The organism is Polyangium sp. 15x6, assembly GCF_029960785.1.
GTDB lineage: Bacteria > Myxococcota_A > Polyangia > Polyangiales > Polyangiaceae > Polyangium.
The window spans coordinates 1-57518 of record NZ_JASBQE010000034.1 but is presented as its reverse complement, the minus strand read 5'-3'; the positions used below and the strand labels follow the sequence as shown (position 1 = coordinate 57518).

Annotated in this window: 51 protein-coding genes (1 of these 51 running past the window's edge); 28 read left to right on the top strand and 23 right to left on the bottom strand. The window is 68.8% G+C overall.

The window, feature by feature from the left end:
- Positions 1-976: the beginning of a carbamoyl-phosphate synthase large subunit gene (carB, locus tag QHF83_RS24720; RefSeq protein ID WP_282420385.1), read on the bottom strand. Its footprint begins 2396 nt before the window's first position; only the first 976 of its 3372 coding nucleotides appear in the window; it begins with the start codon at positions 974-976; its stop codon lies beyond the left edge, outside the window.
- Positions 977-1033: 57 nt separating this feature from the next.
- Positions 1034-2569, bottom strand: coding sequence for an ASKHA domain-containing protein (locus tag QHF83_RS24715; RefSeq protein WP_282420384.1), 1536 nt, complete (start codon positions 2567-2569; stop codon positions 1034-1036).
- 162 nt (positions 2570-2731) lie between these two features.
- Between QHF83_RS24715 and rpmI the strand changes: the two genes are divergently transcribed.
- Genes rpmI through pheS form a run of 3 tightly spaced genes read left to right on the top strand, consistent with a single transcriptional unit; the run spans position 2732 to position 4394 of the window.
- Entirely contained in the window at positions 2732-2929 is a 198-nt protein-coding gene (gene rpmI / locus QHF83_RS24710) for a 50S ribosomal protein L35 (protein ID WP_153819534.1), read from the top strand.
- A 24-nt stretch (positions 2930-2953) separates the two neighbouring features.
- Positions 2954-3307, top strand: coding sequence for a 50S ribosomal protein L20 (rplT, locus tag QHF83_RS24705; protein ID WP_282420383.1), 354 nt, complete (start codon positions 2954-2956; stop codon positions 3305-3307).
- Positions 3308-3359: 52 nt separating this feature from the next.
- Positions 3360-4394, top strand: coding sequence for a phenylalanine--tRNA ligase subunit alpha (pheS, locus tag QHF83_RS24700; protein WP_348980466.1), 1035 nt, complete (start codon positions 3360-3362; stop codon positions 4392-4394).
- Here pheS and QHF83_RS24695 read toward each other — a convergent pair.
- Positions 4385-5752 (bottom strand): ABC transporter ATP-binding protein, encoded by a 1368-nt coding sequence (locus QHF83_RS24695; protein ID WP_282420381.1) that lies wholly within the window; start codon positions 5750-5752, stop codon positions 4385-4387. The genes pheS and QHF83_RS24695 overlap by 10 nt on opposite strands.
- Positions 5753-6588: 836 nt before the next feature.
- On the opposite strand from QHF83_RS24695, the gene QHF83_RS24690 reads away from it, so the two are divergent.
- Positions 6589-8316: a sigma-70 family RNA polymerase sigma factor gene (locus tag QHF83_RS24690; RefSeq protein WP_282420380.1), complete on the top strand. Its 1728-nt coding sequence runs from the start codon at positions 6589-6591 to the stop codon at positions 8314-8316.
- A gap of 151 nt (positions 8317-8467) precedes the next feature.
- On the opposite strand, the gene dacB is transcribed toward QHF83_RS24690, so the two are convergent.
- Positions 8468-9991: a D-alanyl-D-alanine carboxypeptidase/D-alanyl-D-alanine-endopeptidase gene (dacB, locus tag QHF83_RS24685; protein ID WP_282420379.1), complete on the bottom strand. Its 1524-nt coding sequence runs from the start codon at positions 9989-9991 to the stop codon at positions 8468-8470.
- Positions 9992-10125: 134 nt separating this feature from the next.
- Here dacB and QHF83_RS24680 point away from each other — a divergent pair, with 134 nt between their 5' ends.
- Both QHF83_RS24680 and QHF83_RS24675 read left to right on the top strand, forming a co-directional pair.
- Positions 10126-10659, top strand: a complete 534-nt coding sequence (locus QHF83_RS24680; protein WP_282420378.1) for a hypothetical protein — start codon at positions 10126-10128, stop codon at positions 10657-10659.
- Positions 10660-10667: 8 nt separating this feature from the next.
- On the top strand, positions 10668-11162 hold the full coding sequence (locus QHF83_RS24675; protein ID WP_282420377.1) for a hypothetical protein: 495 nt from the start codon (positions 10668-10670) through the stop codon (positions 11160-11162).
- Here QHF83_RS24675 and QHF83_RS24670 read toward each other — a convergent pair.
- Positions 11159-12061 carry a fumarylacetoacetate hydrolase family protein gene (locus tag QHF83_RS24670; RefSeq protein WP_282420376.1) on the bottom strand — a complete coding sequence of 301 codons (903 nt, stop codon included), beginning with the start codon at positions 12059-12061 and terminating at the stop codon, positions 11159-11161. The two genes, QHF83_RS24675 and QHF83_RS24670, sit on opposite strands and share 4 nt — an antisense overlap.
- 311 nt (positions 12062-12372) lie before the next feature.
- Between QHF83_RS24670 and QHF83_RS24665 the strand changes: the two genes are divergently transcribed.
- Positions 12373-14064 (top strand): CTP synthase, encoded by a 1692-nt coding sequence (locus QHF83_RS24665; protein ID WP_282420375.1) that lies wholly within the window; start codon positions 12373-12375, stop codon positions 14062-14064.
- On the opposite strand, the gene QHF83_RS24660 is transcribed toward QHF83_RS24665, so the two are convergent.
- Positions 14057-15043, bottom strand: a complete 987-nt coding sequence (locus QHF83_RS24660) for an acyl-CoA desaturase (RefSeq protein WP_282420374.1) — start codon at positions 15041-15043, stop codon at positions 14057-14059. The genes QHF83_RS24665 and QHF83_RS24660 overlap by 8 nt on opposite strands.
- Positions 15044-15196: 153 nt before the next feature.
- Between QHF83_RS24660 and QHF83_RS24655 the strand changes: the two genes are divergently transcribed.
- Positions 15197-15850 carry a CBS domain-containing protein gene (locus QHF83_RS24655; protein ID WP_282420373.1) on the top strand — a complete coding sequence of 218 codons (654 nt, stop codon included), beginning with the start codon at positions 15197-15199 and terminating at the stop codon, positions 15848-15850.
- Between the two features lie 5 nt (positions 15851-15855).
- On the opposite strand, the gene QHF83_RS24650 is transcribed toward QHF83_RS24655, so the two are convergent.
- Positions 15856-16791 carry a diacylglycerol kinase family protein gene (locus QHF83_RS24650; protein ID WP_282420372.1) on the bottom strand — a complete coding sequence of 312 codons (936 nt, stop codon included), beginning with the start codon at positions 16789-16791 and terminating at the stop codon, positions 15856-15858.
- Positions 16792-16981: 190 nt separating this feature from the next.
- On the opposite strand from QHF83_RS24650, the gene QHF83_RS24645 reads away from it, so the two are divergent.
- Entirely contained in the window at positions 16982-18313 is a 1332-nt protein-coding gene (locus QHF83_RS24645; RefSeq protein WP_282420371.1) for a hypothetical protein, read from the top strand.
- Between the two features lie 6 nt (positions 18314-18319).
- On the opposite strand, the gene QHF83_RS24640 is transcribed toward QHF83_RS24645, so the two are convergent.
- The 3 genes from QHF83_RS24640 to QHF83_RS24630 all read right to left on the bottom strand — a co-directional run bounded on the left by QHF83_RS24640 (position 18320) and on the right by QHF83_RS24630 (position 21763).
- Positions 18320-20410 (bottom strand): DUF6029 family protein, encoded by a 2091-nt coding sequence (locus QHF83_RS24640; protein WP_282420370.1) that lies wholly within the window; start codon positions 20408-20410, stop codon positions 18320-18322.
- Between the two features lie 34 nt (positions 20411-20444).
- The gene (locus QHF83_RS24635) at positions 20445-20972 is read right to left on the bottom strand and encodes a TlpA disulfide reductase family protein (RefSeq protein WP_282420369.1); all 528 of its coding nucleotides are present in this window, start codon (positions 20970-20972) and stop codon (positions 20445-20447) included.
- 173 nt (positions 20973-21145) lie between these two features.
- Positions 21146-21763, bottom strand: coding sequence for a TlpA disulfide reductase family protein (locus QHF83_RS24630; protein ID WP_282420368.1), 618 nt, complete (start codon positions 21761-21763; stop codon positions 21146-21148).
- 281 nt (positions 21764-22044) lie between these two features.
- Here QHF83_RS24630 and QHF83_RS24625 point away from each other — a divergent pair, with 281 nt between their 5' ends.
- The 4 genes from QHF83_RS24625 to QHF83_RS24610 all read left to right on the top strand — a co-directional run bounded on the left by QHF83_RS24625 (position 22045) and on the right by QHF83_RS24610 (position 28071).
- A complete protein-coding gene (locus tag QHF83_RS24625) occupies positions 22045-23373 on the top strand; it encodes a hypothetical protein (RefSeq protein WP_282420367.1) in 1329 nt (442 codons plus the stop codon).
- A 216-nt stretch (positions 23374-23589) separates the two neighbouring features.
- Positions 23590-24768: a hypothetical protein gene (locus tag QHF83_RS24620; protein ID WP_282420366.1), complete on the top strand. Its 1179-nt coding sequence runs from the start codon at positions 23590-23592 to the stop codon at positions 24766-24768.
- Between the two features lie 176 nt (positions 24769-24944).
- Positions 24945-26054 carry an Mrp/NBP35 family ATP-binding protein gene (locus QHF83_RS24615; RefSeq protein ID WP_282420365.1) on the top strand — a complete coding sequence of 370 codons (1110 nt, stop codon included), beginning with the start codon at positions 24945-24947 and terminating at the stop codon, positions 26052-26054.
- Between the two features lie 148 nt (positions 26055-26202).
- Positions 26203-28071, top strand: a complete 1869-nt coding sequence (locus QHF83_RS24610; protein ID WP_282420364.1) for a S1 RNA-binding domain-containing protein — start codon at positions 26203-26205, stop codon at positions 28069-28071.
- A gap of 128 nt (positions 28072-28199) precedes the next feature.
- Here QHF83_RS24610 and QHF83_RS24605 read toward each other — a convergent pair whose 3' ends face one another.
- Genes QHF83_RS24605 through QHF83_RS24590 form a run of 4 tightly spaced genes read right to left on the bottom strand, consistent with a single transcriptional unit; the run spans position 28200 to position 32730 of the window.
- Positions 28200-29429: an ABC transporter permease gene (locus tag QHF83_RS24605; RefSeq protein ID WP_282420363.1), complete on the bottom strand. Its 1230-nt coding sequence runs from the start codon at positions 29427-29429 to the stop codon at positions 28200-28202.
- Complete coding sequence (locus QHF83_RS24600; RefSeq protein WP_282420362.1) at positions 29426-30646, bottom strand: ABC transporter permease; 1221 nt, start codon at positions 30644-30646, stop codon at positions 29426-29428. Before QHF83_RS24600 ends, QHF83_RS24605 begins: the two co-directional genes overlap by 4 nt.
- Positions 30643-31407 (bottom strand): ABC transporter ATP-binding protein, encoded by a 765-nt coding sequence (locus tag QHF83_RS24595; RefSeq protein ID WP_282420425.1) that lies wholly within the window; start codon positions 31405-31407, stop codon positions 30643-30645. Before QHF83_RS24595 ends, QHF83_RS24600 begins: the two co-directional genes overlap by 4 nt.
- 12 nt (positions 31408-31419) lie before the next feature.
- Positions 31420-32730 carry an efflux RND transporter periplasmic adaptor subunit gene (locus QHF83_RS24590; protein WP_282420361.1) on the bottom strand — a complete coding sequence of 437 codons (1311 nt, stop codon included), beginning with the start codon at positions 32728-32730 and terminating at the stop codon, positions 31420-31422.
- Between the two features lie 104 nt (positions 32731-32834).
- Between QHF83_RS24590 and QHF83_RS24585 the strand changes: the two genes are divergently transcribed.
- The 8 genes from QHF83_RS24585 to QHF83_RS24550 all read left to right on the top strand — a co-directional run bounded on the left by QHF83_RS24585 (position 32835) and on the right by QHF83_RS24550 (position 38064).
- Positions 32835-33434 carry a peptidylprolyl isomerase gene (locus QHF83_RS24585; RefSeq protein ID WP_282420360.1) on the top strand — a complete coding sequence of 200 codons (600 nt, stop codon included), beginning with the start codon at positions 32835-32837 and terminating at the stop codon, positions 33432-33434.
- A 53-nt stretch (positions 33435-33487) separates the two neighbouring features.
- The gene (locus tag QHF83_RS24580) at positions 33488-33796 is read left to right on the top strand and encodes a hypothetical protein (protein WP_282420359.1); all 309 of its coding nucleotides are present in this window, start codon (positions 33488-33490) and stop codon (positions 33794-33796) included.
- A complete protein-coding gene (locus tag QHF83_RS24575) occupies positions 33793-34080 on the top strand; it encodes a DUF1844 domain-containing protein (RefSeq protein ID WP_282420358.1) in 288 nt (95 codons plus the stop codon). Before QHF83_RS24580 ends, QHF83_RS24575 begins: the two co-directional genes overlap by 4 nt.
- The gene (locus tag QHF83_RS24570) at positions 34077-35270 is read left to right on the top strand and encodes a trypsin-like peptidase domain-containing protein (protein ID WP_282420357.1); all 1194 of its coding nucleotides are present in this window, start codon (positions 34077-34079) and stop codon (positions 35268-35270) included. Before QHF83_RS24575 ends, QHF83_RS24570 begins: the two co-directional genes overlap by 4 nt.
- A gap of 42 nt (positions 35271-35312) precedes the next feature.
- On the top strand, positions 35313-36149 hold the full coding sequence (locus QHF83_RS24565; protein ID WP_282420356.1) for a sigma-70 family RNA polymerase sigma factor: 837 nt from the start codon (positions 35313-35315) through the stop codon (positions 36147-36149).
- Positions 36146-36898 carry a hypothetical protein gene (locus QHF83_RS24560; protein ID WP_282420355.1) on the top strand — a complete coding sequence of 251 codons (753 nt, stop codon included), beginning with the start codon at positions 36146-36148 and terminating at the stop codon, positions 36896-36898. The genes QHF83_RS24565 and QHF83_RS24560 overlap by 4 nt, the downstream gene beginning before the upstream one ends.
- Positions 36895-37398, top strand: coding sequence for a hypothetical protein (locus tag QHF83_RS24555; protein WP_282420354.1), 504 nt, complete (start codon positions 36895-36897; stop codon positions 37396-37398). Before QHF83_RS24560 ends, QHF83_RS24555 begins: the two co-directional genes overlap by 4 nt.
- Positions 37399-37509: 111 nt before the next feature.
- The gene (locus QHF83_RS24550; RefSeq protein ID WP_282420353.1) at positions 37510-38064 is read left to right on the top strand and encodes a M23 family metallopeptidase; all 555 of its coding nucleotides are present in this window, start codon (positions 37510-37512) and stop codon (positions 38062-38064) included.
- Positions 38065-38075: 11 nt separating this feature from the next.
- On the opposite strand, the gene QHF83_RS24545 is transcribed toward QHF83_RS24550, so the two are convergent.
- The 7 genes from QHF83_RS24545 to QHF83_RS24515 all read right to left on the bottom strand — a co-directional run bounded on the left by QHF83_RS24545 (position 38076) and on the right by QHF83_RS24515 (position 49326).
- Positions 38076-39242, bottom strand: coding sequence for an ATP-binding protein (locus QHF83_RS24545; protein ID WP_282420352.1), 1167 nt, complete (start codon positions 39240-39242; stop codon positions 38076-38078).
- Between the two features lie 69 nt (positions 39243-39311).
- Positions 39312-41342, bottom strand: a complete 2031-nt coding sequence (locus tag QHF83_RS24540; RefSeq protein ID WP_282420351.1) for a PAS domain S-box protein — start codon at positions 41340-41342, stop codon at positions 39312-39314.
- Between the two features lie 56 nt (positions 41343-41398).
- A complete protein-coding gene (gene ruvB, locus QHF83_RS24535) occupies positions 41399-42427 on the bottom strand; it encodes a Holliday junction branch migration DNA helicase RuvB (RefSeq protein ID WP_282420350.1) in 1029 nt (342 codons plus the stop codon).
- 45 nt (positions 42428-42472) lie between these two features.
- Positions 42473-44377 carry a HAMP domain-containing sensor histidine kinase gene (locus QHF83_RS24530; RefSeq protein WP_282420349.1) on the bottom strand — a complete coding sequence of 635 codons (1905 nt, stop codon included), beginning with the start codon at positions 44375-44377 and terminating at the stop codon, positions 42473-42475.
- Positions 44374-45948: a HAMP domain-containing sensor histidine kinase gene (locus QHF83_RS24525; RefSeq protein WP_282420348.1), complete on the bottom strand. Its 1575-nt coding sequence runs from the start codon at positions 45946-45948 to the stop codon at positions 44374-44376. Before QHF83_RS24525 ends, QHF83_RS24530 begins: the two co-directional genes overlap by 4 nt.
- A gap of 58 nt (positions 45949-46006) precedes the next feature.
- A complete protein-coding gene (locus tag QHF83_RS24520; protein WP_272418437.1) occupies positions 46007-46588 on the bottom strand; it encodes a GNAT family protein in 582 nt (193 codons plus the stop codon).
- A gap of 5 nt (positions 46589-46593) precedes the next feature.
- The gene (locus QHF83_RS24515) at positions 46594-49326 is read right to left on the bottom strand and encodes a serine/threonine-protein kinase (RefSeq protein WP_282420347.1); all 2733 of its coding nucleotides are present in this window, start codon (positions 49324-49326) and stop codon (positions 46594-46596) included.
- A 308-nt stretch (positions 49327-49634) separates the two neighbouring features.
- On the opposite strand from QHF83_RS24515, the gene QHF83_RS24510 reads away from it, so the two are divergent.
- The 6 genes from QHF83_RS24510 (at position 49635) to QHF83_RS24485 (ending at position 55163) form a co-directional block, all read left to right on the top strand.
- The gene (locus QHF83_RS24510; protein ID WP_136930265.1) at positions 49635-49973 is read left to right on the top strand and encodes a P-II family nitrogen regulator; all 339 of its coding nucleotides are present in this window, start codon (positions 49635-49637) and stop codon (positions 49971-49973) included.
- 13 nt (positions 49974-49986) lie between these two features.
- Positions 49987-51399 carry a type I glutamate--ammonia ligase gene (gene glnA / locus QHF83_RS24505; RefSeq protein ID WP_282420346.1) on the top strand — a complete coding sequence of 471 codons (1413 nt, stop codon included), beginning with the start codon at positions 49987-49989 and terminating at the stop codon, positions 51397-51399.
- A 76-nt stretch (positions 51400-51475) separates the two neighbouring features.
- Positions 51476-52573: a serine/threonine-protein kinase gene (locus tag QHF83_RS24500; RefSeq protein ID WP_282420345.1), complete on the top strand. Its 1098-nt coding sequence runs from the start codon at positions 51476-51478 to the stop codon at positions 52571-52573.
- Positions 52574-52798: 225 nt separating this feature from the next.
- Positions 52799-53548 carry an endonuclease/exonuclease/phosphatase family protein gene (locus QHF83_RS24495; RefSeq protein WP_282420344.1) on the top strand — a complete coding sequence of 250 codons (750 nt, stop codon included), beginning with the start codon at positions 52799-52801 and terminating at the stop codon, positions 53546-53548.
- Complete coding sequence (locus QHF83_RS24490) at positions 53545-54228, top strand: hypothetical protein (RefSeq protein ID WP_282420343.1); 684 nt, start codon at positions 53545-53547, stop codon at positions 54226-54228. Before QHF83_RS24495 ends, QHF83_RS24490 begins: the two co-directional genes overlap by 4 nt.
- Positions 54229-54440: 212 nt before the next feature.
- Positions 54441-55163, top strand: a complete 723-nt coding sequence (locus tag QHF83_RS24485; protein ID WP_282420342.1) for a hypothetical protein — start codon at positions 54441-54443, stop codon at positions 55161-55163.
- A gap of 2 nt (positions 55164-55165) precedes the next feature.
- On the opposite strand, the gene QHF83_RS24480 is transcribed toward QHF83_RS24485, so the two are convergent.
- A complete protein-coding gene (locus tag QHF83_RS24480) occupies positions 55166-56182 on the bottom strand; it encodes an STAS domain-containing protein (RefSeq protein WP_282420424.1) in 1017 nt (338 codons plus the stop codon).
- Entirely contained in the window at positions 56179-56952 is a 774-nt protein-coding gene (locus QHF83_RS24475; RefSeq protein ID WP_282420341.1) for a hypothetical protein, read from the bottom strand. The genes QHF83_RS24480 and QHF83_RS24475 overlap by 4 nt, the downstream gene beginning before the upstream one ends.
- Before the next feature lie 278 nt (positions 56953-57230).
- Between QHF83_RS24475 and QHF83_RS24470 the strand changes: the two genes are divergently transcribed.
- Positions 57231-57518 (top strand): hypothetical protein (locus QHF83_RS24470; RefSeq protein WP_282420340.1); only part of this gene is annotated, 288 nt, incomplete at its 3' end.

Here is a 57518-nt window from a genome sequence, read left to right as displayed (position 1 = left end):
TCGGATACCCCGTCGCCTTCGACGCGAGCGCGCTCGACCGCGACACGCGCGGGTTCATCTCGATCACCACGAACCGACCGTCCTCGGGGTTCACCGCGAACTGGACGTTCGATCCTCCCGTCTCCACCCCGATCTCCGTCATCACCGCGCGCGCCGCGTTCCGGAGCCGCTGGTACTCGCGATCGGTCAGCGTCATCGAGGGCGCGCACGTGATCGAGTCGCCCGTGTGCACGCCCATCGGGTCGATGTTCTCGATCGAGCAGATGACGATGAAGTTGTCCGCCTTGTCGCGGATGACCTCGAGCTCGAACTCCTTCCAGCCGAGCACGCTCTCCTCGATCAGCGTCTCGTGCGTCGGCGACTGCTCGATCGCCCAGCGCACCTTCGCATCGAGTTCCTCCGGCCGGAACGCGATCCCGCCGCCCGTACCGCCAAGCGTGAAGCTCGGCCGCACGATCACCGGATATCCGAGCGGCGCGCCCCAGGGCCCCGACGTCTCGGCCAGCGCGCGCGCCTCCTCCACGCTCTTCACGTGGCCCGACCGCGGACACGTCAGCCCGATGCGCTCCATCGCCGCCTTGAACAGCGCGCGATCCTCGGCCTTGCGGATCGCCGCGGGGCTCGCGCCGATGAGCTCGATCCCGAGCCGCGCGAGCACGCCTTCCGCGTCGAGCGCGAGCGCCAGGTTCAAGGCCGTTTGACCACCAAGCGTCGGCAGGATCGCGTCCGGCCGCTCTTGCTCGAGGATCGCCGTCAACGTCGGTACGTCGAGCGGCTCCACGTACGTGCGGTACGCGAGCTCCGGGTCCGTCATGATCGTCGCCGGGTTCGAGTTGACGAGGATCACCTCGTACCCCTCGGCAGCGAGCGCCTTCGCGCCCTGCGTGCCCGAGTAGTCGAACTCGCACGCTTGCCCGATGATGATGGGACCAGAGCCGATCAGCAGGATCTTTCTCAGATCGTCACGGCGCGGCATCGGGCGGGCGAGTTAGCACCGGAACGCGGCACCGTCGATGTGTGCGCGAAAGGTCGTTCAGAAATCGAGGCTCGCCACGAAGACATCCTGGAAATCGTCACGGGTCGCGAGCTCGACGTGCCGGATCCGCGACCGGACATCCGCGAGCCTCGCCCGCGCCGCCTCCGGATCGCGCGCGAACACCGTCGCGCCTTCGAGCGACGCGTTGCCCACCGCGACGACCGCCGACGGATCCACCTCCGGGAGCATCCCGAGCCGGATCGCCACGTCGTGCCGGAGGTGCGTCCCGAACGCGCCCGCCACCGACACGCGCGCGAGGTCCTTGTCCCGGATCCCGGCCGTCGTGCAGAGCAGCTTCGTCGCCGCCCGCAGCGCGCCCTTCGCGAGCTGCAGCTCGCGAATGTCCATCTGCAGGAGATCCACGCCTCGCGCGAGCGTGATGCGATCCGCTCCCGACGCGATCGCGCCGTCCTTCGCCACGAGCCCTGCGCGCACGAGCTCGCCCAGCACCTCGAGCAGCCCCGTCCCGCAGATCCCTTTTGCCTTCACCGTCCCGATCGTCGTCGCGCGAATGGCCCCGTCGTCGCGCACCTCGACCCGCACGATCGCGCCCGGCTCCGCGCGCATCCCGACCGAGATGTTTCCTCCTTCGAACGCCGGCCCCGCGGGCGTCGACGACGTGTAGAGCGTGCCCTCGTGCGCGAGCACGATCTCCGTGTTCGTCCCGATGTCGATCAACATGCGCGGAGGACCCGGCCGATCGAGCTCGGCCGCGAGCACCGCCGCGGCCGTGTCACCGCCGACGAACGATCCGAGCAGCGGGAACGTCGTCAGCGTCTCCCCGGACAAACCCAGGTCCGCGGCCGGCCCGGTCCGCTCGTCGAAGAACGGCGGCGTGTACGGCGCTTCGGCCAGGCTCGTCACGTCCTCGCCCCAGAGCAGCGTCGTCATCGCGCTGTTCGCGGCCACGACCCACCTCCGGATCGCGCCGTCTTCCGGGAAGATCCGCCCGCGCGCCGCGCCTTCGAGCAGCCGCAGCGTCTCGCGTGCGTCCTCCGTCAGCTCCTCGCGCGCCTGCTTTCCTTGCAGCGCGTGCGTCAGCCGCGTCATCACGTCGTGACCGCGACGCACCTGCCGGTTCAGCACACTCGCCTCGCCGAGCACCTCGCGCGTCTCCGGATCGATCGTCCGGAGCTGCACGCTCGTCGACCCGAGATCCACCGCCGCATCCACGACCTTCGGCAGCTCCCCGGCCGCGAGCCTCGTCACGCTCGGCGCCGCGCGCAGATCGAACCGGCTCTGCACCTCCACCGTGACGGGCGTGCGCGGCCGGATCCGGCACGACAGTCGCAGGCCCTCGCGGATCATGCCCTCGCTCAGGACGGCCCGGTCCTCCTCGGTCGGCGCCACGTTCCCGGCGAGCACGCGGACGATGCATTTCCCGCACGAACCTCGACCGCCGCAGGGCGCGTTGATCGCGATTCCGCGCGAATGCGCGATTTCCAGGAGCGAATGTCCAGCGTGGAAGCTCACGGTGGTACGGACGGGGGTACCGTCGCTGGACGGCTCTTCGAAGGTGGCGCGGACGAGCATGGGTCGGGAGGCTAGCTCTTGGGGCTTCTCGCGGCCTTGACAACCCCCGCACCCGTCCGCCATAAAGCTCGCCCCGCCGCATCTACCTTGGTTTCGAACGGCGCTCCGACGGTCGGAGCGAGGCCAGGCAGAGCGCACCCCTCACGGGAGCGAGAAGGCATCATGCCCAAGATGAAGACGAACCGGGCCGCCGCGAAGCGCTTTCGCGTCACTGGCTCCGGCAAGATCCGCCGGAGCAAGGGCGGCTTGAATCACTGCATGCAGGAGAAGAGCAAGAAGCGCCTGCGCCGTCTCCGCAAGAACGACACCGTCGACACCGCGATGGAGGGGCGTGTGAAGCTCCTTCTCCCCTACCGCTGATCCCGAGCAAGAGAGGAGCGCCCAATGCCGAGAGTCAAGCGTGGGTTCAAAGCCCGTCGTCGTCGTAACCGCGTCCTGAACCTGACCGAGGGCTATTTCCTTGGCAGGAAGAACCGCTACCGCCAAGCCGTCGAGGTCCTGCGCCACGCGTGGGAGTACGGCTACATCAGCCGCAAGCTGAAGAAGCGGGATTTCAGGCGCCTCTGGATCGTCCGCATCAACGCCGGTGCCCGCACGAACGGCACGACGTACTCCCGCCTCATGAGCGCGCTCAAGAAGGCGAACGTCTCGCTCGATCGGAAGGTCCTGTCGGAGCTCGCCATCCACGATCCGGCGTCGTTCGGCGCGATCGTGAAGCTCGCGGGCGGAAGCCGCTAGGCCGGGAGGTCGGGGCGTGAGCGCCGCGGATCCCGCTCAGGCGATCAAGGCCATCGACGAGGGCCTGGCCGCGCTCGGCACGCGCTACCGCGACGCGTTCGCGGCCGCGACGAGCGAGCAGGCCCTCCGCCTCGAACACGCCCGCGTCCTCGGCAAGAAGGGCGAGCTCACGGCCGTCCTCGCGCTGATGCGCCACGTCCCTGCCGACCAGAAGGCCGCGGTCGGCAGCCGCGTCAACACCTTCAAGGAAGAGGTCGAGGCCGCGTTCGAAGCGCGACTCAAGGCGCTCGCGCGCGCCGCCCGCGAGGCGGAGCTCCGCGGACTGCCCCACGACCTCAGCTTGCCGGGCCGCCTCGAGCTCGGCCGCGGCCATTTCCATCCCATCGCGCAGGTTCGGGACGAGCTGCTCGCGATCTTCCGCGACCTCGGCTTCGTCGCCGAGTCCGGGCCCGAGATCGAGCTCGAAGAGAACAACTTCACGAAGCTCGCGTTCCCGCCCGATCACCCTGCGACCGACATGCAGGACAGCTTCTGGCTCGGCCCGGGCTTGCTCCTGCGCACGCACACGACGACGGTCCAGCCGCGCGAGTTCTTGCTCCGCAAGCCGCCGCTCGCCGTGGTGATGGCGGGCTCGGTGTACCGCCGCGACGACGACGTCACGCACTCGCCGATGTTCCACCAGATCGACGGCTTCCTCGTCGACGAGAAGGTGAGCTTCGCGGAGCTCAAGGGCGTCATCACGGCCTTCATCGAGCGCCTCTACGGCCCGGGCCTGCCGGTGCGGTTCCGGCCGAGCTACTTCCCGTTCGTCGAGCCCGGCGCCGAGGTCGACTGCGGCTGCGTCTTCTGCCGCAAGCCCGACGGCACCTACGCCGGATGCCGCGTCTGCAAGCAAACGGGGTGGCTCGAGGTGCTCGGCTGCGGGATGATCCATCCGGACGTCTTCCGTCACTCCGGCCTGGATCCCGAGCGGTACAGCGGCTTCGCCTTCGGCATGGGTCTCGATCGCCTGGCGATGCTCCGCTACGGCATCCCGAACATCCGCCTGAACTTCGAGAGCGATCCGCGCTTCTTGTCTCAGTTCTGAGCTGCGAGCGCCGGGGCCGCGACGGCCGCCGATCCCTCGAACGAGATCACCTCATCGGCGATCGAAAGCGGCCCCGGCCGATGCGTCACGATCAAGATCGTCCGCGTGCCTCGCTGCGCCGCGAGCGCTGAAAGCACGCGCGCCTCGGCCTCGGCATCGAGCCCTGACGTCGGCTCGTCCAGGAGCAGCACCGGCTGATGGCTCGCGACCGCGCGCGCGATCGCCACGAGCTGCCTCTCTCCGCCCGAGAGCTCGTGCCCTCCACCCACGATCCTCGCCCCCCTTCTCGCCTCGGCCAGCCCGAGCCCTCCCACCTCCGCGAGCGCCCGCCGGATCTCCGCGGCGGGCGCATTCTTCGCGCCGAGCCCCACGTTCTCCTCGATCGTCCCCGACACGATCGCCGCCTCTTGCGGCACCCACGCGAACGGCCGTTCGTCTGGACCGACCCCGGCGCGCGTCAGCTCCTCCCCATCGTAACGAAGGGCCCCTTCCGTCGCGGGCACGAGCCCGAGCAGCCCTCGGAGCAGCGTCGTCTTCCCGCTCCCCGTCGGCCCCACGATCGCCACGATCTGCCCTGGCTCTGCTGTGAACCGCACCGCCCGCCCGCTCACGCCGCCCACGTCGAAGCGCAGCCCTTCGACCGACAGCCGCGCCAGCCGGAACCGACTGCGCGCCCCTTGCACACTCGCCGCCTCGGCCGCTTCGAGCGCTGCCTCAGCGCCTCCGACCTGCACGCTTGCTTCGAGCGCCTCGAGCGACGCTGCGCCTCGCTCGATCGCCGTCCGCGCATCTCCGAGATCGCGCAGCGGCCGATACGTCATAAAAAACACCGCCGCGAATGCGACGAGCGACCCATCCCCGAGTGAAGGCTGGGATCGCTCGATCCAGACGACGAGGCCCAGCAACGCGGCTGCGGCGAGCACCTCGTTCGCGCCGGAAATCGCGCCACGCGTCGCTTCGGCCCGCGCGGCGGCGCGACCGGCCTCGTCTCCGGCCTTTCCCAGCGCTGCGTGAACCCGCCGCGCGGCTCCGTACGTTCGCCATAGATCCAGGTGCCGTACCAGCTCGTCTACAGCGGAATGCAGGCCCTCTGCGAGGCGCGCCGACCGCGCGTGATGCCCCCGGACGAACCGCCGCGCGGAGGCCAGGATCAGCGCGAACGGCGTGAGCAGCAGGATCGCGGCGATCGCGAGACGCGAGGACAGGCAGAGAAGCGCCACGGCGAGCGGAACGAGGTGTGCAATTGCACGAGCGGCCGCGAGCACACCTTCATCGACGCCGCGCTCGACGTCGCGGATTCGCACGGTGATCGCGGCGAGGGAGGCGGCGGCCGCGCTCGGCGCTTGTCCTTGCAGCACGATCCCGGCGGTGATCGTGCGCCGAATTGCGTTTCCGACCTGAAAGACAGCCCGCTTCTGACCGTAGATGGAGAAGGTGCTGGCTGCCGTCTTTACAAGGGACGCCCCGAGACCGATAGAAGCCAGAAAAATCGGATGATGCAGGGCGTCGTGGGGGTCGACAAGGGCGCTGAAGGAAGCAAGTTGCCTACCCATCAGCGCTTGCCCGAGAAGGCCAGCGCACGAAGCCAAGATTCCATGGGCTATCGCCTGCACCAGGGTAGCCCCAGAAAACATCCAACAGTTTCGCCGATCCCGGCGGAGCTCGTGAATGACACGCAAGACGAATGTCCGACTGGACGTGTTCTCAGTCGGCATCATCGACTACAACGGAGCGCGTAAGCATGGGAGCACACCGCCATCGAGGCAGCCCGCCGCCCACCGCCTCGCATGTCGGGGAGCCGGCCTCCCTGCATGCCTCGTCGGAGGATGCTCCTAGCATGCCGACCGGCGATAGGCCCGACCCGGGAGCGGGAAATTCGGGAACATACACCGATGACGGCATGAAATTTGCAGAATTCATCGAGAAGACGAGCGATCCAGTCTCCAGCATTGCATCCGTGAACGGCGGCCCGAGCCAGCCGATTTCTTCTCGGAGAGGATCCACCGGAATCAAACCGCACAATCCCCCGTTCAGCCCCCTATCGGGCAGCGGGAACAAGGGCCCAGCCATGGCGAGCTTCGAAACCCCGACGAGCCCGGACCGATCCCTCCTTGACCCCGCCGAGAGCTTCCACTCTCGAAAGGGTGATTCCGAAGAAGTGAACGAAAAACCCTCCACCGCAACGAAGAGCAAGATGAGCACGTCGACCGCCCGCCGCCCCGATGCCAACCGCCCCTCCACCAAGGCCGCGATGACGGGCTCCACGACGCGCACCGCCACGGCCCCCAAGCCCGCCCGTGGGAGCTCGCCCGGTCGTCGCGGCGCCGCCGTCGCGAACGCGCGCCCGGTTCGTCGCAGCGGAACGATCGAGCGCCGGCCCAAGGGCCAGGAGCCCGAGCAAACGCAGGCGCCGGTCGACGACGAGGCTCTCCTCGACGACGCGCGCAGCAAGACGCCGAACCCGCCGCTCGCCAAGGAGCCGCTCGCCGCGTCGGACATCGACATCGGCATGCTGGATGACGAAGGCGCGGCCGCGGAAGAGGCCGCCGCCATTCGCCCGCGGCCCGAGATGCACGATCCGGAGCCGACGACGGCCGAGTTCATCGACCTCGAGTTCACGCCGCTCAGCCGGCCGGATTCTCCCCGGACCAACGCCGACCGCGAGCTCAAGGACATCGAGGAGGGTGGCGGTGACTCCATGCTCGCGCGGTATTTCCGCGACATGGCGCTGCACCCGGTCATGGGCCCCGAGGAGGAGCTCGAGACCGCGCGTGCCGTCGAGCGCACGGAGATCGATCACTGGGTCGCGCTTCTCTCGTACCTGCCCGCGGCCGAGTTCGTGCTCGACGCGCTCGCCGAGGACGTGGCGAAGGCCGGCGAGGACGAGGTGAAGGCGCCGCAGATCGAAGAGCTGCAGAAGCTCGTGAAGATCGCGAAGAAGCAGAAGTACAAGCTCGCGCCCGAGCACGAGAAGGCGTGGAGCCAGCTCACGAACGAGCTCGCCAACGTGATCCGCCTGCCGGACTCCGACCGCCTCTGGATGTCGCGCGCCAGCAGCATCGCGCGTGATCTCGTGCGCGAGCCGGACTTCGAGGAGGACACGATCGCCGACACGGAGGAAGGCGCGCCGATCCGGCCGCCGCGCCCGACGCTGCCGATGTCGCCTTCGTACAAGCGTTACCTCGATCGGGTCGAGAAGACGTTCCAGGCGCAGCACGACGCGAAGAACCGGTTCGTCAAGGCGAACCTCCGCCTCGTCGTGTCGATCGCGCGCCGCTACAACCGCGGCCGGCTCCCGCTGATCGACCTCATCCAGGAGGGCAACATCGGCCTCATGAAGGCGGTCGAGCGCTTCGATCACAACCGCGGCTACCGCTTCTCGACGTACGCGTCGTGGTGGATCCGGCACGCGATCAGCCGCGCCCTCGCCGACAAGGGCCGCGCGGTTCGCATCCCGGTGCACATGCTCGACACGTACAACCGCGTCGCCCGCGCGACCCAGGCGATCATCGCGCGCACGGGTCACGAGCCGACGATCGAGGAGCTCGAGAAGGAGACCGGCGTCCCGCGCGAGAAGCTCGACAAGGTGAAGGACTTCTACGCGGAAACCCCGTTCTCCCTCGATCGCCCGGTCGGCGACGAGGACGGGCGCAAGTTCATCGACTTCCTCCAGGAGGAGAACGCGCTCTCGCCGTTCGATCACCTGGCGAACCGCAAGTGGAGCGACGAGGTTCGTCGGCTGCTCACCACGCTGACGCCGATCGAGTCGCGCATCATCCGCTGGCGTTTCGGCCTCGACGACGAGGACGAGCTCACGCTCAAGGAGATCGGTGACAAGTACAACCTGTCGCGCGAGCGCATCCGCCAGCTCCAGGAGCAGGCGCTCGTGAAGATCCGCAAGCAGATGCGCGACTACTACTGACGTTCGGCGGGGCACAACCCCGCAGAATTCACCTCACCCTGGGCCACGCGGAAAAACACTCCGCGTGGCCTTCGGCTTTCAGGGGGGTATGACATTTCTGTCATTATGCACGGGCACGCCGTGCGCGATCTGAGCAAGCGATGCTCTCGGGCTACCGGTCCTTCCAGAGGGCACGCGCGGCCGCCTCGACGACCTTGTCGATCGAGCCGCGCGCCTGGCCGACCTTGTCGGGAATGCCGTTCACGTAAATGGAGAACGCGATCGGCGCGCGGCCCGGAGGTCCGAGCACGTAGCCGGAGAGCGAGGCGACGGCGTTCAAGGTGCCGGTCTTGGCGCGAACGATGCCTCGATCGCCGAGATTCTTGAAGCGCCCGCGCAGCGTGCCGTCGACACCACCGACCGCGAGGTGCGCGAGGAACTCGGGGCCCATGGTCACGTCGCGATATGCGGCGCGGAGGAGCGAGGTGGTGCCGAGGGGCGTGATGCGGTTTGCGTCGAAGAGGCCCGAGCCGTTTTTCACGATCATCCCCTCCTCGAACGCGCCGATCTCCTTGAGGTAGCCGGTGATGGCCTCCGCCGCGCCGTCCGCGGTGCCAGGGCGGGCCTTCTTCTCGGCGCCGACGGCCTTGAAGATCATCTCGGCGTAGAAGTTGTCGCTGTCCTTTCCGAGGAGCGCGAGCAGCTCGCCGAGCGGGCGGGAGCGATGCGACGCGAGCAGGCGCTTCTCCTTGGCGCCGCCGAGCTTCACGGGTCCTTCGACCTCGATGCCCGCCGACGCGAGGACCGCGCGCAACGCATAACCCGGCACGAGGCGCGGATCGTCGAGGCGCCGCCGGACCCGCACGACGCGCGAATTCTCGGGCAGGTGCCCACCCACGCGCGCGACGAGGCGATCTCCCTTCGGCGAAAGCTCGAGCGTGATCTTCTCCGGATCGCCCTTCTTCGTCGTTCGCACCGTCCCCACGACGTCCACGAAGCCGAGCGGATCGACGCGCACCTGCGCATCCTTGCCCTTCGCCGCCGCGCGCACGGAGAGCGTCACCGTGTTCTCGTCGAGCGCGACCGCGGAGACCGGCGCGCGGAACGGCGCCCATTCGTTCGGCTGCTCCTCGAACGCCGGCGGCACGAAGCGATCGTCGAAGTAACTCTGGTCGACGACGATCGCGCCCACGCGCCGCACGCCCGCGGTCACGAGTTCGCGCACCATCGGCCAGAGATTCCCGGCGTCGAGCGACGGATCCCCCTGCCCGCGCAGGACGAGCTCCGGCACGCGATCGCCGTCGAGCTTGCCGTAGAGGCCCGTCACGAAGCGATGCCCCGGCCCGAGCAGACGTAGCGCGGCGGCGGCCGTCACGAGCTTCGCGTTCGAGGCCGGATTGAAGGCCGCGTGCCCCTCACGCGCGGCGATCGTCTCCCCCGTCCCCACGTCGACGAGCGCGACGCCGACGGTCCCGCCCCAGCCCTTCACGTCCGCCGCGAGCTTGTCGATCGCCTGCAGGATCGGCCCTGCCTCGATCGACGGGCGGGGGCGCGCCGGGCCCTCGGCGCTCGGCCGATCCGCCTGCGCCGGCGCCGGGCTCGCGGCGGGGGTCGGGACCTCCGAGCGCGCCGAGGCGGTGAAGGCGAGGAGCGCGAGGCCGGCGAGCGTGGGGCGGAGACGGCTGCCTTGGTGCATGGGAGTTTCCTACAACGTCCGGGTCGGGAGCGCGCATCCGACGAGGGCAGACGTGGGCTTTCATTGTGCGGAGAGCGCGAGACCTTGCTAGGGTCGGGTCAAACTCGATCCTCTCTTTGGGACCGGAGAAGACCGTGGCTCTTCGCACCTCGACCTTGCATCTCACCCTGGGGCTCTCGATCTCCATCCTGCTCGTGGCCTGCGGCGGCGCTCAGCCGAAGCAAGCCGGCGACGACTCCACCTGGGAGAAGCCGCCGGCGAAGGCGACCGAGGAGAGCACGCCGAAGGAAGAAGCTCCGGCCGGCGACACCGGCGAGGACACGAAGTGGACCGGCGCGGCCGAGCCGGCGAAGCTCAACGAGGATCAGATCAAGCAGATGGAGATCGCGCTGAAGCGTGGCCAGACGAAGGCCGCGAACTGCGCGACGGTCGTCGAGAACGGGCCGACGGGCGAGGGCCCGGTGTCGGTCACGTTCGACGGCAAGATCGGCAAGATCACCGATGTCGAGGTCGGCGCGCCGTTCGCGGGCACGCCGGTCGAGCAGTGCATCAAGCGCTCGTTCATCGGCGAGTACTGCCTGCCGTTCGACGGCGAGCCGAAGGTCGTGCAGTACAAGGTGAACCTGCCCGCGAAGGCCGCCCCGGCGACGCCGCCGAAGAAGAAGTGACGAACCGAATGAAGCGCGCCTCGATCCTCGTCACGCTCGCGCTCTTGCTCGGCTCTTCGCAGAGTTTTGCCGAGGAGACCGAAGAAGCGCCGCCGCCGCGCTATCCGCCGTCGTCGGTGCGGCCGAAGCTCATCGGCGGTGGGCTCGCGATCACGGCGATCGCCTACGGCGTCGGGTTCGTCGCCGCAACGAGCTGGCCGGATGCGCCGGGCGCGGAGTCGTTGAAGATCCCGATCGTCGGACCGTGGATGGCGATCGCCGAGAACAAGTGTGGTGATCCCGATGCGACCGACTGCTCGGGATCGATCTGGATCCGCGGGCTTTTGACGGGCCTCGGCGGCCTCGCGCAGATCGGCGGGCTCGCACTCGTCGCCGAGGCGATCATCATGAAGACCGAAGCGGCCGCGCCGAAGCCCACGGAGGCGGAGCAGAGCGCGTTCATCATGCCGGTGCCGATCGTTGCGCCGAACATGACCGGGCTCGGGCTCGTCGGCAGGTTCTAGCCCTTCACGCGGCGATACGGCGGCGGCTCGGGTCCGAGCACGGGTCGCGCCGCGATTTTTCCGAGACGATCGACCGCGACTTCGAGCGTCGCGCCGAACGCGAGGCCGAGGCGACGCGCGGCTTCGCTGCCTCCTTCGATCGGTGGAGCACCAACGATATCGCCCGGCAGCAGCGTGACGTGACGGCTGACGAAGGCGAGCGACTCCGCGAACGAGAGCGACGGCGCGGCGGCTCGCGCGAGCTCTTCGATCACGCCGCCCACGCGCAGTCGCACACGCGCTTCGGCGAGCGAGCCGGCTTCGTCCTTCGTGACCAGCACGGGGCCGAGCGTCGCGGCGAAGTCACGCGCGCGAAAGGAGCCGCTCGTTCGTTCCTGTTCACGAGCGACCCAGCCGAGGAGGATCGTGAAGCCGAGGATGGCGCGCTCGGCCTCTTCCACCGTCGCGGCGCGGAGCTCGTCGCCGAGCAGCGCGGCGATCGAGATCTCGACGTCGGGCCGCGGCTCGTTCGGCGGGAAGGGAACAGATTCTTGGTGCCCCAACAATCCGCGCGAGTTGCCGAGGTGGTACCGAGGTTCTTCGCCTTCGGACGTACCCACGAGCTGCACGAGGAGCGCGCGCTCCGGCAGGCATGGCGGGAGCCAGAGCAGCTCGTCGGGCCAGAGCCTCGCTTCGGTGGGGCGCTCGCCGGCGCAAAGACCATCGTCCAGGACGTCGAGTCCCGCGCCGCCGACGGAGAAGACGCGCGCGAAAAAATCTTCGGCGGTGGACGAACCTTCGTCGAGGAGCGGTTCGTCGCGCCTTCGCTCGAGCTCGGCGACGTCGTAGAGGCAGCCGTCACGCTCGAGCGCGATTTTCGGCACCGGCGACGGCGGAAGGAGGACACGGGCAAGACGCATCGGCAGGGCGCCTCGGCACCAGGATCGACCACGTTAGCATCCCTCGCTGGGTGCGTCGCGGCCTTCAGGCTGGAAAACGGCTGTTTTTTCTTCAGCGGCTCGCGCGTTGACGCGCCACCCTGGACGCCTAGACTGCGCCCTGGTTGACGCTTGGGGCGTCACTTCCATCGAGCGGAGTGATGCATCCCAGACCCCCGGACGTGCTCAGGCAGGTGTTTGCCCCAAGCGGGCAGCGCTGTCCGACCGTACGGACAAACCAACCGAGCGCGGCTCGGGAGTGATGCGCCCACGCGGGGCCGGAGCGGCGGTTCATGAGCAAGCGGACCAAATTCGTCTTCGTCACGGGTGGGGTGGTTTCCTCGATCGGCAAGGGCCTCGGCGCCGCCTCCATCGGCGCGCTGATGGAGGCGCGCGGGCTGCGCGTCACCCACATCAAGCTCGATCCGTACATCAACGTCGATCCCGGGACGATGTCGCCGTACCAGCACGGCGAGGTCTTCGTGACCGACGACGGCGCGGAGACCGACCTCGACCTCGGCCATTACGAGCGCTTCACGCTCGCGCGCATGACGCGCCAGAACAACTTCACGACCGGACGCGTCTACGAGTCGGTCATCTCGAAGGAGCGGCGCGGCGAGTACCTCGGCGCCACCGTGCAGGTGATTCCGCACGTGACCGACGAGATCAAGCACCGCGTCCGCGCGGCCGCCGAGGGCGTGGACATCGCGATCGTCGAGATCGGCGGCACGGTCGGCGACATCGAGTCCTTGCCGTTCCTCGAGGCGATCCGTCAGCTCAAGGTCGAGTGCGGCAGCCAGAACGCGGTCAGCGTGCACGTGACGCTCGTGCCCTTCATCGCGACCGCGGGCGAGCTCAAGACGAAGCCGACGCAGCACGCCGTGAAGGAGATGCGCGAGATCGGCATCCAGCCGGACATCCTGCTCTGCCGCTGCGACAGGCCGCTCTCGCGCGGCATGAAGGAGAAGATTTCGCTCTTCTCGAACGTGGAGGTCGACTGCGTGATCGCGGCGGTCGACGTCGGGTGTATCTACGAGCTGCCGATCGTGCTGCACGCCGAGGGCATCGACGAGAAGATCGCGGAGAAGCTCAACATCTGGGCGCGCCAGCCGGATCTCTCGCAGTGGCACTGGGTGGTCGAGCGCTTCAAGCGGCCCACGCGCGGCACCGTGAAAATCGGCGTCGTCGGCAAGTACGTGCACCTACGCGACGCGTACAAGTCGCTGCACGAGGCGCTCGTGCACGGCGGGCTGCACAACGACGTGCGCGTCGACCTCGAGTACATCGACTCGGAGCAGATCGAGCAGAAAGGCGCGGCGGAGCTGCTCGGCGCGCTCGACGCGATCCTCGTGCCCGGCGGCTTCGGCGACCGCGGTACCGAGGGGAAGATCGAGGCGATCCGCTACGCGCGCGAGCAGAAGGTGCCGTTCTTCGGCATCTGCCTCGGCATGCAGCTCGCCGTGGTCGAGTTCGCGCGGCACATCTGCGGGCTGCACGGGGCGAACTCGGCCGAGTTCGATCGCAACGCGCAGCATCCGGTCATCGATCTGATGCCCGATCAGAAGGGCGTTCTCGACAAGGGCGGCACGATGCGGCTCGGCGCGTATCCGTGCGTGCTCGAGCGTGGCTCGCTCGCGGCCGAGGCGTACGGCGCGACGTCGATCAGCGAACGACACCGCCATCGGTACGAGGTGTCGAACAAGTACCGCGACGCGCTCTCGCAGGGCGGCCTCGTGCTCTCGGGGACGTCACCCGATCAGCGCCTCGTGGAGATGGTCGAGCTCCGGGATCACCCCTACTTCCTGGGCTGCCAGTTCCACCCGGAGTTCAAGAGTCGCCCGCAGGCGGCGCACCCGCTCTTCTCGCGCTTCGTGCGCGCGGCCGTCGAGCGTCAGCGCGAGCAACGCAAGCCGCGGACGGAGAGCGTCGGCGGGGCGCAAGGCGCGCTGCCCGGCCCCGCCAAGAGCTCGTCCACCGTCAACTGACGCGCGTGGCCGTACGAGCGAGCGAGGGCGCGACGTCGTCCTCGCTCTCGCTCGACGTCTGCTTGCCGAGGAGGAGCGGCGCGCGCTCGCCCACTTCCGCGACGAGGTCCTTGCGAAGGATGCGCTCGGGCGGACGGCGCAGATCCCACACGATGCCGAGCTTCTCGAGCGCGCGCAGCACGTAGAAGCTGATGTCGATCTCCCACCAGAAGAAGCCCTGGTTCGCGCTCGACATGTAGTGGTGATGGTTGTTGTGCCAGCCCTCGCCGAGCGTGAGGAGCGCGAGGAACGCGTTGTTGCGGCTCGTGTCCTTCGTCGCGTAGCGGCGTGATCCCCAGACGTGTGCGAGCGAGTTGATCGTGAACGTCGCGTGCATGAGCACGACCGTCGAGACGACGTAGCCCCACAAGAAGCCGTCGAAGCCGAAGGGGATCGTGACCGCGGCGATGAGCGCGGCCGAGCCGATCACGTGGTAGCGATCGAGCCAGCGGAGCTCGGGGTAGCCCGCGAGATCGGGGACGAGATCGATCCGCGTCTCCTGGTGGTCTTTGCCCATCCACCAGCCGAGGTGCGCGTACCAGAAGCCGCGACGCAGGGGGCTGTGCACGTCGCGCTCGGTGTCGGAGTGCTTGTGGTGAACGCGGTGCGCCGCGGCCCACCAGAGCGGACCCTTCTGCACGGCCGTGGTGCCGAGGAAGGCGAGCACGAGCTGAAACAGCCGGCTCGTCTTGAAGCTGCGGTGCGAGAAGTAGCGGTGGTACGCGGCCGTGATGGCAAACATGCGCACGAAGTAGGCCGCGGCGGCGAGCGCGACGAGGCGCCACGTCGGGCCACGCACGAGCGCGACGACGACGCCTACGTGCATCGCGAGGAGCGCGACGACGTGGAACAGCTCGGACAGCGACCACTTCGAAGAGGCGACGACCGTGATGGAAGGCTTTGAATCCGGGGCGTCCGTTTGCACGAGGCCGACTGTCACACGCGCTCTTCAGCCGTCGCCCTGCGTCCCGTCACGATTCGGTCATGCAAACGCGCGTGGCTCGCGAGATGCACGCATGACGCGTGGTGCAGCGCGTCGCGCGTCATCGCCTTGCGCGGTGCGCACGACGCGCGCGGGAGCAAGGAGGATCGCGTGAAGGTGCGAGAGATCATGAGCGCGCCCGTCAGCACGCTCGAGCTCGGCGACAACATCCTGTTCGCGGAGGAGCTCATGACCGTCGAGCGCGTACGTCACCTGCCCGTGCTGGATGGCGATGTGCTCGTAGGCCTGCTGTCGCACCGCGACCTCCTGGCCGCGACGGGCCGCGTCCTCGACAAGCTGCCGGCGGACGACATGGCCGAGGCGAAGCGCAAGACGTGCGTGCGCCACGTGATGCGTGGGTCCGTCGATACGATCGGGCCGGACGACGACGCGGCGGACGCGGCGGACATCATGCTCACGCAGAAGATCGGCTGCTTGCCCGTCGTGGACGAGGCGCATCGGCTGATCGGCATCGTGACCGATTCGGACTTCGTGACGATGGCGCGCGACGCGCTCCGCACAGGAAAGATCACGCAAGCCACGAAGCAGCCGGTCGTGGTTCGTGCGCCCTCGACGCCGAGGCCGAGGCCCTCGCTCGCGAAGGGAACGGCGAAGGTCGCCGCGTCGGCGGCGTCCGCACGAGGAGTGAAGACGATCGCTTCGAAGAAGGGGACGGCGACGAAGATCGTGCCGAAGATCTCGACGAAGGCGCGCGTGCGAAAGGGCGCGGCCCCGAGGAAGGCGCCGACACGGCGGAGCGCGTGACGTGATCAGAGCGTGACGACGTCGATGGGCGGGCCCGCGGAGACCGTGACCTCCGAGGCGCGCAGCACGTCGCCGTCGAGCACGTAGGGGCCTTCGGGGGAGAAACGGACGACGAACGAGCGCGCGAGGTCGTCGAAGGCGCCCGCGCCGCCGATGGATTTGCCGAGAAGGACGAGCGGCGCGCGCGGGCCGAGCGAGCGTGGAGGCAGAGGGCTCGCGACGAGGTGCGGGCGCTCGAGGTCCTCGCCCGCGCGGTAGTTGACGCGCATGCCGAGCCCGAGGTCACGCACGACGGAGGCGCACACGAGCGACCAGCGATCGGAGCCGAGGCGACGGCCGTCGACCTCGATCGTGCACGGCATGGGCGTGAGCACTTGCTGTGCAAACGGGCCGTCGACGAACGACTCGACGAAGATCCGGCCGGCGATCCGCGCCGCGCCGCCGTACCCGCGCGCGCCGTCCGCGTAGTAGACGTCGAAGAACCGCGCGACGAGGCCGGTGCCGAAGATGAAGCCGAGGCGCGTCGTGGTCGCGCCCTCGCGTGCCTCACGGACGCGCAGCGTTGCGCGGCGTCGCGAGGTGAGCGCGCGAGCGGCGAAGATCCGCGCGAGCAGCCGCGTGGGATCCCCCTGCATGCCGAAGTTCCGCGCGACGGTGGCGACGGTGCCGCCGGGCAGGAGCGCGAGGCGCGGGAGCGAGGCCTCGCCGAAGGCGCGCGCGAGCGCCGTGATGCCGGCCATGAAGCTGCCGTCGCCGCCGGAGAGGATCACGAGGTCCGTGCCGCGCGCGGCGATTCGCGCGCAGACGGCGTCGAGCTCGTCGACGCGGGAGGTGGGGTGAACCTCGGCGACGCCCGCAGAGACGCGCCTCACCTCGTCGAGGAGCGAGGGCCTTCGTCGGTAGAGGCGCGCCGTGATGTTGGCGATGACGTCGAAACGCATGAACGAAAGGTCCTCGGCGACGCCGAGGCCTGTGGGGGAGCGGACGCGATGGGCGTGATCGGGAGACAAAAGAGCCGCCCGAGCCGCGCAGGGTGACGCACCGGAGGCCCGGGGGAAAGGGCCGAGCGCGCGCGGAGACGGAAGGCTTTGCGAGTCGGGGCGAGGTCAGGTAGCTCGAAAGGAACGCCCGATGATCGCTCGCCGCACGAAATTCCCGCGCGCCCTTGGAAGTCTCCTCGTCCTCGCTCTCACCGCAGGCTGCGGCGGAGGCCCCGCACTGCGCGCCGCGGAGCAAGGGGATCTCGGCGGCGCGCGGCGCGTGCTCGCGAGCGGCTCCGCAGTGGAGGCCGTCGACGAGGCCGAGGCGCGTCGCATCGCGCGCGTGGTGCTCGAACAAGAGGTGAAGGCCGCGAAGGGGGACGCGGGCGTGAGCAAGCTGAAGGAGCTGCCTTCGTGCGCGGAGGGGCTCGACGAGGTGCTCGAAGCGCGCGCCGCGGGCAGCGACGAGGTCGCGGCGATCGCGGCGCTCATCCGCTTCGATGCGCGCCTCTGGGATCGCGACGATCTCGCGGAGGCGGCGCGCGCGGCGCTCGCGTCGAAGGGCGCGTCGAGCACGTGGCGCGCGGTGGAGGCGCGTGGGCTCGTCGCGTACGCGGACGGCCCGCAGCGGAGGAGCTCGTTCACCGACGGGGACCAGGCCGTGCGTCTCGCAGCGCTCAAGGCCTCGTTCGACGCGTTCGATCCGAACGACACCGAGGCGCTGCTCGAAGCGGCGCGGCTCGATCCGCACCCGCCCGCGCGTCTGCAGGCGATCGACGCGGTGGGCAACCTCGGCGGCGAGCGCGTCGTGCTCGCGTTGAAGGACCTCTTCGTGAAGGCCGACGAGGACGAGCGGGTCGCGATCGTGGGCGCGTGGTCCTCGGCGCGGGCGATGGACGCGGGCGGGCGGGCGCAGCTCGCGCGCGTGTCGCAGGTCGAGCGAGGTTTGCCGCAGATCGCGGCGGCGGCCGTGCTCGCTCGCCAGCCGGGTCCGGGCGCGGAGGATGCTGCGGGCGTGCTCGCGCGGGCGATCGAGACAGGCTCGACGCGCGAGCGGGTGTTCGCGATCCACGCGGCGACGCTCGACGCGAAGGGCGTGCGTGAGGCGCTCGTGAAGGCGCGGACCGATACGGACGAGGACGTCGCCATCGCGGCGCTCGGTCGCGGCCTGGAGATGGCGCCGGCCGAAGGCGAAGGCGCGAAGCCCAAGGAGCGCGCCGAGATCACGCAGAAGCTCCTCGGCATGGCCAAGGGCAAGGGCATGCGCGCGCTGCTCGCGAAGGCGGCGCTGGCGCGCGCGGGCTCGCGCGAGGTGCTCCCGCTCCTCACGGCGGATGCGCGCTCCACGAGCGAGCAGGCGCGCAAGGTCGCGGGCACGTCGCTCGTGGCGCTCGGCGAGCTCGGGCGCGCCGCGTTGCTCGCGGTCGACGCCGACCCGCGCGTTCGTACGGGCGTCGCGTGCGCGATGCTCCGTGCGAAGTAGGTCCGACTAGAACCGGGAGACGACCTCGAGCCGCGCGCCCTCGAAGGGCGGGAACAGGCGGCAGACGCCGGAGACGCAGCGGATCGCGCCGCGCCGCTGCCCGACGAACAGGTTCACGGTGTTCACGAGCCGCGAGGCCCACGTGTCCGTGCTCCCGGATCGGTACGTGAGACCGCCGCTCAGGTAGTGGCAGAGCACCACCTTGAACTCGTCCTCGTCGGCGAGCTCGGGCTGGCAGCCGGGCCGCGTCGAGTACTCGTAGCCGAAGACCGCCGAGAGGTGCGGCGACCAGTGGAGCGCCGTGTAGTTCTCGCCCTCGTTCCACACCCGACCGTGCGTCGCGGGCAGGTAGCGGTTCCGGTGGAACCCTTGGAGCTGCAACGAAAACGGCCCCTTGATGTGCTTGACGAGATCGTAGCGGATGTAGCCCTCGTAATAGAGGACGTCCGTCTCGCCCGGCGCCCGCGTGCCGAGCGTGGGCACCGCGCGCTCCGCGATCCGCGCGCCGATCCAGGCGCGCGCGTGCGATTTGCCCTGCTCGCGGCTCATGTCGATGCCCACGGCCGTGTCCCAGGTGTCCGTGCGGAACTGGTCGTCCATCGACTGACAGAGGTCGTTCGTGGGCACCTCGGTCCAGCTCCGGTACCGGCCGAGCCAGCCGTAGACCGACGTGTGCTCGTCGTACTTGAAGTTCGCGGTCGCGCGGCCGCCGGTCATGCACACGTTCGGCGACTCGATCGGCTCGATGTAGATCGGCTCCGCGGTCGGCGGCGCGCTGTAGGCGACGACGCTGTACTCGGGCGCGCTGTAGCCCGGCGTGGTCACGTCGATGTTCGAGCCGAGCGGGAAGAACTTCCGGTTATGTTTGGCCTCCAAGGAAAGTTGCAGCTTCCCGAGGCCGAAGTTCGCGTTCGCGTAGACCGCGTACCCCGACACGTCCGCCTGCCGCTCCGTGGCCATGCCTTGCGCGTCGATCGCGCCCACGTGACCGTCGCGGAGCTGCTGCCCCGCGACCTCCACGTAGAGGTCGCCGATCCCCGCGATCGACGGCACGTTCACCGATCCACTGAACGTGCGAATCTGGTTGTGCGAACGCCCCCCGGGCAGGACCGTGAACTCGGGGAACTCGGCGTAGCAACGATCCACGCACGTCGAGTCGCCCGTGGGGCAGGCGTTCCTGCACGCGAGGTTCTGCTCGGTGAAGGATTTGCGCATCAGCACCGACGCGTTCGCGGCGAACTGGACGGCGTCGATCCCGCCCTCGACGCGGCCGCCGAAGATCGTGTCTTCGAGGTAACTCGGCCTCGGCTCGGCCACGACCGGCTGCCCATTGATGGCGTACGTCGTCGCGGGCTTCGCGTCCGGAAAGCCGAAAAACAAGGGCGATCCTGCGCCGTGCAGGCGCCGACCGCTCACCTCGTCGAAGCGCAGCGGGTTCATCTGCCCCGCGAGCAAGGTCGCGCCGATCCGCGCGGGACCGAGCTTCTTGTCGAAGACGACCTTGCCGCCACGGATCGTCGTGTCGATCGCGAGCTCGTCGATCTTGCGCACGCTGAGCACGAGACCGCGGCCGAGCTGCGCGTAGAAATCGCCGATCGTGATGTCGAGGCCCGGCTGGTTGTATCCGACGTAGAGTTTGGCCGGGTAGATGCTGTTCAGAAACCGCGTGTTGAGCTCGTTGTAGAAGCGGTTCGCATAGTCGATCGTCTGCGGCACCTGGGCGCTCGGATCCGCCTGCTTCACCGCGTCGATCTGCTTCTGCGCGATCACCTGCGCTTCGGTGCGCGTCGTCGTCAGGTAGTAGAGCGCCGAGTCGAGCCGCACGCCCACGCGGAAGCGCCACCACGTGGCCTGCACGTTGAGGCGGTTGATCCACTCGCCGTAGTCGTCGTCGACGATCGGCCGCGGGTTGAACGCCCTTGGATCGTGGTTGCGGTTGTCCCAGCGGTAGTCGACGACCGTGGTGTTGGTGACGTCGAGACCGATCGGCTCACCGGCCGGCCCGGGCAGGTCGAGCGCGCTCGCCGCGGGCGCGATCGCGAGGCTTCCGAGGGTGACGGCCAGCGCGGCTGCGGCGCGACGCGAGGAAAAGCTCACGCGCGCCTTCTACCATGACGCGCGCGCCGCCCGATCAGTCCGCGAGGGCCTTCTCGACCTCGGCGGCCAGGGTTTTCTCGTCACCCGCGGTGTATCCACCACGCTTGTGCACGATCGAACCGTCCTTGCTGATGAGCACGGTGAAGGGCAGTTCGCGTTTCGGGTTGTAGCGGGCCGTCACCACGGTTTCCTCGTCGAGTAGGACGGGAAAGACCATGTCCTTCGAGCGCACCACGCTGCTCACCTGCGCGCGCGACTCCGGCCCGTCGGCGGAGACGGCGAGCACGACGAACCCGCGATCCTTGTGCTTTTTGTAAAGGTCGACGAGGTGCGGCATCTCGATCATGCAGGGGTCGCAGGTGGTCGACCAGAAGTCGATGAGCACCACGCTGTTTCCCTTGTAGTCCGAGAGCCGGACTTGCTTGCCGTCGAGCGACGGCAGCGTGAAGTCGGGCGCCGTCGCGCCGCCGCCGGCCTTCGCGGAGGGCATTTCGCCACCACACGAGCTGAGAAGGAGGCCGGCGATCGCGGCGCCGATGACGTGTGCTTTTCGCGCGTTCATCCGCGCATCATGCCGCAAACGGGCAGAGGCGGCACGCGCGCAGGGGGAGGAGAGACGACGAGAGCGTCGAACGGTTCGGCGCTCTGCGAGATCGCGAAGTGAGCTCGCCTCGGGGGCTGAATCGGCCGGGCTTTGCCCGGACGAGAGGGGGACGCGAGGCGTCCCCCTCGGGACTAGAGCGTCCCTGCGATGACCTTCTCGAAGGTCTTCCAGTACGTCGTGGGAGGGGGACCTGCGTACGTGTGGACGATCTCCATCGTGCGCGTGTCGATGATGATGTTCGCCGGGAACGAATCGCTCTCCCAGAGCGCCGCGAGCTTGCCGCCCGGATCGGTCACGGACGGGTAGTCGATGGCGAACTTCTTCACCCACTTCGTCAGATCGTCGGGCGTCGCTGGCGAACCGGAGATGCCTTCCGCGAGCGCGAGGAGGAACTCGCCGCCCATCGGGTTGTACTTCGCGCGCAGAGCCGGGAGCACCTCGGCCGCCTCGTACTGGCAAGGGCCGCACCACGAAGCGGAGATGATGATCGCGAGCGCCTTCGGCTTCGGCGTGTCCTTGGGGAACACGGAGTTTTCCGGAAAAACCCCGTCACCCGTGGGATTGTAGAACTCGGCAAAGGAGATGAATCGCACGCCATCGCCGATCTTTTCCTTCGCGTTCGGAAAACCGATGAGCTCGTAATTCTGCGCTATCGAGCCCTTGCTGATCCCGTAAGGACCCGCGGGATACGGGAGAGCCCACGATCCACGCGGGAGCTGCCCCGTTTGATCGGGGAACCCCGGTGTCACGTTGGCTTCGCCCTCGTCACTGCCGCAGCCGATCAAACCGAAAGCTGCCGTCAGACCGAGAACCAAGCACCGAAAGAGCACGTCGTTTCGCATGATGCCACCGCGCCTGGAATGAGGTAGGTCGGAATGGTCCTCGCGGGGGTGCGGCGCGTCAAGCGCCCTCCTTGGCAAAAGGCCTCGCCCGGACCGGATCCTTACCCAGGCAAGATGCGTGGAACACGGCACCGTCCCATGCATACCCACATCCACGGAGGGACGGCCCTCCGAGGTTCGAGGTCATCATGCAGCATTCTCCCGTTCTCCGTCCGCGGCAGCCCGCGCGCCTTCGTTTTGCCGCCGCCCTCTCGCTCCTCTCGCTCCTTTTCGGTGGCGCGCTCGGCGCCTGCACCGAGGAGGAGCCGCTGCCCTTCTGCTTCGGCGGCTTCGTCACCGCGGACGGCAAATGCGAGGGAAAGTGCACTCCTGACAAGTGCCTGCCCGGCAACACGTGCGTGGGGAACCGCTGCGTGCTCGAGTGCGCCGCGCACACCGATTGCCTCGCGGATGGGACGCAGGACTGCGTGCCCGCGGTCGAAGACGATACGAAACGCGAACTTTTCACCTGCCAGCCGAACGACAAGCCCTTCGGCTTCGGCTTCAAATGCCCGTTCGGCGACGAGTGCAGCAAGACCCTCTCCTGCCCGGAGACGGGCACGCCGTGCTTCCTCGACCAGTGCGGCGGCGCGCCCGACACCTGCGAGCCCGACACCGACTTCTGTTACGGACGTGCGAACTGCCTCGTCGGGAAATGCCCCGACAAGACGCCGTGCACCGTGCTCACGTGCGCGCCGGGCGAGTGCAAGGCGCCGCTCTCGTGCCTCTCGGCGGCCGAGGGTGACGCCGATGCTTTCTGCACCAAGCAAGATTGCCAGAGCGACGCCGAGTGCCCCGGCGGCTTCTACTGCGGCACGACCCGCGAGGCGCGTGAGCTCTGCGGCAGCATGAATCCGACGAAGGGCAACAACGGCCTCTGCGGCCCGTCGTCCGACCCGTGCATCGAGCCGAGCTCGCTCGGGCAGGGCAACACGATGTTCGAGGGGCAGCTGTGTGTACTCCGGAAGACGTGCATCCAGCGCGACACGTGCGCCCCGTGCAACACTGATCTGGACTGCTCACAGATCCCGAACAGCCACTGCATCTCGCTCCCGAACGACACCACGAAGCGCTGCGCCTCCGCGTGCGTGAAGGACTCCGACTGCGGGCGATCCTACGAGTGCAAGCCCGCCGACGAGACCAAGCCGGAGGGGCCGAAAGCCTGCTTCCACCGCTTCGGCGCCTGCGTCGGCGAGGGCAACTACTGCGAACCCTGCGTGAACGACGAGGACTGCGGCCCGCTCACCGGCACCTCCGTCTGCATCCAGGCCACCGACGGCAGCCGCGGCTGCGTCAACCTCGCCACCTCCGGCGGGGCCTGCATGTCGAACGACGACTGCCCGCTCTCGCCGAGTGGCAAGCACGCCGAGTGCGATCTCAACCCGGGTTCGCAGAACTACCAGAAGTGCCAGCTCCTGCCCTACACGCTCGCCAACCCGTCGAACCCCAATCAGGGCGGTGAGGCGAGCTGCTGGTAAGACGAGCTGGTCTCTTCTGATCTCAAACGATCCTCGCCGCGCAAAAACTTTCGCTGCGCGCGGCACGTTTCTTTCGCACCCTCCCTGCCCGATCCGCTGATTCCGCGAGGGCTCCGGGGATGGACGGGAGGGTGCTCAGGTCGCACGTCGCATGGCGCAAAAGCTGCACGTGCGCTTCAACGTAGTCATCACTTCTTCAACCAAGGAGAGCTTCGCATGTCGCAGAAAAACAACTGGATCCGCTTCGCCGCCGCGCCTGCCTTCGTGCTCGGAATCGGTCTCACCGCAGGCATCGGTTGCAGCGACGTCGCCGACATCGCCGCGGGGTGCGACGAGTTCCGCGCCGACGCGCAGTGGGGCGCGAACCTCGACATCGACTTCCGCGTGAAGTCGTTCATGAGCGCCTCGGGCGCGCTCGTCACGCTCGCCGATCAGATGATCGCCGACGTCACCGCCGCCTGCGAGGGTATCGCCAAGGCGACGAACCGTGACGACTCGAAGTGGTCGTCGCTCGAGGGCGCCAAGCGCCTCGAGGCCGTCTGCGCCGAGGCGCAGCTCGGCTTCGACGCGGTGCTCGAAGCCAACGCGAACGTCGAGCTCGTCGCGCTCGTCGAAGGCGGCAAGTGCGAGGCGAGCCTCGACGCGGCCGCCGAGTGCAACGCGCGCTGCGACGTGGACGCCAAGTGCACGCCGGCGCAGCTCGAAGCCAAGTGTGAGCCCGGCAAGCTCGCGGGCTCGTGCACCGCCGAGTGCAAGGGCTCGTGCACCGCCGACGTCGGCGCCACGGTCGAGTGCAGGGGCTCGTGCAGCGCCGTCTGCAACGGCAAGTGCAACGGCACGTGCTCCTCGGGCGACGCGAACAACTGCAACGGCCGCTGCGACGGCACGTGCGACGGCACCTGCTCGGGCTCGTGCGAGCTCGAGGCCAACGCCCAGGTGCAGTGCGACGGCACCTGCCGCGGCGAGTGCTCCGTCGAGTTCGAGGCCCCGCACTGCGAGGGCAAGATCACGCCGCCCGAGTGCGAGCTCGACGCCGACTGCCAGGCGAGCTGCAACGCGGAGATCCAGGCGGAGGCGTCGTGCACGCCGCCCAAGGTCACGATCGAGCTCAAGGGCGGCGCGAGCGCGGAGCTCGAAGCGCTCGTCGTCGCGCTCGAGGAGCACCTGCCGAAGCTCATCGTGACGGGCATCGAGCGTGGTCAGGCCGCGCTCGACGCCGGCAAGGTCCTCATCGACGTCGGCGCGAACCTCGAGGGCGCGATCACGTCGAGCGGCAAGGCCCTCGTCTGCGCGACGACGGCCGCGAGCGCCGCGCTCGACGCGAGCGTCGAGGTGCAGGTCTCCGTCGAGGCCAGCGCCAGCATCGGCGGCAAGGCTGCCGGCTCCGTCAACTGAGCGACGCATCGACGCGCTGCCCGGCCGCTCGTCGTGCCGGGCGGCGCGTTTTCTTTTTGTTTCGCCCTGGCCGTTTTTCCCGGCGGCAACGCGCCCGCGCGACAGCGGAACGGGTTGACGACACCCGTGGCTGGTCCTAACAGACCGGCTGCCCCGCGCCTGCCCCGAAGGAAATCATGGCAATCACGGTCGAATCCGCGAAATCCGCGCTCGGAAAGATCGAGGACCCCGAGCTCTCCCGTCCCCTCGTCGACGTCGGCATGTTGGGCGACGTCACCGTCGAGGGCGACACCGTCACCGTCGGCGTCACGCTCACAACGCCGGCGTGCCCGTACAAGGCGCGGCTCCAGGACGACGTGACGGCGGCGCTCAAGGCCGCTGGCGCGGGGAACGTGACGATTCATTGGAGCTCAAACGTTCCCGAGCGCAACATCATGGCCGACGATCCTTGCCCCGGCGTGAAGAACATCGTGCTCGTCATGAGCGGCAAGGGCGGCGTCGGAAAGAGCACGGTCGCCGCGAACCTGACGCTCGCGCTGAACCGCCTCGGCTGCCGCGTGGGCCTGCTCGACGCCGACATGTACGGGCCCAGCGTGCCCACGATGCTCGGCGTGATGGGCCGACCGACGTCGGCCGACGGGCAGCGTTTCCTGCCGCTCGAGCGCTTCGGCGTGAAGCTCATGTCGATCGGCTTCCTGCTCGAGGACGCGCGTCAAGCCGTCGTCTGGCGCGGGCCGATGATCCAGAACGCGCTGCTCCAGTTCATGAAGGACGTCGACTGGGGCACGCTCGACTACCTCATCCTCGACCTGCCCCCCGGCACGGGCGACATCGCGCTGACGATCTCGCAAAAACTGCGCACCACGGGCGCCGTGATCGTGACGACGCCGCAGGAAGTCGCGCTCCAGGACGTTTACAAATCGGTCTCGATGGCCCAGAAGGTGGGCATCCCCATCCTCGGCGTCGTCGAGAACGAGAGTTATTTCATCTGTGACGGTTGCTCCGCGCGTCACGAGCTCTTCGGCTCGGGCGGCGGTCAGAAGATCGCCGAGTTCGCGGGCGCCCCGCTGCTCGGTCAGATCCCGCTCGATCCTTCGGTGCGGGAGTGGGGCGACGCAGGCACGCCCGTCGTGCAGGCGGCGCCGGAGAGCTCGGTCGGCCGGGCGTTCGTCGAGGTGGCGCAACGGCTGGCGGCCAAGGTGAGCGTGCACAACCTCGGTCGCGGGGGCTCCCTCCGCATCGACCGTAGCGGCGGCCAGCAGCGGTTTTTACCCATCGTACGTTGAAAAAGCGTCTCGAAGTTCGAGCGCTGTGCGCGGAGACCTCGCGCCTGTGCGCGAGGTACGTTATGTTTTCCGTCCCCTTCCGAGCTACGCGTCTGCGCGAAGGTCGTCCCCTGACGACGCGCGCCGCGAGCGGGGCCCGAGATCCCGGATGAACACGGACAACAACACCACCGAGGCGGCAGAGGTCCAGAAGGACGCCGCGGCGCCCGAGGCGCAGCCGCAGAATCAAAAGCCCGAGGCGAGCACCGAGGCCCAGGCCGCCTCGCCCACCGCCGCTCCCTCCCGCGAAGAGTGGGAGGATGAGCAGCCGGGAGACGACATCGGCAACCGCTTGCCGGGCCCCGGCGGTCGTCCGCAGGCGAGCCCTGCGGCGAAGGCCGAAGCTCCGGGCGCCGACGCGAAGAAGCGCAAGCGCCGCAGGAAGCGCAAGGGTCCCCCGGGCGCGCAAGGCCCGACGGCGGAAGGCGCGGCCGAAGGGGCCGAAGGCGCCGAGGCGAGCGGCGAGGACGCGGAAGGCGAGGACACGGAGGCCGGCGAGGCTTCCGAGGCCCAGGCCGAAGGCGAAGCGCCGCAAGGCAAGCGCAAGGATCGGCGCAAGGACAAACAGGCCGCCGCCGCGGCCGCGGCCCAGCGCGAACGTCCTGCGTTCAGCGTTGGCGAAGAGGTCTTCGGCAAGGTCTGCAAGGTGACGGACCAGGCGATCTGGATCGACATCGCAGGCAAGGCGACGGGCCTCTTCGATCGGCAGGAGCTCGGCGACGAGGAAGTGCCGGCCGAGGGCGATCAGTTCATCGCGAGCGTGCAAAGCACGGGCGTTCGCGGCGGCATGCTGGTGCTCTGCAAGGGGCAGCCGAAGCCGCTCGATGAGCTGAAGAAGCAGCTCGAAGCCGCGTCGCAGAGCGGCGAGCCGGTCTTCGGCTTCGTGACAGGCGCGGTGAAGGGCGGCCTCGAGGTCGATCTCGGCGGCATGCGCGCGTTCGCGCCGGCCTCGCACGTGGACCTGCGTCACGGCGCGGATCTCTCGCACCTCGTCGGTCAGAAGCTCGACTTCGTGGTCGCGCAGTACGCAAAGAAGGGCCGCGACATCGTGGTCTCGCGCAAGCGCATGCTCGAAGAGGACGCGCGTCGCCTGCGCACCGAGGCGCTCAGCAAGGTCACGCCGAACAGCGTGCACAAGGGCATCGTGCGCAAGGTCGTGGCGTGGGGCGTCTTCGTCGCGCTGCCCGACGCGGGCAACGTCGAAGGCCTCATCCACATGACCGAGGCGAGCCACGACCGCAGCGCGCGGCTCAGCGACCTCTTCCGTACGGGCGCGGAGATCGACGTCAAGGTCATCCGCATCGACGACAAGGGCAAGCTGTGGCTCAGCCACAAGGCCACGACCGCGGATCCGTGGGACACGGTGAAGGAGAAGTACGCGGTCGGCACGAAGCACAAGGGCAAGGTGGCGCGCCTGCAGCCGTTCGGCGCGTTCATCGAGCTCGAGCCCGGGATCGACGGCCTCTGCCACACGGCGGACATCTCGTTCAAGCAGGTCGAGCACCCGAGCGAGGTGGTGAAGGTCGGCGACGAGATCGACGTCGTGGTCGCGAGCTGCGATCCGGGCGCGCACAAGATCGGCCTGCACCCCGCGCTGCCGAGCGGCGAGGAGGAAGAGCCGCGTCAGCGCGTGCAGCAGTACAAGGCCGTGAAGGTCGCCGTCGTCCAGGCCGTCGAGGGAGGCCTCTCGGTCCGCGTCCTCGGCGTCACCGGTCGCGCGGCGCGCGGCTTCATCCCGGCGGGCCACACGGGCACGGCGCGCGGCACGGATCTCCGCAAGGAGTTCCCCGTGGGCACGAAGCTCGACGCGAAGGTGCTCGAGGTCGACCCGCGCCGCGGCGAAGCGAAGCTCTCGATCCGCGCCCTCAAGGAGGACGCCGAGAAGCAGGCCTACCAGTCGTACCGCGCGGGCGTCGCCCGCGAGGCGAAGTTCGGCACCTTCGCCGACCTCATGAAGAAGAGCCAGTCGAGCCATTAGTCGACGCTTGGGGGCTCCGCTCTGACAAGCAGAGCTGCGCCCCCAAACCCCCGGCCCGACTGGCCAAACGATCACGCGCCCCGCGGCCGAGAGGCCCGGGGCGCGTGGCCTTTTGTGGTCAAATCATTTCATTCGCGACCGAGCGCCTGCACCGGATCCATGCGCGCGGCACGTCGCGCCGGGAAGAACCCGAAGACGAGCCCGATCGCCGTGCTCGTCCCGAGCGCGACCGCGAGCGCCTGAGGCGCGAGCTTCATCGGTAGATCGAGCGCCGCGCCGAGGCCGACGATCGCGCCGTAGCCGAGCGTCGTCCCCACGATCCCGCCGAGCGTCGCGAGCACGAGCGACTCGACGAGGAACTGCACGAGGATGTCCATCTCGCGCGCGCCGATCGCCATGCGAATGCCGATCTCGCGCGTCCGCTCCGTCACGCTGACGAGCATGATGTTCATGACGCCGATGCCGCCGACGACGAGCGACACGGCCGCGATCCCGACGAGCAGGAGCGAGAGGACCCCGTAGATGCTGTCCTGCATCTGCTGGAACTCGGCCTGCGTGCGGATGAGAAAATCGTCCTCGTCTCCCTCGCGGATGCGGTGCCGCTGGCGAAGGATCTCCTCGGCTTGTTTCTTCGCGCGGTCCGTGGTCTCCGGGCTCGTGGCGCTCATCATGATGGCGTCCGTCTCGCCCGGCCGCGTGAAGCGCACGTGGGAGCGCATCGTGGTGATCGGCATGATCACGACGTCGTCTTGGCTCCGACCGAACGGCGACGGGCCCTTCTCTTCGAGCACGCCGAGCACGCGGTACGGATGCCGGCCGATGCGAATCCATCGACCCACGGGATCGGCCGCGCCGAAGAGATCCTTCGCCGTCCCCGCGCCGATGACCGCGATCTTCTCGGACACGTTCTCGGCCGGGACCGTCCACGGCTCGCCGCTCTGGAGCTTCCAGTTGCGCACCTCGAGATACGCGATGCGCGAGCCGATCACCTCGGCCTTCGCGTTCTGCCCTTCGTAGACGACCTGCGCAGACGCGCGCAGGAACGGCACGGCGACCTTGATGCTCGTCGACTCGCGCTCGAGCGCCTGACAGTCGGACTCCGAGAGCTTCGAGCCTCCCGTCGTGCGCGCGCCCGAGGCCCTCGCCGACTGCGGAAAGACGATCAGCGCGTTCGATCCGAGGTTCGTGATCTGCCCGTTGATCTTGGCGCGCGCGCCGTCGCCGAGCGCGGTCATCGTGACGACCGCCGCGATGCCGATCGTGATGCCGAGGATCGTGAGCGCCGCGCGCAGCTTGTTGCGGAGCACGGCCCGCATGGCGATCGCGATCGCGGAGAAGACGCGAAAGAGGCCGTTCACTCTTGGCGCAGCGCGACGATGGGATCCATCAGCGCCGCCCTCCTCGCAGGGAAGAACCCGAACACGACCCCGATCACCGTGCTCGTCGCCATCGCCGCGATCACCGCCGGCATCGGGAGCGCGAGGGACCACCCGAGCGCGCCGCCGAGCGCCTTGATCACGCCCGCGCCGATGCCGAGCCCGAACACGCCGCCGATCACGCTGAGCACGATCGCCTCGACGAGGAACTGCGTCATGATGTCCGCCGCCGAAGCGCCGATCGCCATGCGGATGCCAATCTCGCGCGTCCGCTCCGTCACGCTGACGAGCATGATGTTCATCACGCCGATCCCGCCGACGAGCAGCGAGACGGCGGCGATCGAGGAGAGGAGCACGGTCAACGTGCCGACGATCTCCTCGGATGATTTGCGGAACTCGGCCTGCGTGCGGATCCCGAAATCCGGATCCGCGTCGGGCTCGATCCCGTGCCGCTGCCGCAAGATCGCGTTGATCTGCGCGACGGCGCGATCGACGGTGCGCTCGTCCGTCGCGGAGGCGATGAGCTGCTGCACGCGCCCCGGCGGGCTCGGCACCACGCGCGCACGGAAGCTGCCGATCGGCATGAGCACGCGATCGTCCTGATCCTCGCCGAAGGGCGATTGCCCCTTCGACGTGAGCAGACCGACGACGCGGTACGGGTAGCGGCCGATGCGCACGTACTGACCGATCGGATCTCCGGCGCCGAAGAGTTTTTCGCGGACGGTCTCGCCGATGATGACGACCTTCGCTTTGAGAAGCTCCTCCGACTCCGTGAACATCTGGCCCTTGCCCACGGAGAAGCCGCGTACCGGGAAGTAGCTGCGCGACACGCCCATCACCTGCGTCACGGCGTTGCGATCGCCTGCGATCACCTGCGCGCCCGTGGAGCTGAACGGCGCGACGTTCGCGATGCTCGTCGCCTCCGCGAGGAGCGCGCGGCCATCGGCCTCCGTGAGGCGATTGACGTCGGTGCTTCGTACGCCCGAGGTCTGCGTCGACTGCGGGAAGATGAAGATGACGTTCGCGCCGAGGTTCGAGATCTGTCCGAGGACCTGCGCCTGCACGCCCGTGCCGAGCGCGACCACGATCACCACGGCCGCGACGCCGATGAGGATGCCGAGCACCGTCAGGGTCGAGCGCAGCTTGGAGCGCACGATGGCGCGCAGCGCGAGCCGGATCGCGGCGAGGATCGCCGTCACGAAGCGGCTCCGTGCTCGTCCTGGACCGGCAGCTCCGCGAGCGCGCGCGCCGCGTCCGTCGGCCTCTCGTTCACGATGTCGCGCCGCACCGAGCCGTCACGCATCTCGACCACGCGGCTCGCGCAGTCGGCGATGTCGCGCTCGTGCGTGACCAGCACGATCGTGATGCCCTGCTCTCGGTTGAGCCGCTGCAAGAGATCGAGCACCTCGTAGCTCGTGCGGGTATCGAGGTTGCCCGTGGGCTCGTCGGCGAGCAGGAGCGGCGGCTGTGTCACGAGGGCGCGCGCGATCGCGACGCGCTGCTGCTGACCGCCGGAGAGCTGGTTCGGCGTGTGGTGCAGGCGCGCGCCGAGACCGACGGCGTTGAGCGAGGCGAGCGCGCGCTTCCTTCGCTCCGCGGCGCCGACGCCTCGATACACGAGGGGCAGCTCGACGTTCTCCAGCGCGGTCGTGCGGGGCAGCAGGTTGAAGCCCTGGAACACGAACCCGATGAGGTGGTTTCGCACGATGGCGCGCGCGTCGTTGCTCCGCGAGCCCACGTCGATCCCGTCGAGGATGTACTTGCCGCGCGTCGGCCGATCGAGGCAGCCGATGATGTTCATCATCGTGCTCTTGCCCGAGCCGCTCTGCCCGATGATCGCGACGAACTCGCCCTGCCGGATCGTCAGGTTCACGCCGCGGAGCGCGCGCACGACGACGGCCTCCGTGACGTAGTCCTTGTGAATCTCGACGAACTCGATGATCGGCGGGGCGTCCTTCATCACGTCCCCCGCCTAGAACGGCTTGCGGCCGCCGCGCCCGCCTGCGGCCCCTGCGTCGGTCTCTTCGGTCACGACCTTCAGGTTGCCGATGTCCGTACGGAGAACCGTGTAGACGCCGTCCGTGATGCCGATGTCGACCTCGCGCATCTCGATCTGCTCGGCGCCCAGGGTCTCGTTCGTGAGCACGTAGATGCGCCCCTTGCCGGCAAGCAGCGGCGGCAGCGGATCCTGCGGGATGGGCTTGCCTTCCTTCGTCATCGGCGGCGAGGGCTTGAAGCGCAGCGCCGCGTTCGGCAGGCGCTTGATGCCCTTCGCCTCGGCCGAGTGGATCGTCGCCGTCGCCGTCATCCCGGGACGCAGCTTGATGTCGGGGTTCTCGACCTCGATCACCGCCGCGTACGTCACGACGCCTGCCTGGTTCACGGGGCTGTAGCGCACCTGGCTCACGAGCCCCTTGAACGACTCGCCGGGGAACGCATCGACGCGGATGTCCGCGGACATCCCCTCCTTCAGGCGCCCCACGTCCGCTTCGTCGATGTCCGCGAGCACGCGCATCTTGCGGAGATCCTGGGCGATCACGAAGAGCGTCGGCGTCTGGAAGCTCGCGGCCACGGTCTGGCCGGGATCGATCGCGCGGTTGATCACGACGCCCTCGATGGGCGAGTAGATCTTGGTGAACGCGAGGTTCGTGTTCGAGCGCCGCAGCGTGGCAGCGAGCTGCGCGACCTGCGCCTTCGAGGCCGCGACATCGGCGAGCGCGATGTCGTAGCTGCCTTGTGCGGCATCCAGATCCGCCTGCGATCCCACGCCTTCCTTGAACACCTTGCGCGCCCGCTCGAGCCGCACCTTCGCCGTCTCGAGGTTCGCCTCGGCTCGCTTGACGCTCGCGTTCGCGGCCGCGACCTGCGCCGCGTTCGCGTCGATCTCCGCGCCGAGGAGCTGCGTATCGATCTCCGCGAGCAGATCGCCGGCCTTCACGTGGCTGTTGAAGTCGACGTGGACCTTCGTGATGCGACCGGAGACCTGCGCGCCGATCTGCACCTCGGTGACCGGCTTGACCTGCCCGGTCGACTGGATCGTCTCGAAGACGTCGCCTTGCGTGAGGGCCGCGCTCACGTAGCGCGCGGGCGGCGGCGGCTTGGTCTTCTGCAGGTAGAACATCCCGCCTGCGACGATGCCGCCGAGGACGAGCAGGATGACGAGCCAGCGGAGCCATTTTCCGCGGCCTTCGACGCGCGACAGCGCCTTGTTCAGGTCGGGCCGCTCAACCGCGTTGTTCCGGGCCTGTCCGCCCGCATCGAGGTGCACTCCCGGATTGGCCATGACGTAAGCCGTGATAGCACGGAGGAGCCTCCGGGCGCGGCCGCAGCGAAGGATCTTACGCGGGGCTTGATGGGGCGACACCTACGTGGCACATCCACGGGCCCATGCCCCAGCCCGCCATTGGCCCCGATACGCGCGTCTCTCTCTCGTACGTCCTCTTCGACGAGGATGGAGACACGGTCGATCGCGCGACCGAAAGCGAGCCGCTCGAGTATGTCCACGGCTACGCGCAGATCCTCCCGGGCCTCGAGCGAGCGGTCGAGGGCATGCGGGCCGGCGAGCGCCGCGAGATCTTCGTCGAGCCCGCGGACGCGTTCGGCGAGCACGACGACGAAGGCGTCTTCGAGGTCGACAAGGCCGACTTTCCCGACAGCGAGCACGTGACGCCCGGCGACGAGTTCATCGCGCAGGCCCCTGACGGCGAGTCGATCGCGATGCGCGTGGTCGAGGTGCTTCCGGACGCGTTCGTCGTGGATACGAACCACCCGCTCGCGGGCCAGAAGGTCCGCTTCGAGGTCGTCGTGCACGACGTGCGCGCGGCGAGCGACGAGGAGATCGCGGAGGCGCAGGCCGAGCTCGAAGAGCGCGCGCACGGCGACGGCGGCGGCTGCTGCGATCACGATCACGACCATGATCACGACCACGATCATGGACATGCGGCCGAGGGTGGCGGACATCTCGTCCAGCTCTCGCGCAAGCGCTGAAGACTTTTGCACCCGGGGGGGAGCAAGTCCGACCAAGGGAGACACAACGACCGATGAAAGCTGCTTCCGATCAGGGTTACTTTTCCGCGCTTGCCTATGATCTCCGGGTGCGCGCGCGCCTCCTCGACAATGGCGTGATCACGCCGGCAGACGTCGACAATTACCTCGCCGGGCTCCCCGAGCTCGAGACGCAGGCTGAGGCGCTCGGCATCCCGCAGCCCGCGCTCGTCTCCGCGACCTCGGCGCCGGCGCCCGCCCCGCAACCCGTCGCGGCGGCTCCTGCCCCCGCCCCGGCCACGAGCAGCGCGGCGGAGCTCGAGGATGACGTCGACGACGTAGCCGACGAGGCAGGCGAGGCGTGAGCAGCCAGGGCGATCGCGACGCGCCGGCGGGGCAGCTCCCGAAGCTCGACTTCTCGATTTTTGTGATGTCCATCATCGGCTCGGCGCACGTCCACCTCGGCGATATGCCCGGCCCGGATGGGCATTCGGAGCGGAGCCTCGACCTCGCGCAGCAGGACATCGAGCTCCTCACGCTTCTCGAGGAGAAAACGAGGGGAAACCTCACGGGCGACGAGGAGCGGCTCCTCACGCAGGCCCTCGACGAGTTGCGCGAGCGCATCGCGGAGGTATCCAAAGAGACGTGAGCTCACGTCGTCCGCCGCTCTCGCTCATCGTCTTGATCTCGTGGCTCCTCGTGGCTGCGTCGGCGTGCGGCAAGGGCGGCGGATCGCCGGGCGGCTCGTCCCAAGCGGGCGAGCCCACCTCGTCGCTCCCGCCCGGCGCGCTTCCTCTCCCGAGCGGCGCAGCGCCCACCGCTCCGCCTCCGGCGCTCGCGCAGACCGCGCCTTCCGGGCCGGCGATCGTGACGACCGAGGGCACGCCGATCTCCTTCGCGCCTCTCGCGAAGAAGGCGGATCCGGCCGTGGCGACGGTGAAGGCGCGCGTCGAGAAAGAGACCTCGTCGGGTCGAAGGCGCGCCGTGTCCGAGGGCCTCGGCACCGCGTTCGTCTACGATCCCGAGGGGTTCATGCTGACGAACAACCACGTCATCGAGGACGCGACGGACATCGTCGTCGGCTTCGTCGATGGCCGTGAAATGCGGGCGACGGTCGTCGGCCGGGACAAGCACACGGACATCGCCGTCTTGCGCGTCGACGAGCGAGGTCTGCCCTCGCTCTCGCTCGGCGACTCGGACGTGATCGACGTGGGCGACTGGGTCGTCGCGATCGGCAACCCGTTCGGCCTCTCGCACACCGTCTCGGCGGGCATCCTCTCGGCGAAGGGCCGCACGCGCGACGACGTGAAGGGCCTCGATCCCAGCGGTTATTTCAACTTCCTGCAGACGGACGCCAGCATCAACCCGGGCAACTCCGGCGGCCCGCTGCTCAACATGCGCGGCGAAGTCGTGGGCATCAACGCGGCCGTCCGCGCGAACGCGAACAACATCGGCTTCGCGATCCCGATCAACATGGTCAAGCAGCTCCTGCCCATGTTGCTGCGGGACGGCAAGATTCGGCGCAGCGCGCTCGGGGTCTTCGTCGACGCGCTGAACCCGATCGAGGCCGGGCGCCTGCGCCGGCCGGATCGCAAAGGCGCGTGGGTGCAGAAGGTGATCGCGGGCGGGCCGGCCGATCGTGCGGGGCTCTCGCCTGACGACGTCATCGTCGCGTTCGACGGCAAGCCCGTCGCCGATCCGAACGAGCTCCGGTGGCTCGCGAGCATCGCGGGCGTCAACAAGACGGTGTCCTTGCGGATTGCGCGCCTCGAGCGGGTCTTCGACGTCCGCGTGACGCTCGCCGAGCTCGAGCCGATCGACGACCGTGAGGAGCCTTGACCTTCCGGCCGGAAGGCCGATCGCCTAGAGTACCACCTCGCCGTGCCCCCCATTCCCACGCCCCCGGACGAGTCCCTCCGGCCCGAGCCGGCCGACCCGACGGACGACCAGATTGAAGGTGCCCTGGGGGTGCCGGACGATCTCCCTGACGCCCCCCCCGTCCCCGAAGCCGCGATCGGCCGTCTCGGCCGCGTGAATAGGCGTTCGCAGGAGGCGTCCAACAAAGAGGCCCGAAGGCGGGAGGCAGAGGAAGATCGTGAGCTCATCCTTCGGGCACAGAAGGGGGACCAGGCGGCGTTCAGGCGGCTCGTGGAGCGCCACCAGCGCCGCGCCTTCGCGATCGCGATGGGGCTCGTCCGGGACGAGAACGACGCACGCGAGCTGGTGCAGGATGCTTTCTTGCGGGTCTACCGCAACCTCAACTCCTTCCAGGGTGGATCGTCGTTTTTCACCTGGCTCTACCGGATCGTCACGAACTTGGCGATCGACCTCATGCGCAAGCCTGGGCGTCGGGATGCCGAGCTCGTCGACGGGCAAGCCGCTTCGGATGAGCCGACGGAGTTTCCGCTGGTCTCTCGCATCGATGGCGCCGACCCGATCGACGTCATGCGCCGCCGGGAGATCGCGGGCCGCATCCAGGCCGCCCTCGATGCCCTGCCCCCCTACCACCGAGGCGTGATTCTGATGCGTGAGGTCGAAGGCATGTCGTACGAAGAAATGGCCGTGGCCATGGGCGTCTCGAAGGGGACGATCATGAGCCGGCTGTTCCATGCCCGGCAGAAGCTCCAGCGCGCGCTCGCGGATTGCTACGCGGAGGAAGGGCGTTCGCGGAGCGGCAATACGGACGAGATCGCAGCCGAGCCGGAGGAGGCGCCGTGACCACGAAGACGATGAACGGAGAAGCGCGCGAGACGCGCACGAAGCGGCCGCCGACGGACCTCGAGCTGATGATGTACGTGGACGGCGAGCTCGAAGGCGAGCGTCTGCACGAGGTTCGTCTGGCTCTCTCGCGCGACAGCGTGCTGCGGAGCAAAGTCGCCGCGTTGTCGCTCGCATCGTCGATCGTCGGGGAGAACGCCGAGAGCGGCGCCGCCGAGATCGACCTGACCGATGGGATCATGGCGCGGATCGCGGCCGACAAGAGCGCGACGCGTGACGCGAGGGACGCCGCGCCTGCGCCGCTGGAGGCGCCTGTCGAGCGCAAGGAAGCCGAAGTGAAACCGCTGCTCCAGCCGGGCCTCGGCAAGGCAGCGGCGAAGTCGGCGCCCTCGAACGACAACTCGCGTGGGATCTTCGCGCTCGCGGCCATCGCGGTCGCGGCGGCGGCGGGCCTCATGATCTGGGGGCGGATGGACGTGGGTACGCCGCATTCGCAAGGCGCGCCGGTGGCCGCGGTCACGACGCCCGAGGAGCTGCCCGCGGCTCCGGCCCCGACGCCTGCGGAGGCGCCTCGCGCGGCCGAATCGGACGCGCAGGACGGCGATGCCGAGCCGGGCGTGGCCGTCGCGGCCGTCGACTTTGGCACCAAAATCGGCACGATCTTTTACGTGCCGGCAGAGGCTGCCACGTCGAACCACACCACCACCGTCGTGTGGTTGGCCGACGATTCCGCTGGAGGAGAACAATGAGGCTCCCGCTGATTGCTTTGCTCGTGGCCGCGCTCGGGCTCTCGCTCGGGCACGGGCCCTCCGTGGCGCATGCCCAGGACGCCGCCGCACAGGCGGACACGTCCGTTTCGATGGAGATCGTGGTCCTCCACGGCACGAACGACGGCACGGGCATCGACGCCAAGATCGGCAAGATGCCCGAGCTCGCGAAGCCGCCGTTCTCCTCGTACAACAGCTACAAGCTGCTCGATCGCTCGAAGCAGACCTCGTCGAAGGCGAGCCCCTCCACGCTGAAGCTCCCGAACGACCGGGTGCTCAAGGTCTCGCTGAAGGACGTGATCCAGCCGAGCAAAAAGGGCGAATCGAAGCGCTATGTGATCAGCGCCAGCATCCAGAAGCCCGGCGGCAGCGATTTCCTCCCGCTGCTCGAGGTCAACGCGAAGGCCGGCGAGACCTTCTTCGTGGCCGGCCAGAACCACAAGGGCGGCGTCCTCGTCATCGGGATCAAGGTCAATCCCTGAACTCGGTATAGTGGGGGGCGGATGCTCCCCCGCTCGTCTTTCTTCGCTCCTCTCCTCATCGCCGGAAGCCTCCTGATCTCCGCCTGCGGCGGAAGCGCTCCTCCTCCGAACATGCCGCGCTACGCGCCCGGGACGGTGACCTACCGGCTCCCCGTCGTCGGCAAGTGGCGCGTCTACCGCACGCACTACGGCGCGAACAACGACCAGGCCTACGCGCTCGATCTCGTGATCGACGACGACATGCCGCGATCACAGCGCAACGAGGACCATCCCTCGTACAACCAGCCGATCGTCGCGGATGCGCCGGGCGTCGTGGTGATCGCGGTCGACGGCGTGCCCGACAACGTCCCGGGGCGCGCGAACAAGTACGACATGCACGGCAACTTCGTCGTGCTCGACCATCAGAACGGCGAGTACTCGCTCTTCGCGCACTTCATCCCGGGCACCGTGCGCGTGCGCAAAGGCATGTTCGTCCCGGCCGGCACCGAGCTCGGTCGATGCGGCAACTCGGGGCATTCGTTCGCGCCGCACCTGCACTGGCAGATCATGACGGACGCGGACGCGAACGCCGCGCGCGGCGTGCCGCCTCGGTACACGCCCTACGAGCGCAACGGCGCGATGTCGGTCGAGCTCCCGCAGAAGGGCGATCGCCTCCTCGCGAAGTAGAGCGCGCGCCGTCAGCGCTGCGGAGGCTCGCTCGGAGACGCGGCGAGCGGGAGACCGAGTTCGAAGACCGTGCCCTTCTCCGGGTGCGCGAATGCGCGGATCTTGCCGCCGTGCGAAGCCACGATGTTCCGCACGATGCTGAGACCGAGGCCCGAGCCCGTGCCGTCGGTCTTCGTCGTGAAGAACGGCTCGAAGATCTTCTCGAGGTGCGCAGCGTCGATGCCGTGGCCTTCGTCCTGGATCGTGACGCGGACGGCGTCGCCGGCCTCGGACATCGTGGTTTTGATGATCAGACGTCCGCCGCTCTCACGCATCGCGTGCGCGGCGTTCGTGAAGAGGTTGACGAAGACCTGCGTGAGCTGACCGGCGACGCCGCGGACGAGACGCACGTCGCCGAACGCGCGCTCGACCATCACGTTCAGCTCGCCGAGCACGTGGTCGCAGAAGACGAGCGCGCGCTCGATCGTGTCGTGGATGGCGACGGGCGCGGGCACGGACGCGGTGGGACGCGAGTACGCCATGAGGTCGCGCGAGAAGCGCAGGATGCGCTCGGCGGCCTCGTTGATGCGCGCGAGGCGCTCGACGTCGGCGGGATCCGCCTCCGTGCGCAGGGCCTTTTTGTGCAGGTAGTCGGAGTACGCGACGATCGACGTGAGCGGGTTGTTGAGCTCGTGAACGATGCCGGCGGCGATCTGACCGAGCGAGGCGAGCTTGCCGGCCTGGATGACCTGCGCCTCGAGCTCCTTCACCTCGCTGCCGTGCGCGCGCGCCGCTCGATGCATGCGCGCGTTGCGCAGTGCCGCGCCGAGCGCGAGCGCGAGACGGTCGACGAACGCATCCATCGAGCCCGTGCCCGAGAAGCGCGCCTCGTCGTCGGAGGCGAGGTGCAACGTCGAGCCCTCGTCGCCGTTGATGACGACGACACGCTCGAACGCGTACTCGGGGAAGAGCCTCGTCGGATCGGGGGACTCGGCGCCGTCGCTGCGCGCCCCGCGGCGCACGACGACCTGTCCCTCGCTACCGCCGGGCACGCAGACGCCGATCGCCGCGTCGGACAGCACTTCGAAGGCTGCGGCGACGAGCGACGTGGCGGCTTGCTCCGCGCTCGCGTCGGGCGGGATTTCGCACGAGGCGACGAGCAAAGCGTCGAGCCACTCGACGGGGAGATCGCGGCGCATCGCTTTCCTTTGCGTGATCGGGATCTGAGATTCCCGTATCGGAGCTTCGAGACCTTCGGCACCCATCTCTCACCCGAGCGCTCGGTTGGGGTCCTCTTCGCTGGACCGGTCTAGGTCGATGATCTTCGCCGCCCCCACGTACGCCTTGGTTTCGTAGCGCGTAATCTTGCCGATCTTCCGGACGATCTCGGCCATTCGTTCGGCCTCCCCGAGGATCGTCGTGGCCGCAGAGCGGACGGACGCCGGGTCCTCCGCCCTCCGGTTGATGAGCTCCGCGTAGCCGAGCACGCTCGTGAGCGGCTGGTTGAGCTCGTGCGCGGCCGCGCCCGCGAGCTCCGCGATGAGCGCCTGTTTTTCGCGCGCGCGGAGCTCGTCTTGCGCCTTCGTCAGCTTCGCCTCCATGCGCAGGCGCTCGCGTAGATCCGTGAAGAGACCGACGGAGCCGACGGGTCGATCGTCCTCGACGATCAGCGCAGCCGAGAGGAGCACCGGGATCAGCGTGCCGTCCTTGGCGAGCGCCTCCGTCCGGTAGCCTTCGAGCCTCCCGGGGCCTCCGTGCTCCGGTGACTTGATGAGCCGCATGATCTGCGAGGCGCGGTTCGGCGCGTAGAGATCACGCACGTTCATCGTGCCGATGACCTCGACCGCGCGGTAGCCGTAGATCCGCTCCGCGGCGCGGTTGAAGAGACGAATCACGCCCTCGTTGTCGGCCGAGATGATCGCGTCGACCGAACTCTCGATGACGCGCTCCAAGAACTCCTTCGTCTTCTTCAGCTCGGCGGCCGTCGCGCGATCGTCGGTCACGTCGCGCAGGCTCACGAGGATCGCGCCGCCGTCCTCGCGCAGCACCGAGCTCGAGCTCACGCTGATGATGCGGCGCTCGCAGGCGATCTCGCTCGAACGGCGGATCGTGATGTCGACCATGCTCGGGAAGACGTTCCGCTTGAAGCTCCTGCGAATGCGGTTGAGCGTCGGCAGGTCCTTCGGATCGACGACGTCGGCGAGGCGGCTCGCCGCGAGCTGCTCCTCGGTGAGGCCCGTGATCTCGCGCGCGCGCGGGTTCGAGAAGAGGATCCGGCCGTCGACGTCCACGACCACAATGCCGTCCGCGGCCGAGTGGAAGAAGTCGGCGTATCGCTCGAGCGCGGCGAGGCGGCGCTCGGCCTCGAAGCGGGCGACGTTGATCTCCTGCGTCTGATCGCGGAGCGACTGGAGGATCTTCGCGTTGCGCAGCGCGATGGCCGTCGCGTTCGCCACGGTACGCGCGAGCGAGAGCTCGTGCTCCCGCATCGTCCCCGGCTGCCGGGCGCGCAGGAAGAGCACGCCCATGGGTTTGTCGTCGTAGACGATCGGGACGAGCGCGAGCGAGCGGAACGAGTTCTGCGGCAGGTCCGCGCGAACGACCTCGAAGAGCGGGTGCGTCGCGGCGTCCTCGATCACGAGGACCTCGCCCGTCTCGAGCGTCCTCCGGATCTCGGGGTACTTGTTGAGGACGATGGGCAGATCGCGCAGCTCCCGATCGTCGCTCGCGGCCACGACGTAACCCGTGTCGACGTTGTCGCCGACGAGCACGATGCTGCATCGATCGACCCGCGCGACCTCGGCGATGCGACGTACGACCGTGAAGAGGATGTCGCGGAAGTCGAGCGTCGACGAGAGCGCCTGCGTGAGCTCCAGGACGACACGCGCGTCCCGCTCGCGACGCCAGAGTGCGTCGACGTACTCGCGCATGCGGAGCTGGCCGCGGATGCGCGCGAGGAGCTCGGCGGGGCGGAACGGCTTGCGGACGAAGTCATCGGCGCCCGCGTCGAAGGCGCGCGTGATGTCGTCGTCGGTGTCGAGCGCCGTCAGCACCACGACGGGGACGTCGCCGATGCGCGTGTCTTCGCGCAGGTGACGCAGCACCTCGAAGCCGTCGGGCGGCGGCATGACGAGGTCGAGCAGGACGAGCGACGCGTCTCGCTCGGCGAGCCACGCGAGCGCCTCGGTGCCGGACGCCGCCGTGGCCACGGGGATGCCGGCGCCCGCGAGCGCCTGCGTCAGCACGTGTCGGCTGACGGCGTCGTCGTCGACGACGAGCACAGGGAGCGCGTGGAGCACGGAACGAGATTATCCGCGGTCGCGCAGGAAGGGAAACGTGCAGCCGCTCTTCCGTCTCAGGAGAACAGATCGCCCTGCGGTGTGCCTTTCACGGGCATCGGCTTGCCCAGGTGCTCGTAGGCCTTTCGCGTGGCGATGCGCCCGCGCGGCGTGCGGCCGAGGAAACCCTGCTGGAGGAGGTAAGGCTCGTAGACGTCCTCGATCGTGTCGCGCGGCTCGCTGAGCGCGGCTGCGATCGTGTCGATGCCGACCGGGCCTCCGTCGTAGTGATCGATGATCACCATGAGCAGCCGCCGATCCATCTCGTCGAGGCCCGCGGCGTCGATCTCCAGGCGCTCGGCGGTGATGCTGGCGATCTTCGCGGTGATGCGGCCCGTGCCGAGGACCTCGGCGAAGTCGCGGGCGCGGCGCAAGAGTCGGTTCGCCACGCGCGGCGTGCCGCGGGCGCGCGCGGCGAGCTCGCGGGCTCCCGCGTCGTCGATGGGCACCTCGATGAGGCGCGCGCTTCGCGTGATGATGCGCTGCAGATCCTCGACGGGATAGAAATCGAGCCGCACGACGTAGCCGAAGCGCGAGAGCAGCGGCGCCGTGAGCAGGCCCGTGCGGGTCGTCGCGCCGATCAACGTGAAGGGCTTGAGCGCGAGCTGGATCGTCGTCGCGTACGGGCCGTCGCCCGTCATGATGTCGATCTTGAACGCCTCGATCGCGGGGTAGAGGCTCTCCTCGACGGCCGGCGTGAGGCGGTGAATCTCGTCGATGAAGAGCACGTCGCGCGCTTCGAGCTTCGTGAGCAGGCCGGCGAGCGCGCCCTTGTGCTCGATCGCCGGGCCGCTCGTGGCGTGCAGGTTCACGCCCATCTCACGCGCGACGATGTGCGCGAGCGTCGTCTTGCCGAGTCCGGGCGGACCACAGAAGAGCGTGTGATCGACCGGCTCGCGCCTGCGCTTCGCGGCCTCGACGAAGACCTTGAGGTTCTGCCGGTGTTTGTCCTGCCCGACGTACTCGTCGAGCGAGTCCGGCCGGAAGAGCCGATCGAAGCGGTCGTCGTCCGCGGTGGACGCCGGAGAGATCACGCGCTCGGACATGCGTGAGGAGGTAACCCGTACGAAGGAAAGATGAAAGGCGCCGGTTCAGCCGAGGGCGGGCTTCGAGGAAAGCCGCGGGCGGCTGCCCGGGATCACGAGGGGGAGCCAGCACTGTATGACGGGCGCGCCGTCGGGGGTGTCCTCCACCTTCACGGAGCCGCCGTGCAGCTCCATGATCGACTGCGCGAGGCTCAAGCCGAGGGTGAGGCCACGGCCACGCGAGGTGGCGCGGCGGGCGAAGAGGGCTTCGAGCTCGGCGCGCGTGGTGTTGCGGCTGCCGAGCTCGACGTCGATCCGCACGGCCTGGCCCGGTTCGGCAGGACGGAGGGCGCGCACACGAACCGCGCGAGACGCCGCGTCGGCCGCGGACGTGCGGATCGCGTGGGCCACGACGACCGCGATCGCGCGCGCGACGTAGGCGGGATCCACGGGGACCGTCGGCAGCCCCTCCGCGACCTCGAGGACGACGTCGTTCTGCGTGTCGACCGCGAGCTCGCGCGCCTTGCGCACGGCCTCCGTCGCGAGGAGCGCGACCTCGGTCGCGCGCGGCATGAGCGTGAGCTGCCCGGCCTCGACGCGCGCGGTGTCCAGGATCGACTCGATGAGGCCGAGCAGCTCGCGGCCGCGGTTCGTGATGAGCGCCAGGCTCTCGCGCTGGCTCACGGTGAGCTCCTCGCGGCCGACGAGATCCGCGAAGCCGAGGATCGCGTTGAGCGGGCTCTTCAGGTCATGGCTCACGCTCGCGAAGAGCAGGCCTCGCATGCGTTGCGCGGCCTCCTGCGCTTCGAGCGCGCGCTCCTGCGCGCCCGCGAAGATCCGAAACCGCTCGGCCAGCACCTCGATCGCCCGGCCGAGCCGCGCGACGAGCTCGAAGCGCGCAGGCCGCGCGATCTGCGTCACGCCGCGCAGCACGCTCTCCGTGCCGAGCAAGCGCACGCGGTGCGTGGCGAGCTTGAGGTCCGCCGCGAGGGCCCGGCCGATGAGCACACCGAGCAGCGCCGCGACGAGGACGAACGCGAGGGCGATCCCCACGCCCTCGGTCGTCACGGCGGGATCGAGCTCGGCCGTGAAGCGTACGTCGGCCTGGCCGTCCTCGAGCGGCATGCTGAGCACGAGCTCGCCGTCGACCTCGCGCCGGAAGGTGGGATCACCGTCGCGCCGCGGGCCCGTGATCCGCGCGAGGAATCCGTGCTCCGCGGCCGCGGCCACGGCGTCCTCACGCGCGTTCTTGTTCCCCTGCCCCGGCCCTGGATCGAGCGCGATCTTCGCGAGGAGCAGCGCCGTGTTCCTCCGGCTCTGCTCGGTGAGCGTGCGCATGTGCGCGTGCGTCGTGAGCACCGCGCCCACGCCGACGAGCGCGACGGGCGCGACGACCGCGAGCAAGAACTTCTGCAAGAGCCTGCGTCGCGGAATCTGGTGCAGCTCCTGCGACTCGAGCAGCGTCGTGATGGGCTCGATCGGGACGAGCTCGAGCAGGCGCACCGTGGCGGCGCGGATGAACACGTACTGGATGAGCGACGCGGCGCCGACGATGGTGATCGTGAGACAGAGCAGGCTGATGGCGCGGCCCTGATCGAGTTTGTCCGGGCGGACGCCTGGCGCGAGGCCGATGAGGGAGACGACCGCGCCGACGACGAAGGTCCGCATCGTGATCGCGCTCGGCAGCGCGGCGAGCTCGCCGAAGTCCTGCGCGCGTACGGTCGCGGTGCCGCCCGAGAGCACGTGGAGGAGCGCGCGATGCTTGCGAACCCGGAGCAGCGTCACGAGCAGGCACAGACCGAACGCGACGACCGCGAGCGCGGCGCCGATGACGAGGATGTTCTTCGTCATCGTCCAGTCGAGCACGATGAGGTTCGGCGCGAGCAGCGCGATCGCGAAGAAGCCCCCGAGGCCCGTGAGGAGCTGGCGGCCCAGGATGTTGCGCGTGAAGGTGCGGGCGACGTTGGTCATCGATCGCCCTCCTTGCGCGGGAGCGGCATCGGCGGCGGCGTCATCGAGTCGAGCAGGCGCGCGGGGCGCGGCGGCGGATCCGAGGACAGGTCGATCACGCGCGAGTCGCTCGGCGACTCCACGAGCGTGCCCGGATCCGCGAGGTACGGCAGCGTCGCGGTGAACGTCGAACCCCGCCCCATCTCGCTGCTCACATCGATCGTGCCGCCGTGCATGTGCACGAGCCGCTTGGTGATCGCGAGGCCGAGCCCCGTGCCTCGGCGGCGTGACTGCGCGTCGCCGAGCTGCCGGTACTCCTCGAAGATGGCCGCCGTCTGCTCGCGCGGAATGCCCGGTCCCGTGTCGCGCACGACGATCGCGACGAACGATCCGCGCGCCTCGATCTTCACCGTCACGGAGCCACGGGCCGTGAACTTCACCGCGTTCGAAACGAGGTTCGTGATGATCTGCCGAACACGCCGTTTGTCCGCGTACGCGTAGAGCCGACTCTCGCCCGTTACTTCGAGCCCCAACGGTTTGCCCTTGATGGTCGCGGTCGCCTCGCGCACGACCTGCTCGGCGATCTGACGGACGTCCACGGGGCCACGCGAGAGCTGCAGCGTGCCCGTCTCCAGCGCGGAGAGCTCGAGGATGTCGTCGATGAGCTGCCGCAGGTGCTCGCCGCTCGTCCGGATCACGGCCAGCGACTCGCGCGCCTCGTCGCTGAGCGGGCCGTCGACCTCGCTCTCGAGCACGTGCGCGAAGCCGAGGATCGCGTTCAGCGGCGTGCGCAGCTCGTGGCTGAGGCCCGCGAGGAACGCCGAGCGTTCCTTGTCCATCTCCGAGGCCTGGAGCAGATCCGCGCGGTAGCTGCGCTCGGCAGCCGCGAAGCGCGTGACGAGCAGGTTGAACGCGGCCGTCAGCACGCCGACTTGATCGAGCGAGCGGATCGGGATCGGCTCGCCCGTCGGCGCCGCGTCGGGCCGCGCCATGTCGACGATGCGCTCACGCACGTAGTCGACGTCGTCGCTCAGCTGCTTGGTAAAGGCGATCGCGACGGAGACGGCCACGCCGAGCAGAAGCACGGTCAGCGCCGCGACTGCGTTCACCAGCGGCACGTAGCCCGGCGGCGGGCTCGGCGCCGAGACGAACGCGAGCACCGAGATCCCGTCGAGCGGCGGATCCAGCGGACGCGCCGCGAACCGCACGCGGCCGAGCGCCGTGCGCGTCTCGCCGCTGCCCGTCGCGAGCAGCCGCTGCACCTCGGCCTTGTTCGGCGGGCCGAAGCTCTCGTCCACGAGGATCTGCCCGCCCTGCTCGACGAGCAGAAGCTCCGTGCCGCTGCGCCTCGCCGCGCGCCCCACGATCTCGTGTCGCTCCTCCACCGTCGCGACGCGCATCCGCGCCGCGAGCGTCCCCGCGATCGCCGCGGCGCGCAGCGAGGAGGCGTCGTCGCTGATCCGCCGTAGCTGTGCGATCCCGAGCAGCGCGATGGCGAACGCCGTCGCGGTGCCGATCACCAGCACCAACACCGGCGCTACCGGCAAGAGCGGGAGGCTGCCGCGGAACAGTCGAAACGGGATGCGCCGCACGTTCGTCTCCCCCGCGGAGGAGCATCGTCCGCCCGCGTACGGCCTTCAAGGGGAAGGCTCAGGTCGGGCGCGGATCGGTCGCGAGGAGCGCGAAGACCGCGTGATCGAGCCAGCGGTTCTCACACCACTCGGCTTGCCGCGCGATGCCCTCGAAGCGGAAACCGAGCCGCCCGATCACCCGGAGCGAGGCGTGGTTGTCCGTCGCGGCCGCGACACGCACGCGATGCGCGCCCATGTACCGGAACGCGAACTCCACCGCCGCGCGCGCCGCCTCCGTCATCAGCCCGCGACGCATGCTCTCCTTGCGCAGCCAATACCCGAGCTCGCACGAGCGATGCATGTGCACGCACGACTCGAGCCCCACCACGCCCGCGAACGTGCGCCCCGCGCGCTCCCGGATCGCGAAGCGCACCGCGCGCCCTTGATCCCAGTCGGCCACGCACGCCTCGGTGAAACGCACGCTCGACGCGGGCTCCGTGTAGTACTGCACCCACGGCAGCCACTTCGACAGCATCGGCCGCGAGCCGTTCACCGCGAGCCACACCTCGGGCGAGTCCGAAGGATCGACGGGCGCGAGCAAGAGGCGCGGCGTCTCGATGGGCTGGGCACGAAGGTCGGCGCGCGGCGGGATGACCAGCATGCGCGTCACTTGCAGACGAAGCGCGCCGCGTAGGGCTCGAGGACACCCGCCTCGAAGTCGAGCCACGCGATGAACCACTCGCCTGGCGCCTTGCCGGCGATGATCGCGGGGCTCGGCTGCGCGCCGCTCACGCGGGCGATCTTCGTGGAAGGACCGACGCCGTCGCGGCTGATCGGCGCCGTCATCACGCCGCCCTTCTCGAACCACACGATGCGCGCGTTGCCCGAGCCGTCCACGCCGACCGACGGATGACCGCCGAGCTTGCTGAAGCGTTTGTCCCGCCAGAGCGGCTCCGCGTTCGCCGCGTCGAGGTACGCCGCCGACACGCCCGAGTTGCTCTCGCCGTCCCACACGAGGAAGCACGCGTCCTTGCTGCACGCGATCCCCGTCATGTCGGCCTTCGACTTGTCCGTGTTCACCACGATCGTGTTGCCGATCCACCGATCGTTGCGGTCGCCCTTCTTGCGCGGCTCGATGCCCTTGCCCACGTCGGCGAGCGGCAGGCGCATGTGATACGCGACCTGGTTCGGCGTGCGCTCGAGCCGGAACGACACGTGCGCGGCGTCGCCCGCGATGCCGACCATTGGCGAGCGCACGCGCGGCTTTTGCGGCCCCGCGGGCACGAAGTCCGTCGCGCGCGTGACCTCGCCTTGGGGTTCGAGCTTCGACGAGAGGCGCCGCAGGAAGAGCTCTTCGTTGCCCGTATCGGCCTCGGCCGACCAGGCCACGAGAAACGTCCCGTCCGGCGCGCGATGCATCGACGTACCCGAGCTCGGCCCGCGCAGCGGCGCGATGTTCACCATCGGCCCGCCGATCCGGCCGTCGGGATCGAGCAAGCGCGCGTGCACGCCCGCCTCCGTCCCGTGCCCGTCCGCGTAGAGCAGCACGAGCTCTTCGTCGAACGACATCACCACCGGCCGCGTCACCGCGCCGCCCTCCGGCGTCACGTCGATCGGATCCGAGAGCGGCCGCAGCGCTTCATCGAGCGCGACCGCGAACGCGTGCTCCGGCCCCTCGTGCGTGTCGGTCCAGACCATGATCGGCCCGCGCGAACCGAGCGCGATCCATGGACGCCCCGCGCCCACGCGACGCGGCTGGGATGATCCGAGATCGTACGATCGCGGGCGCGCGAGGCCCGTGAGCGAGCACGGCGACTTCGCCGCGTCGCCCGAGATCGCCACCTGCACGTGCTCGAGCATCGTGCGCGGCACGCCGTGGCCGCCCTTGTCGAACGCGTCCTTCAGGAGCTTCAGCGCGCCCTTGTGATCACCCTTCGCGAGCGTCGTTTGCGCCTCCGCGACGAGCGGCCTCCACGGCAGCGTCGACGGGGACGTCGCGGGCTCCGTCGACGACGCCGGGCGCACGCTCGACGACGAAGCCGGTTGCGGCGCCGCGACGCTCGCGCTCCCGTTCGGCGAAGACGACGACGCGGTCCCCACTTCGCCGCCCTTCGTGCTCGGACCGAACTTCGACCAGGCCGCGTATCCGCCGCCCACGAGCGCGACCAGCACCACGGCCGTCACGATGCCGAGCGCCGCCGTCTTCGGCTTCGGAGGCACCTGCGACAAACCCGGGCCGAGCGGCTCCAGCGTGCCCGGCGGCGCTTCGAACGTCGACTTCGTGTGACGCGGCGAGCCGCTCTCCGGCGGCGGACCTACGCGCACGGACCCGGGTGGCATCGACGCGAACGGGTTCGGCATCGTCGACGACGGCGGCGACATCGACACCCTCGGCAGATCGCTCCCTGTCGCCGTCAGACCCGACTTCGAGGGCGGCGGCGCGGGCACGGTCCTGCCCATCGAGTTGAGCTGATCGGCGGGGAAGAGCCCGGAGAACTCGGGCCGCGTCGTCTCGAACGCCGCCGAGAGCTCCTCGGCGAACTCGCGCGCGGTCTGGAAGCGATGATCGATCTTCCGATCGAGCGCCTTGTCGAACCACGCCTTGAACGTCGCCGGCAGGTCGGGCCGGTAGACGAGCGGATCGGGCGGCTGCGCGCTCGCGATCTGCGCGAACGTCATCGCCACGCCTTGCTCCGTCTGCCACACGGTTCGTCCCGTGAAGCACTCGTAGACGATGCACGCGAGCGCCCAGAGATCGGCGCGATGATCCACGGCGCCCTGCCCGCGGACCTGCTCGGGGCTCATGTACGCGGGGGTCCCGAACACCGCGCCTTCGCGCGTGAGCCGCGCTTGTTGCGCCCCGCCCGTTCCTTCGAGCGGCGTGTAGAACTTGGCGAGCCCGAAATCGAGGATCTTCGCGAGGAGCTGCCCGTCCTCGTCCTTGCCGAGGAAGATGTTCTCGGGCTTGAGATCGCGGTGGACGATGTTCGCGGCGTGCGCCTTCGTGAGGCCGCGACAGACCTGCGTGACGATCGCGAGCGTCGTCGGCACGTCGAAGTAGCGGACCTTCGTCATCCGCTCGTAGAGCGACTCGCCTTCGAGCAGCTCGAGCACGAGGAACGGCGGACCGTTCTCGAGGCGGCCCGAGTCGTACACATCGCAGATGTACGGGCTGCGGATCGCGGCGGCGGCGCGCGCTTCGCGGAAGAAGCGCTCGACCACCACCATCGAGGTCGTCAGCTCCTGCGCGAGGACCTTGATCGCGATCCGCTTGCCGATGTCGATGTTCTCGGCCTCGTAGACGGCCGCCATCCCACCACGGCCGATCTCGCGGGTGATCTTGTACTTCCCCGACAGGATGGTACCTACCGGTAGCTTCGTCGAGGTCGGTGAGGCCATCAGGTCATCGGCGACGAACGGAAAAGGGCGAACTCGCCCGCGAGGGTAGGCGAGGTGGAACCCGCCGACAACTCTACGACGTAGGCGGATGCCGATTGCCTTCGGAATGCCCGGAAGAGCGGGCCTCGGGCGAACGCCGTCCCGTGGGCTCTTGCACTCCGAAGCTGGATGTTGGCGACGAAGGTCACCAAATTTCCGTCCTCCATGCGGGAGGCTCGGAAATTCTCGCCGCCCGCGTGGCCTGAAACATTCCTGAAACCGAGGGGGCCGTAGACCACGTCCGGCCCCCCGAGCGAGAGGTCCGAGAGATGAAGAAGGTCGAGGCGATCATCAAGCCGTTCAAGCTCGACGAGGTCAAGGATGCCCTCGCGGAGGTCGGCATCCAGGGCATGACCGTGACCGAGGTGAAGGGCTTCGGTCGCACCGGCGGCAAGAAAGAGGTCTACCGCGGCTCGGCGTACGTCGTCGACTTCGTCCCCAAGGTGAAGCTCGACATCGTCGTCCCGGACCACATGGTCCAGAGCGTCATCGACGCCATCGAGAAGAGCGCGAAGACCGGTCGCATCGGCGATGGAAAGATCTTCGTCGTCCCGGTCGACGAAGCCGTCCGCATCCGCACCGGGGAGCGCGGCGAGGACGCGATCTGACGGAGAACAAATCATGAAGCCGAAAGACGTCATTCAATTCGCGAAGGATCACGACTGCAAGTTCGTCGACCTCAAGTTCATCGACCTGCCGGGCATCTGGCAGCACACGACGATCCCTGCGAGTCGGCTGAACGAGGACATGTTCGAGGAGGGCATCGGCTTCGACGGCTCCTCCGTGCGCGGCTGGCAGCCCATCAACGCGTCGGACATGTCGATGACGCCCGATCCGACGACGGCGAAGATCGACCCGTTCCACGCGCAGAAGACGCTCTCGCTCATCTGCAAGATCTCCGATCCGGTCACGGGCCAGCCCTACGGCCGCGACCCGCGGTACATCGCGCAGAAGGCGGAGAACCACGTCCGCGCGACGGGCATCGCCGACACGACGTTCTTCGGCCCCGAGGCGGAGTTCTTCGTCTTCGACTCGGTCCGTTACGATAACTCCCCGCGCGGCGCCTTCTACGAGATCGACTCGGACGAGGCCGTGTGGAACACGGGCAAGGCGGGCCCGAACCTCGGGCACAAGATCCGCCACAAGGAAGGTTATTTCCCGGTCTCGCCCACGGACTCGCTCGGCGACGTGCGCGGCGACATGATGACCACGCTCATCGAGAGCGGCGTCTCCGTCGAGGTCGGCCACCACGAGGTCGCGAGCGCGGGCCAGTGCGAGATCGGCGTGCGCTTCGACAAGCTCACGGCGATGGCCGACACGCTCATGTGGTTCAAGTACGTCGTGAAGAACGTGGCCAAGCGCCACAACAAGACCGTGACGTTCATGCCGAAGCCCCTCTTCGGCGACAACGGCAGCGGCATGCACTGCCATCAGTCGCTCTGGAAGGACGGCAAGCCCCTCTTCGCGGGCGACGGCTACGCGGGCCTGTCGGACATCGGCCTCTGGTACATCGGCGGCATCTTGAAGCACGCGAAGGCGCTCGCGGCCCTCACGAACCCGACGACGAACAGCTATCGCCGGCTCGTCCCCGGCTACGAGGCGCCCGTGAACCTCGCGTACTCGAGCCGCAACCGCTCGGCCGCGATCCGCATCCCGGTCGCTGCCGGCAACTCGCCGAAGGGCCGTCGCATCGAGGTCCGCTTCCCGGACGCCTCGTGCAACCCCTATCTCGCGTTCGCCGCGATGATGATGGCGGGCCTCGACGGCATCCAGAACCGCATCGATCCCGGCGATCCGCTCGACAAGGACATCTACGCGCTCTCGCCCGAGGAGCTCAAGGAGGTGCCGAAGTGCCCTGGCTCGCTCGACGAGGCGCTCACGGCGCTCGAGCGCGACCACGAGTTCTTGCTCCGGGGCGACGTCTTCACGCGGGACATCATCCACACGTGGATCGAGTACAAGCGCGAGCGCGAGCTCGATGCTGTGCGCCTGCGCCCCGTCCCCTACGAGTTCTTCCTCTACTACGACACTTGATCCGTAGGACGGGAACGCCCGCCGCGCGTCTCTCGGCTACGCCGGCGGGCCGAGCTTTGGTATCCTCCCCAGCCGGTTGAACCCTGGCGATCTCATCCAGTCACGGTACCGCCTCGTCCGGATGCTCGGATCCGGCGCGAGCGGCACCGTTTGGGCTGCAAAGAACGAGCTCATCGACCGCGAGGTCGCGCTCAAAATCCTGCACCCCGACGTCGCGGCCGACGCCGTGTCGTTGCAGCGCTTCTTCAACGAGGCGAAGGCGAGCGGCCGCGTGCGGAGCCCGAGCATCGTCGAGATCCTCGACCTCGGGCAGGCGGAGGACGGCTCGCCCTTCCTCGTCTTCGAGCTCCTCCATGGCGAGGGGCTCGACGCGTGGATCGCGCGCGAGCGCATGCTCGACCCGGCGATGCTCACCGATCTCTTCGTCGGCGTGGTCCGCGCGCTCGACAGCGCGCACCAGCAGGGGATCATCCACCGCGACCTCAAGCCCGCGAACCTCTACGCGCACCGCGCGCAGACCGGCGAGCTCGTGCTGAAGATCCTCGACTTCGGCATCAGCAAGATGCTCGAAGGCAACCCCGAGCATCTCACGCTCACGCGCACGGGCACCGTCGTCGGATCGCCCGCGTACATGAGCCCCGAGCAGGCCGCGGGCCGCGACGACATCGACGGCCGCGCCGACGTCTGGTCGCTCGGCGTGGTCATGCACGAGGCGCTCACGGCGACGCTCCCGCACGAGGCGGCGAACTACAACGCGCTCATGGTCCGCATCATGACGCGCGACGCCGACCCCGTGGCCTCGCGCAGGCCGGACCTACCGCCCGCGCTCGCCTCGCTCGTCGACGACTGCCTGCGCCGCGATCGGGATCGCCGTCCGACGGCCGGCGTGCTCGCGGCGCGCCTCGAAGCGGCGCTGCACGAGATGCAGCCGATGCGTTACGGCGCGCAGGGGAGCGCCCACGGCGGCATGCGCCTGCCGAGCGTGCCGCAGAGCATGCCGCGCCCGAACATGCCCTCGGCGCCCAATCCGCATGCGGCGCCCGCGCCGATGGATCCGATGGTCGCGCCGAACGCGGCGTCGAGCGGGAGCGGCGTGCTGATCCTCGCCGCAGGCATCGGCATCGCGCTCGGGATGATCGCGCTGTTCGTGCTCAGTCGGTTCCTGTTGCACTGAGGGTGGACGAAGGAAGGTTGACGCCGGCGACAAACCCTGCGCTCCCTTCCTCCTCGTACATGTTGGCGTTCACGTGGAATCTGCGGGGTCAGAGGGAGGCACTCCGACTCGCCTGTGCGTACCTGGCGGACAAAGGCAGCACGCTGGTCTGCCTCCAGGAGATGCCTGAGCAGGTAACCGAGCAAGAGATCCGGACGTGGACGTGACGCGCTGACTGCGCTCACGATGACGGACCCGCGCGTCGTGATGCTCGTGAGTCGCGATGTCCGCATCAAGACGCCGGCGGCCATCTTCATCCCGGGTGTCCTGCGTGATGCAGCCGAGCGCATGGTGGGCGCCGAGGTCCACGTACCGCACGTCGGAGACCTCCAGATCGTCGGCGTCCACTTCCCCGATAAACGCAATTTGCCTGAGGGACCGCCGCGGGAGCGTGTCGTTGGGACCCTGTCCGACCAGATGAGGTTCTTCTGGAGCGGAGGCCCGCTCATCGTGCTCGGCGACTTCAACGCGCATCCCTTCGACCGCGAGATCGCCCTACGAACCATGCTGTGGGCGACGCGAGACAGGCTCGAACTCGTCGAGGAGCGAGATCCGATCCCCCGGGAAGACGCCGGCATGCCCATCTTTCACCAAGGGCAGACCTACGCGAGCCGAGACGACCTGAAGACCGTGAAGAGTTTTCAGAAGCTGAAGCCTCTGTACAACCCGATGTGGCGCTGGCTCGGCGAGCGACACGCTCATCCGCGCGGGACCTACTACCGCAAGCACGACGACAGCATCGTGACCTGGCAGTGCCTCGATCAGATCCTCGTGAGTCCGGATCTGGCGGAACGTGTGGAGCGCGTGGACATCCTCGATCGGCTCGGCCCCCAGCTGTTGATCGACCCGAAACGGGCCACGATGACCGACATCTATGGTGACCATCTGCCGGTGGAGCTCACGCTGAAGGAAAGGACGGAGGAGGTTCTCCCATGACTGCTCGACAAACTTGGAAGGATCGGATCAAGGCCGTCGCCTCCGCCACCGAGCTCACGGAGCCGAGCCCCCTTGTGCAGACGCTCGAAGATTTTCGCGCGACGCTCGACGAGAGCCCTTGGATCCGGGCTGAGCTGAAGTCCGGCCCGCACCCCCGCATGCGTCGACTCGTCGTTTATCCCAAGTATCGGCGCGACATCAGCGCCACGATGCTGAACTTCTGGGTGGATCGAGACGCGGTGCGTGTCGTGGGCGCCGAGGTGGATGCGTTCACGGACGAGGAGACGCTCGGGGGATATCTCGCGGACTTCGCCGAGAAATCTGCCTTCCCGAGCACGGTGCTCGAGTTTCGCAGGATCCAAGACGAACCCGTGCACGGCACGTTGCGCGTGAGGGGCCTCTTCGACAACGACCCCGCCGACGTGCCCGTCCTCGTGGAAGCGAAGGAGCACAACGAGATGGCGAAACGGGTGCTCGACAACGAGACCGACACGGCGTTCGGGCTCCGCGCGGAGATCGAGGAGCATCCGAGCAGGGCCAAATTCGATCCGGCGACCCGCTATCTTTTCCTCGAGTCGGGCGGGTTCGGTCTGCGACTCGCTCCGGGCGCCGTTCGCGAATTTGGGAAAATCCTCCATCTCCACGGCGACCCCGTGCCACTCGAAGCGCTCCAGACCTGATGCTCCACGGCGACCCCTGCTCGCCCGCAACCCTTCCCTCCCCACCTCCCTGACCCTCCCGCAACGCCCCACCGCCCGCCTCCCCGCCTCCCTGACCCTCCTGCAACACTCCATCCTCCTCCTCCGCACCGCCTTGACGCGCCCTCCTCGCTTTCGTTAGCGTCCTTCCCGCCTCCTCGTACGTCCCCCAACCTTTCCGGAGCCTCCTCCCCATGCGCCTGCCCAACGAGACAGCTTCCTCCTGGGTTCACCTCACCTTTGCGTCCTTCTCGTGGTCTTCCATCTGCGCTTGGGCGGAGTTTCCGGACCTCAAGCACGCCGACCGGGTCGAGCTCGAGAAGCTCGCCGCGTCCCTCAAGACCCACATCGACTCCCTCCTCAAGGAGGCGCGCGACACGCAGGAGGTCCAGCTCTTCGGCCGCCCCTCCGCGCAGGCCAAGCAGAACGCGACGCTCGTCTTGCTCAAGCGCAGGGTCGACGAGGCGCTCGCGCTCGTCACCATCCGCCTCGGCGGCGGCTCGAAGAAGCACCCGGCCGTCCTCTCCTTCCTGCCGGGCCTGCTCACGGGTTTTACGCGCGCGCCGATCGACGAGCGTCCCAAGCGCGCGAACGAGGCGGCCGGGCGCCTCGAAGCCGGCGAAGACTTCGGCGAGCGCGCGGGCCTCGTGGGCAAGCTGAAGGACGCCGCCGAGCGCGCGCAGAAGGCGATCGACGCGAACGACGGCGCGCAGATGGGCTGGTCGAAGGAGCGCTCCGAGGAGCTCGTCGCGAAGGGCCGACTCAGGCTGGAGCTCGAGCGCGTGCACCGATCGCTCGGCGCGCTCTTCCCGGGGCAACGGGACTTCGTGGAGTCGTTCTTCCTGAGGGGCGAGAAGCCGAGCGAAGGCACGACCGAGGACGAGGCGACCGGGACGAACGAGGACGCGGAGGCGTGATCTCACCGCATTCCTAGAGGAGCTCCGGTCGAAGGTGCAGCCTCTCTTCCTGCACGATCCGCGTCCCCCTCCTTCCACCGCATGCACGCCTTGAGGCCGTGCTTCAGGTTGCGGAGCGTCACCAGTTTGCCGAACGAAACCCCGAGCTCGACCAGCGTCTGCGCGACGGACGGCCGCACGCCGCTCAGCACGCAGCGTGTCCCGAGCAGCTCCACCGCGCGCACGATCTTGAGCAGGTGATCGGCCGTCGCCGTGTCGAGTATGTCCACGCCCGTCACGTCGAGGATCACGTACCGGCCCTTCATCCGCACCACCGACTCGAGCAGCGTCTCCATCACCTGGGCCGACCGCTTCGAGTCGACGACCCCGATCAGCGGCAGCGCCAGCACGCCGTCCCAGACCTCGAGGATCGGCGTCGACAGCTCGTGCACGGCGATCCGCAGCCGCTCGAGCGTCTCGTTTTTCTCCCGCTCGGCCACGAGCTGCTGCGCCACCTCCCGCTCGTGCCGCTTGCGCTCGGTGATGTCGCGGAAGACCACCACGGCGCCGAGACGCTCCCCTCGATCGTCGTGGATCGTCCGCGCGCTCGTCTCGAGGATCATCCCTTCCGGCTTTTGCGCGCTTCGGACGAGCATCTCCGCGCGATCGACCGGCTCACCGCGCACCGCGCGATGGATCGGAATCTCCTCCCTCGGGTACGGCGTCACGCCGTCCGCGTAGAAGAGCCCGTACTTCTCCTCCCAGTTCTCGGGGGGGACGCCGCCGGCCTCTCTCGACCCCATGATCGACGTCGCGGCCTCGTTCACGTGCGTGATTCGTCCCGCCGTGTCGCACACGACCACCCCGTCGACGATGCTCCGCAGCGTCGCCTCGAAGACCTGCGTACGCGCCGACAGATCCGCGATGAGCTGCTCCATCCGCTGCACGCGCTCGGCCGCGGCGCGCTCGTGCTCCGCGAGCAGCGCTTCGAGCGTCGCCACCCGGGCCCTTAGGACCGCGGTCTCGCCGTCGAGGGTCACGGGGCGCAAGAGACCACCTCCTCCCGACCGCGCCGCGCCTCGCTCGTGGCGGGGTCCTCTTGCGGGGCGAACGACCACGGCAGGATCGCGAGCTTGATCGCGAGCGCGAGCGGCCGGAAGAGCTGCGCCGTCGCGGGCGCCACGTGCACCTTCGAGAACAGGAGCACCGCGAACATCTGCCCGCTCGGCAGGACGCCGCCGCAGCCGACCACCGAGCGGATCCCGTATCGCTCCACGAAGCTCGCCTTGGCCGGCACGTACGGGCTCTCGGCGGCGTGCTCCACGTGGAACACGTCGTACGTCCGCTCCGCGAGCTCCGTGAACCGCGCGGGGCGCAGCACCGAGCTCGTCGCGACCCCGAGCTGCGCGCAGAGCCGCGCGATCATCGGCATGCGGGCGAGCGCCTCCTCGCTCGGAAGCGGGATCGCGAGGTGCCCGGCCGACGCCTTCGGATCGTTCCAGGCCATCTCGTCGCCGGCGCTCGCCAGCAATTGCAGACACGTCGTGTCCGGCGCGAGCGCCTCCGCGCCGGACATCCGCTGCGCGAATTTCCGCGGCTCCGCCGGCAGCGCGTCGAATCGCTCCGTCTCGAAGAATCTCACGAGCGCGCACGAGGGCGCGCCCGTCGCGGGGCGCGCGAGGTTCTCGTAGAGCGCGCGAACGACCCGCCCGGCCGTGTCTTCCATGCTCCGGGCGCCTTCTCCGAGGCCGCGCAGCATTGCGCCGCAGCTGATCATGTCGTCGAGCGAGAACGTCGATAGGTCGTGCATCGAAACCTCCCCCCGGAGTCTCCGCACCCGCCGCGTATCGTTCGTCCGCGTGAATTCGTCTATCGCGCGGACGAAACGCGACATGTCGAGAATGATTCGAACACCAACGGTGAACAACCGGTGAGCCCACCGTTCGTGCCTCCGGCGAGGGCGCGCATGGGCCTGCGTGCTTTCCCGACGGGGGCCCGTGTTTCTCCCGAGCCGCGCCGTTCGTGACGCAAAGCGGGCTCCAAATTCCGCGTTCGGCATGCTTTCATCGCGCCTCGAACGGAGGATTCATGGCGCACGTCCGCGACGCTTTTCTTGCCTGCATGTTCGCCTCGACCGTGGCGCTCGCCGCGTGTGGAGACGAAGGCGCATCCACACCCACGTCGAGCTCGAGCAGCGGCACGGCAGGCGCGGGAGGACAGGGCGCCGCGGGCGGCAACGGGGGCAGCGGCGGCGCCGGGGGACAAGGAGGAAGCGCGGGCGCGGGCGGCGCGGGCGGGCAAGGTGGCGCGGGCGGGCAAGGTGGCGCAGGTGGCGCGGGCGGCGTCGGAGGCGCAGGCGGCAGCGGCGGCGTCGGC

What these genes read in the sequence shown, in the direction of transcription:
- QHF83_RS24475 (WP_282420341.1), bottom strand. Translation starts at nt 56,952, where the DNA reads ATGCACGACCTATCGACGTTCTCGCTCGACGACATGATCAGCTGCGGC.
- QHF83_RS24520 (WP_272418437.1), bottom strand. Translation starts at nt 46,588, where the DNA reads ATGCTGGTCATCCCGCCGCGCGCCGACCTTCGTGCCCAGCCCATCGAG.
- QHF83_RS24690 (WP_282420380.1), top strand. Translation starts at nt 6,589, where the DNA reads ATGAGCACGTCGACCGCCCGCCGCCCCGATGCCAACCGCCCCTCCACC.
- QHF83_RS24510 (WP_136930265.1), top strand. Translation starts at nt 49,635, where the DNA reads ATGAAGAAGGTCGAGGCGATCATCAAGCCGTTCAAGCTCGACGAGGTC.
- QHF83_RS24635 (WP_282420369.1), bottom strand. Translation starts at nt 20,972, where the DNA reads ATGAACGCGCGAAAAGCACACGTCATCGGCGCCGCGATCGCCGGCCTC.
- QHF83_RS24495 (WP_282420344.1), top strand. Translation starts at nt 52,799, where the DNA reads ATGACGGACCCGCGCGTCGTGATGCTCGTGAGTCGCGATGTCCGCATC.
- QHF83_RS24590 (WP_282420361.1), bottom strand. Translation starts at nt 32,730, where the DNA reads ATGGCCAATCCGGGAGTGCACCTCGATGCGGGCGGACAGGCCCGGAAC.
- rpmI (WP_153819534.1), top strand. Translation starts at nt 2,732, where the DNA reads ATGCCCAAGATGAAGACGAACCGGGCCGCCGCGAAGCGCTTTCGCGTC.
- QHF83_RS24580 (WP_282420359.1), top strand. Translation starts at nt 33,488, where the DNA reads ATGAAAGCTGCTTCCGATCAGGGTTACTTTTCCGCGCTTGCCTATGAT.
- QHF83_RS24530 (WP_282420349.1), bottom strand. Translation starts at nt 44,377, where the DNA reads ATGACCAACGTCGCCCGCACCTTCACGCGCAACATCCTGGGCCGCCAG.
- QHF83_RS24550 (WP_282420353.1), top strand. Translation starts at nt 37,510, where the DNA reads ATGCCGCGCTACGCGCCCGGGACGGTGACCTACCGGCTCCCCGTCGTC.
- QHF83_RS24615 (WP_282420365.1), top strand. Translation starts at nt 24,945, where the DNA reads ATGGCAATCACGGTCGAATCCGCGAAATCCGCGCTCGGAAAGATCGAG.
- QHF83_RS24715 (WP_282420384.1), bottom strand. Translation starts at nt 2,569, where the DNA reads ATGCTCGTCCGCGCCACCTTCGAAGAGCCGTCCAGCGACGGTACCCCC.
- QHF83_RS24595 (WP_282420425.1), bottom strand. Translation starts at nt 31,407, where the DNA reads ATGAAGGACGCCCCGCCGATCATCGAGTTCGTCGAGATTCACAAGGAC.
- QHF83_RS24675 (WP_282420377.1), top strand. Translation starts at nt 10,668, where the DNA reads ATGAAGCGCGCCTCGATCCTCGTCACGCTCGCGCTCTTGCTCGGCTCT.
- QHF83_RS24625 (WP_282420367.1), top strand. Translation starts at nt 22,045, where the DNA reads ATGCAGCATTCTCCCGTTCTCCGTCCGCGGCAGCCCGCGCGCCTTCGT.
- QHF83_RS24610 (WP_282420364.1), top strand. Translation starts at nt 26,203, where the DNA reads ATGAACACGGACAACAACACCACCGAGGCGGCAGAGGTCCAGAAGGAC.
- dacB (WP_282420379.1), bottom strand. Translation starts at nt 9,991, where the DNA reads ATGCACCAAGGCAGCCGTCTCCGCCCCACGCTCGCCGGCCTCGCGCTC.
- glnA (WP_282420346.1), top strand. Translation starts at nt 49,987, where the DNA reads ATGAAGCCGAAAGACGTCATTCAATTCGCGAAGGATCACGACTGCAAG.
- QHF83_RS24545 (WP_282420352.1), bottom strand. Translation starts at nt 39,242, where the DNA reads ATGCGCCGCGATCTCCCCGTCGAGTGGCTCGACGCTTTGCTCGTCGCC.
- ruvB (WP_282420350.1), bottom strand. Translation starts at nt 42,427, where the DNA reads ATGTCCGAGCGCGTGATCTCTCCGGCGTCCACCGCGGACGACGACCGC.
- QHF83_RS24670 (WP_282420376.1), bottom strand. Translation starts at nt 12,061, where the DNA reads ATGCGTCTTGCCCGTGTCCTCCTTCCGCCGTCGCCGGTGCCGAAAATC.
- QHF83_RS24645 (WP_282420371.1), top strand. Translation starts at nt 16,982, where the DNA reads ATGATCGCTCGCCGCACGAAATTCCCGCGCGCCCTTGGAAGTCTCCTC.
- QHF83_RS24665 (WP_282420375.1), top strand. Translation starts at nt 12,373, where the DNA reads ATGAGCAAGCGGACCAAATTCGTCTTCGTCACGGGTGGGGTGGTTTCC.
- QHF83_RS24650 (WP_282420372.1), bottom strand. Translation starts at nt 16,791, where the DNA reads ATGCGTTTCGACGTCATCGCCAACATCACGGCGCGCCTCTACCGACGA.
- QHF83_RS24620 (WP_282420366.1), top strand. Translation starts at nt 23,590, where the DNA reads ATGTCGCAGAAAAACAACTGGATCCGCTTCGCCGCCGCGCCTGCCTTC.
- rplT (WP_282420383.1), top strand. Translation starts at nt 2,954, where the DNA reads ATGCCGAGAGTCAAGCGTGGGTTCAAAGCCCGTCGTCGTCGTAACCGC.
- QHF83_RS24490 (WP_282420343.1), top strand. Translation starts at nt 53,545, where the DNA reads ATGACTGCTCGACAAACTTGGAAGGATCGGATCAAGGCCGTCGCCTCC.
- QHF83_RS24515 (WP_282420347.1), bottom strand. Translation starts at nt 49,326, where the DNA reads ATGGCCTCACCGACCTCGACGAAGCTACCGGTAGGTACCATCCTGTCG.
- QHF83_RS24555 (WP_282420354.1), top strand. Translation starts at nt 36,895, where the DNA reads ATGAGGCTCCCGCTGATTGCTTTGCTCGTGGCCGCGCTCGGGCTCTCG.
- QHF83_RS24585 (WP_282420360.1), top strand. Translation starts at nt 32,835, where the DNA reads ATGCCCCAGCCCGCCATTGGCCCCGATACGCGCGTCTCTCTCTCGTAC.
- QHF83_RS24485 (WP_282420342.1), top strand. Translation starts at nt 54,441, where the DNA reads ATGCGCCTGCCCAACGAGACAGCTTCCTCCTGGGTTCACCTCACCTTT.